Annotated in this window: 51 protein-coding genes and 1 pseudogene (1 of these 52 running past the window's edge); 27 read left to right on the top strand and 25 right to left on the bottom strand. The window is 71.9% G+C overall.

Annotated elements, in window-relative coordinates:
• Positions 1-1,295, top strand: partial view of a 3-hydroxyacyl-CoA dehydrogenase gene (locus ABZY20_RS15445; protein ID WP_356441831.1) — the 3' portion only. The gene continues 223 nt to the left of window position 1, outside the view; only the last 1,295 of its 1,518 coding nucleotides appear in the window; the start codon falls outside the window, past its left edge; it ends in the stop codon at positions 1,293-1,295.
• Positions 1,292-1,882 carry a TetR/AcrR family transcriptional regulator gene (locus ABZY20_RS15440; RefSeq protein ID WP_356441830.1) on the top strand — a complete coding sequence of 197 codons (591 nt, stop codon included), beginning with the start codon at positions 1,292-1,294 and terminating at the stop codon, positions 1,880-1,882. Before ABZY20_RS15445 ends, ABZY20_RS15440 begins: the two co-directional genes overlap by 4 nt.
• Position 1,883: 1 nt before the next feature.
• Here ABZY20_RS15440 and ABZY20_RS15435 read toward each other — a convergent pair whose 3' ends face one another.
• Complete coding sequence (locus tag ABZY20_RS15435) at positions 1,884-2,381, bottom strand: Lrp/AsnC family transcriptional regulator (RefSeq protein ID WP_356441829.1); 498 nt, start codon at positions 2,379-2,381, stop codon at positions 1,884-1,886.
• A gap of 190 nt (positions 2,382-2,571) precedes the next feature.
• Here ABZY20_RS15435 and pdhA (ABZY20_RS15430) point away from each other — a divergent pair, with 190 nt between their 5' ends.
• From pdhA (ABZY20_RS15430) to ABZY20_RS15405, 6 genes are all read left to right on the top strand, one after another.
• Positions 2,572-3,717 (top strand): pyruvate dehydrogenase (acetyl-transferring) E1 component subunit alpha, encoded by a 1,146-nt coding sequence (gene pdhA, locus ABZY20_RS15430; protein ID WP_356441827.1) that lies wholly within the window; start codon positions 2,572-2,574, stop codon positions 3,715-3,717.
• Entirely contained in the window at positions 3,714-4,718 is a 1,005-nt protein-coding gene (locus tag ABZY20_RS15425; protein ID WP_356441825.1) for an alpha-ketoacid dehydrogenase subunit beta, read from the top strand. Before pdhA (ABZY20_RS15430) ends, ABZY20_RS15425 begins: the two co-directional genes overlap by 4 nt.
• A complete protein-coding gene (locus tag ABZY20_RS15420; RefSeq protein WP_356441824.1) occupies positions 4,718-6,175 on the top strand; it encodes a dihydrolipoamide acetyltransferase family protein in 1,458 nt (485 codons plus the stop codon). Before ABZY20_RS15425 ends, ABZY20_RS15420 begins: the two co-directional genes overlap by 1 nt.
• Before the next feature lie 86 nt (positions 6,176-6,261).
• Entirely contained in the window at positions 6,262-7,224 is a 963-nt protein-coding gene (locus ABZY20_RS15415) for an NTP transferase domain-containing protein (RefSeq protein ID WP_356441822.1), read from the top strand.
• The gene (locus ABZY20_RS15410) at positions 7,221-8,657 is read left to right on the top strand and encodes a molybdopterin molybdotransferase MoeA (protein WP_356441820.1); all 1,437 of its coding nucleotides are present in this window, start codon (positions 7,221-7,223) and stop codon (positions 8,655-8,657) included. The genes ABZY20_RS15415 and ABZY20_RS15410 overlap by 4 nt, the downstream gene beginning before the upstream one ends.
• Positions 8,654-9,751, top strand: coding sequence for a potassium channel family protein (locus tag ABZY20_RS15405; RefSeq protein WP_356441818.1), 1,098 nt, complete (start codon positions 8,654-8,656; stop codon positions 9,749-9,751). The genes ABZY20_RS15410 and ABZY20_RS15405 overlap by 4 nt, the downstream gene beginning before the upstream one ends.
• Before the next feature lie 77 nt (positions 9,752-9,828).
• Here ABZY20_RS15405 and ABZY20_RS15400 read toward each other — a convergent pair whose 3' ends face one another.
• Together ABZY20_RS15400 and ABZY20_RS15395 are read right to left on the bottom strand one after the other, a co-directional pair.
• The gene (locus tag ABZY20_RS15400) at positions 9,829-10,677 is read right to left on the bottom strand and encodes an ABC transporter permease (RefSeq protein ID WP_356441816.1); all 849 of its coding nucleotides are present in this window, start codon (positions 10,675-10,677) and stop codon (positions 9,829-9,831) included.
• Complete coding sequence (locus ABZY20_RS15395; protein ID WP_356441815.1) at positions 10,674-11,693, bottom strand: ATP-binding cassette domain-containing protein; 1,020 nt, start codon at positions 11,691-11,693, stop codon at positions 10,674-10,676. Before ABZY20_RS15395 ends, ABZY20_RS15400 begins: the two co-directional genes overlap by 4 nt.
• A gap of 171 nt (positions 11,694-11,864) precedes the next feature.
• Here ABZY20_RS15395 and ABZY20_RS15390 point away from each other — a divergent pair, with 171 nt between their 5' ends.
• On the top strand, positions 11,865-12,854 hold the full coding sequence (locus ABZY20_RS15390; RefSeq protein ID WP_356441813.1) for an NAD(P)H-quinone oxidoreductase: 990 nt from the start codon (positions 11,865-11,867) through the stop codon (positions 12,852-12,854).
• 536 nt (positions 12,855-13,390) lie between these two features.
• On the opposite strand, the gene ABZY20_RS15385 is transcribed toward ABZY20_RS15390, so the two are convergent.
• The gene (locus tag ABZY20_RS15385) at positions 13,391-14,158 is read right to left on the bottom strand and encodes a hypothetical protein (RefSeq protein WP_356441811.1); all 768 of its coding nucleotides are present in this window, start codon (positions 14,156-14,158) and stop codon (positions 13,391-13,393) included.
• A gap of 187 nt (positions 14,159-14,345) precedes the next feature.
• Between ABZY20_RS15385 and ABZY20_RS15380 the strand changes: the two genes are divergently transcribed.
• Positions 14,346-14,891, top strand: a complete 546-nt coding sequence (locus tag ABZY20_RS15380) for a bacterial proteasome activator family protein (protein WP_356441809.1) — start codon at positions 14,346-14,348, stop codon at positions 14,889-14,891.
• An 88-nt stretch (positions 14,892-14,979) separates the two neighbouring features.
• On the opposite strand, the gene ABZY20_RS15375 is transcribed toward ABZY20_RS15380, so the two are convergent.
• Positions 14,980-16,614 carry a protein kinase gene (locus tag ABZY20_RS15375; RefSeq protein WP_356441807.1) on the bottom strand — a complete coding sequence of 545 codons (1,635 nt, stop codon included), beginning with the start codon at positions 16,612-16,614 and terminating at the stop codon, positions 14,980-14,982.
• A gap of 346 nt (positions 16,615-16,960) precedes the next feature.
• On the opposite strand from ABZY20_RS15375, the gene ABZY20_RS15370 reads away from it, so the two are divergent.
• From ABZY20_RS15370 to ABZY20_RS15355, 4 genes are all read left to right on the top strand, one after another.
• Positions 16,961-18,565 (top strand): protein kinase, encoded by a 1,605-nt coding sequence (locus ABZY20_RS15370; protein ID WP_356441805.1) that lies wholly within the window; start codon positions 16,961-16,963, stop codon positions 18,563-18,565.
• A 401-nt stretch (positions 18,566-18,966) separates the two neighbouring features.
• Positions 18,967-20,169, top strand: a complete 1,203-nt coding sequence (gene pdhA, locus ABZY20_RS15365; protein ID WP_356441803.1) for a pyruvate dehydrogenase (acetyl-transferring) E1 component subunit alpha — start codon at positions 18,967-18,969, stop codon at positions 20,167-20,169.
• Position 20,170: 1 nt separating this feature from the next.
• Complete coding sequence (locus ABZY20_RS15360) at positions 20,171-21,148, top strand: alpha-ketoacid dehydrogenase subunit beta (protein ID WP_356441801.1); 978 nt, start codon at positions 20,171-20,173, stop codon at positions 21,146-21,148.
• Between the two features lie 10 nt (positions 21,149-21,158).
• Entirely contained in the window at positions 21,159-22,595 is a 1,437-nt protein-coding gene (locus ABZY20_RS15355; protein WP_356441800.1) for a dihydrolipoamide acetyltransferase family protein, read from the top strand.
• Positions 22,596-22,670: 75 nt separating this feature from the next.
• Here ABZY20_RS15355 and ABZY20_RS15350 read toward each other — a convergent pair whose 3' ends face one another.
• Entirely contained in the window at positions 22,671-23,570 is a 900-nt protein-coding gene (locus tag ABZY20_RS15350) for a D-alanyl-D-alanine carboxypeptidase (RefSeq protein ID WP_356441798.1), read from the bottom strand.
• Between the two features lie 219 nt (positions 23,571-23,789).
• Between ABZY20_RS15350 and ABZY20_RS15345 the strand changes: the two genes are divergently transcribed.
• Entirely contained in the window at positions 23,790-24,440 is a 651-nt protein-coding gene (locus ABZY20_RS15345; protein ID WP_356441797.1) for a GntR family transcriptional regulator, read from the top strand.
• Positions 24,437-25,732, top strand: a complete 1,296-nt coding sequence (locus tag ABZY20_RS15340; protein ID WP_356441795.1) for an MFS transporter — start codon at positions 24,437-24,439, stop codon at positions 25,730-25,732. Before ABZY20_RS15345 ends, ABZY20_RS15340 begins: the two co-directional genes overlap by 4 nt.
• A 10-nt stretch (positions 25,733-25,742) precedes the next feature.
• On the opposite strand, the gene ABZY20_RS15335 is transcribed toward ABZY20_RS15340, so the two are convergent.
• On the bottom strand, positions 25,743-26,489 hold the full coding sequence (locus ABZY20_RS15335) for a class I SAM-dependent methyltransferase (RefSeq protein ID WP_356441793.1): 747 nt from the start codon (positions 26,487-26,489) through the stop codon (positions 25,743-25,745).
• A 250-nt stretch (positions 26,490-26,739) separates the two neighbouring features.
• Positions 26,740-27,564, bottom strand: a complete 825-nt coding sequence (locus ABZY20_RS15330; RefSeq protein ID WP_356441791.1) for a maleylpyruvate isomerase family mycothiol-dependent enzyme — start codon at positions 27,562-27,564, stop codon at positions 26,740-26,742.
• A gap of 181 nt (positions 27,565-27,745) precedes the next feature.
• Here ABZY20_RS15330 and ABZY20_RS15325 point away from each other — a divergent pair, with 181 nt between their 5' ends.
• Positions 27,746-28,543: a carbon-nitrogen family hydrolase gene (locus tag ABZY20_RS15325; protein WP_356441789.1), complete on the top strand. Its 798-nt coding sequence runs from the start codon at positions 27,746-27,748 to the stop codon at positions 28,541-28,543.
• Positions 28,544-28,555: 12 nt separating this feature from the next.
• Here ABZY20_RS15325 and ABZY20_RS15320 read toward each other — a convergent pair whose 3' ends face one another.
• Positions 28,556-29,047, bottom strand: a complete 492-nt coding sequence (locus tag ABZY20_RS15320) for an LURP-one-related family protein (protein ID WP_356441787.1) — start codon at positions 29,045-29,047, stop codon at positions 28,556-28,558.
• Positions 29,044-30,036, bottom strand: coding sequence for a helix-turn-helix domain-containing protein (locus tag ABZY20_RS15315; protein ID WP_356441785.1), 993 nt, complete (start codon positions 30,034-30,036; stop codon positions 29,044-29,046). The genes ABZY20_RS15320 and ABZY20_RS15315 overlap by 4 nt, the downstream gene beginning before the upstream one ends.
• 51 nt (positions 30,037-30,087) lie before the next feature.
• On the opposite strand from ABZY20_RS15315, the gene ABZY20_RS15310 reads away from it, so the two are divergent.
• Positions 30,088-30,540, top strand: a complete 453-nt coding sequence (locus tag ABZY20_RS15310; protein ID WP_356441783.1) for a cupin domain-containing protein — start codon at positions 30,088-30,090, stop codon at positions 30,538-30,540.
• Positions 30,541-30,552: 12 nt separating this feature from the next.
• The gene (locus ABZY20_RS15305; RefSeq protein ID WP_356441781.1) at positions 30,553-32,358 is read left to right on the top strand and encodes an NHL domain-containing thioredoxin family protein; all 1,806 of its coding nucleotides are present in this window, start codon (positions 30,553-30,555) and stop codon (positions 32,356-32,358) included.
• 10 nt (positions 32,359-32,368) lie between these two features.
• Here the strand turns inward: ABZY20_RS15305 and ABZY20_RS15300 are convergent, their stop codons facing one another.
• From ABZY20_RS15300 to ABZY20_RS15290, 3 genes are all read right to left on the bottom strand, one after another.
• On the bottom strand, positions 32,369-32,620 hold the full coding sequence (locus ABZY20_RS15300; RefSeq protein WP_356441779.1) for a DUF6458 family protein: 252 nt from the start codon (positions 32,618-32,620) through the stop codon (positions 32,369-32,371).
• A gap of 91 nt (positions 32,621-32,711) precedes the next feature.
• Entirely contained in the window at positions 32,712-34,010 is a 1,299-nt protein-coding gene (locus ABZY20_RS15295) for a M18 family aminopeptidase (RefSeq protein WP_356441777.1), read from the bottom strand.
• A gap of 76 nt (positions 34,011-34,086) precedes the next feature.
• Positions 34,087-35,913 carry an acyl-CoA dehydrogenase gene (locus ABZY20_RS15290; RefSeq protein ID WP_356441776.1) on the bottom strand — a complete coding sequence of 609 codons (1,827 nt, stop codon included), beginning with the start codon at positions 35,911-35,913 and terminating at the stop codon, positions 34,087-34,089.
• A 167-nt stretch (positions 35,914-36,080) separates the two neighbouring features.
• On the opposite strand from ABZY20_RS15290, the gene ABZY20_RS15285 reads away from it, so the two are divergent.
• Positions 36,081-36,545: an SseB family protein gene (locus tag ABZY20_RS15285; RefSeq protein WP_094057835.1), complete on the top strand. Its 465-nt coding sequence runs from the start codon at positions 36,081-36,083 to the stop codon at positions 36,543-36,545.
• Positions 36,546-36,639: 94 nt separating this feature from the next.
• Here the strand turns inward: ABZY20_RS15285 and ABZY20_RS15280 are convergent, their stop codons facing one another.
• Positions 36,640-37,380: a TetR/AcrR family transcriptional regulator C-terminal domain-containing protein gene (locus ABZY20_RS15280; RefSeq protein WP_356441774.1), complete on the bottom strand. Its 741-nt coding sequence runs from the start codon at positions 37,378-37,380 to the stop codon at positions 36,640-36,642.
• Positions 37,381-37,511: 131 nt separating this feature from the next.
• On the opposite strand from ABZY20_RS15280, the gene ABZY20_RS15275 reads away from it, so the two are divergent.
• From ABZY20_RS15275 to ABZY20_RS15265, 3 genes are all read left to right on the top strand, one after another.
• Entirely contained in the window at positions 37,512-39,014 is a 1,503-nt protein-coding gene (locus ABZY20_RS15275) for an MFS transporter (protein WP_356441772.1), read from the top strand.
• 171 nt (positions 39,015-39,185) lie between these two features.
• Entirely contained in the window at positions 39,186-40,163 is a 978-nt protein-coding gene (locus ABZY20_RS15270) for a pirin family protein (protein ID WP_356441771.1), read from the top strand.
• Positions 40,164-40,249: 86 nt separating this feature from the next.
• Complete coding sequence (locus ABZY20_RS15265) at positions 40,250-41,317, top strand: AI-2E family transporter (RefSeq protein WP_356441769.1); 1,068 nt, start codon at positions 40,250-40,252, stop codon at positions 41,315-41,317.
• 4 nt (positions 41,318-41,321) lie between these two features.
• Here ABZY20_RS15265 and ABZY20_RS15260 read toward each other — a convergent pair whose 3' ends face one another.
• Entirely contained in the window at positions 41,322-43,460 is a 2,139-nt protein-coding gene (locus ABZY20_RS15260; protein ID WP_356441767.1) for a SpoIIE family protein phosphatase, read from the bottom strand.
• Positions 43,461-43,628: 168 nt separating this feature from the next.
• Between ABZY20_RS15260 and aspS the strand changes: the two genes are divergently transcribed.
• Complete coding sequence (gene aspS / locus ABZY20_RS15255) at positions 43,629-45,392, top strand: aspartate--tRNA ligase (RefSeq protein ID WP_356441765.1); 1,764 nt, start codon at positions 43,629-43,631, stop codon at positions 45,390-45,392.
• Between the two features lie 83 nt (positions 45,393-45,475).
• Here aspS and ABZY20_RS15250 read toward each other — a convergent pair whose 3' ends face one another.
• Together ABZY20_RS15250 and ABZY20_RS15245 are read right to left on the bottom strand one after the other, a co-directional pair.
• Positions 45,476-46,150: a hypothetical protein gene (locus ABZY20_RS15250; RefSeq protein WP_356441764.1), complete on the bottom strand. Its 675-nt coding sequence runs from the start codon at positions 46,148-46,150 to the stop codon at positions 45,476-45,478.
• A 144-nt stretch (positions 46,151-46,294) separates the two neighbouring features.
• Positions 46,295-46,435, bottom strand: a complete 141-nt coding sequence (locus tag ABZY20_RS15245; RefSeq protein ID WP_356441762.1) for a hypothetical protein — start codon at positions 46,433-46,435, stop codon at positions 46,295-46,297.
• A gap of 1,004 nt (positions 46,436-47,439) precedes the next feature.
• Between ABZY20_RS15245 and ABZY20_RS15240 the strand changes: the two genes are divergently transcribed.
• Complete coding sequence (locus ABZY20_RS15240; RefSeq protein ID WP_356441761.1) at positions 47,440-48,897, top strand: DUF1214 domain-containing protein; 1,458 nt, start codon at positions 47,440-47,442, stop codon at positions 48,895-48,897.
• A gap of 110 nt (positions 48,898-49,007) precedes the next feature.
• Here the strand turns inward: ABZY20_RS15240 and ABZY20_RS15235 are convergent, their stop codons facing one another.
• The 3 genes from ABZY20_RS15235 to ABZY20_RS15225 all read right to left on the bottom strand — a co-directional run bounded on the left by ABZY20_RS15235 (position 49,008) and on the right by ABZY20_RS15225 (position 50,857).
• The gene (locus ABZY20_RS15235; protein ID WP_356441759.1) at positions 49,008-49,184 is read right to left on the bottom strand and encodes a hypothetical protein; all 177 of its coding nucleotides are present in this window, start codon (positions 49,182-49,184) and stop codon (positions 49,008-49,010) included.
• Between the two features lie 70 nt (positions 49,185-49,254).
• Positions 49,255-50,163: a helix-turn-helix domain-containing protein gene (locus ABZY20_RS15230; protein ID WP_356441757.1), complete on the bottom strand. Its 909-nt coding sequence runs from the start codon at positions 50,161-50,163 to the stop codon at positions 49,255-49,257.
• Positions 50,164-50,311: 148 nt separating this feature from the next.
• Positions 50,312-50,857 (bottom strand): ATP-binding protein, encoded by a 546-nt coding sequence (locus ABZY20_RS15225; RefSeq protein WP_356441756.1) that lies wholly within the window; start codon positions 50,855-50,857, stop codon positions 50,312-50,314.
• A gap of 156 nt (positions 50,858-51,013) precedes the next feature.
• On the opposite strand from ABZY20_RS15225, the gene ABZY20_RS15220 reads away from it, so the two are divergent.
• Both ABZY20_RS15220 and ABZY20_RS15215 read left to right on the top strand, forming a co-directional pair.
• Positions 51,014-51,889 carry a helix-turn-helix transcriptional regulator gene (locus ABZY20_RS15220; protein WP_356441754.1) on the top strand — a complete coding sequence of 292 codons (876 nt, stop codon included), beginning with the start codon at positions 51,014-51,016 and terminating at the stop codon, positions 51,887-51,889.
• Complete coding sequence (locus ABZY20_RS15215; protein WP_356441752.1) at positions 51,886-52,098, top strand: DUF397 domain-containing protein; 213 nt, start codon at positions 51,886-51,888, stop codon at positions 52,096-52,098. The genes ABZY20_RS15220 and ABZY20_RS15215 overlap by 4 nt, the downstream gene beginning before the upstream one ends.
• An 85-nt stretch (positions 52,099-52,183) precedes the next feature.
• On the opposite strand, the gene ABZY20_RS15210 is transcribed toward ABZY20_RS15215, so the two are convergent.
• The 5 genes and pseudogenes from ABZY20_RS15210 to ABZY20_RS15190 all read right to left on the bottom strand — a co-directional run.
• Positions 52,184-52,549, bottom strand: a complete 366-nt coding sequence (locus ABZY20_RS15210) for a PH domain-containing protein (protein ID WP_356441750.1) — start codon at positions 52,547-52,549, stop codon at positions 52,184-52,186.
• 118 nt (positions 52,550-52,667) lie between these two features.
• Positions 52,668-53,045 carry a hypothetical protein gene (locus ABZY20_RS15205; protein ID WP_356441748.1) on the bottom strand — a complete coding sequence of 126 codons (378 nt, stop codon included), beginning with the start codon at positions 53,043-53,045 and terminating at the stop codon, positions 52,668-52,670.
• Between the two features lie 76 nt (positions 53,046-53,121).
• On the bottom strand, positions 53,122-53,301 hold the full coding sequence (locus tag ABZY20_RS15200) for a hypothetical protein (RefSeq protein WP_356441746.1): 180 nt from the start codon (positions 53,299-53,301) through the stop codon (positions 53,122-53,124).
• Positions 53,302-53,445: 144 nt separating this feature from the next.
• On the bottom strand, positions 53,446-55,161 hold the full coding sequence (gene metG, locus ABZY20_RS15195; protein WP_356441744.1) for a methionine--tRNA ligase: 1,716 nt from the start codon (positions 55,159-55,161) through the stop codon (positions 53,446-53,448).
• A gap of 158 nt (positions 55,162-55,319) precedes the next feature.
• Positions 55,320-55,961, bottom strand: a pseudogene (locus tag ABZY20_RS15190) (VWA domain-containing protein); the annotation flags it as partial.
• Positions 55,962-56,120 lie beyond the last annotated feature (159 nt).

Here is a 56,120-nt window from a genome sequence, read left to right as displayed (position 1 = left end):
TGCTGCCGGCCGGGACCCTCGCCGAGCTCGCCGACTGCGCCCTGGTCGTCGAGGCGGTCCTGGAGCGGCTGGACGTCAAGCAGGGGCTGTTCCGCGAGCTGGAGGACGTCGTCGGCGACGACTGCCTGCTCGCCACCAACACCTCCTCCCTGTCCGTCACCGCCATCGCCGGCGCCCTGCGCTCCCCCGGCCGTTTCGTCGGCCTGCACTTCTTCAACCCGGCCCCGCTGCTGCCGCTGGTCGAGGTCGTCTCCGGCTTCGCCACCGACGTCACCTACGCCACGCGCGCGTACGAGACCGCCCGCGCCTGGGGCAAGACGCCGGTCGCCTGCGCGGACACCCCCGGCTTCATCGTCAACCGCATCGCCCGGCCCTTCTACGCCGAGGCCTTCGCGGTGTACGAGGCGCAGGGCGCCGACCCGGCCACCATCGACGCCGTGCTGCGCGAGTCGGGCGGCTTCCGGATGGGCGCGTTCGAGCTGACCGACCTGATCGGCCAGGACGTCAACGAGTCCGTCACGCGCTCGGTCTGGGAGTCCTTCTTCCAGGACGTGCGCTTCACCCCGTCCCTCGCCCAGCGCCGCCTGGTGGAGTCCGGCCGGCTGGGCCGCAAGACGGGGCAGGGCTGGTACGACCACGGGGACGGCGCCGAGCGCCCCGAGCCGGACACGGCTCAGAAGCGGCAGCCGCCCGCCCACGTCGTCGCCGAGGGCGACCTGGGACCGGCCCGCGAGCTGCTCGCGCTGATCCGCGAGGCGGGCATCCCGGTCCGCGAGGAGGACGAGGACAACGGCACCCGCCTGGTGCTGCCGAGCGGCGGCCAGCTGGCCCTCGCCGACGGGCAGACCTCGGTGGAGTTCCGGGACGTCGTCTACTTCGACCTCGCCCTGGACTACCGCAAGGCGACCCGGATCGCCCTGTCCGCCTCCCAGGACACCGCCCCGCGGACCCTCGCCGAGGCCGTCGGCCTCTTCCAGGCGCTCGGCAAGGAGGTCACCGTCATCGGCGACGTGCCCGGCATGATCGTCGCCCGGACGGTGGCCCGGATCATCGACCTCGCCCACGACGCCGTGGCCAAGGGCGTGGCCACCGAGGAGGACATCGACACCGCGATGCGCCTCGGCGTGAACTACCCCCTGGGCCCCTTCGAGTGGAGCCGCCGGCTCGGCCGCTCCTGGGCGTACGCGCTGCTGGACGACCTGCACCTGCGCGACCCCTCGGGGCGCTACGCGCCTTCCCTCGCGCTGTACCGCCACGCCCACGCCTCCGACCAGCGGGAGGACACCGCCCCATGACCACCGCCAAGCGCGACACGTACACGCCGGACACGCTGCTGTCCGTCGCCGTCCGGGTGTTCAACGAGCGCGGCTACGACGGCACCTCCATGGAGCACCTCTCCAAGGCGGCCGGCATCTCCAAGTCCTCGATCTACCACCACGTCACCGGCAAGGAGGAGCTGCTGCGCCGGGCCGTGAGCCGGGCGCTGGACGGCCTCTTCGGGATCCTCGACGAGGAGCACGCGCGCGTGGGGCGCGCCGCCGAGCGGCTGGAGTACGTCGTCCGGCGCATGGTCGAGGTGCTCATAGCCGAACTGCCCTATGTGACGCTGCTGCTGCGCGTGCGCGGCAACACCGGCACCGAGCGGTGGGCGCTGGAGCGGCGCCGCGACTTCGACCACCGGGTCGCCGACCTGCTGAAGGCCGCGGCCGCCGAGGGCGACGTACGCGGCGACATAGAGGGCCGGCTGGTGACCCGGCTGGTCTTCGGCATGATCAACTCGATCGTCGAGTGGTACCGGCCGGACGGCCGGGGCATGAGCGAGCGCGAGGTCGCCGACGCGGTGGTGCAGCTGGCGTTCGGAGGGCTGCGGAAAGGCGCCTGAGTCAGCCCTGCGGCTCCAGGTCCTCCTCCTCGAACACCAGCAGCGTGCGGGTGCTCAGCACCTCCGGGATCGCCTGGAGCCGGGTCAGCACCAGCTCGCGCAGCGACCGGTTGTCCGGCACGTGCACCAGCAGCAGCACGTCGAAGTCCCCGCCCACCAGGGCGATGTGGGAGGCGCCGGGCAGCTGTCTGAGCTGCTCGCGGACCGTGCGCCAGGAGTTCTGCACGATCTTCAGGGTGACGTACGCGGACGTGCCCTGACCTGCCCGCTGGTGGTCGACGCGGGCGCCGAAGCCGCGGATGACGCCGTCCTCGACGAGCCGGTTGATCCGGGCGTAGGCGTTCGCGCGCGAGACGTGGACCCGCTCGGCGACCGACCGTATCGAGGCGCGGCCGTCCGCCTGGAGCATGCGCAGGATGTCCTGGTCGATGGCGTCCAGGGGCCGCGGCGGCGGCAGCGCACCGCTGTCGTCCTGGCTGTCGGCCCTGCTGTCGGCCATTTGTTCAGATGCCACCCGCGCCACCCTCCCCGCCATGGACGTACTGCGTCCATCTCAGGGTGTGGAGAACCGTTTGTCCACAGCCTGGGGCCACCCGTAGCCAAAATGTGCCGGCGACCGAACAATCGGTAGGTGAGGCGGGTCACAGCCGACGTGCCTCCCACAGCCGCTCCCACGAGGAGGTGCCGTCATGACGGTCATGGAGCAGCGGGGCGCTTACCAGCCGACCCCGCCGCCCGCCTGGCAGCCCCGGACCGATCCCGCGCCGCTGCTGCCCGACGCGGAGCCGTACCGCGTCCTCGGCACCGAGGCCGCCGCGAAGGCCGACCCGGAGCTGCTGCGGACGCTGTACGCCCAGCTGGTGCGCGGCCGCCGCTACAACGCGCAGGCCACCGCGCTGACCAAGCAGGGCCGCCTGGCCGTCTACCCCTCCACCACCGGGCAGGAGGCGTGCGAGATCGCCGCCGCCCTGGTCCTGCAGGAGCGCGACTGGCTGTTCCCGAGCTACCGCGACACGCTCGCCGTCGTGGCCCGGGGCGTGGACCCCGTCGAGGCGCTGACGCTGCTGCGCGGCGACTGGCACACCGGCTACGACCCGCACGAGCACCGGGTCGCCCCCCTGTCCACCCCGCTCGCCACGCAGCTGCCGCACGCCGTGGGCCTGGCGCACGCCGCCCGCCTCAAGGGCGACGACGTGGTCGCGCTGGCCATGGTCGGCGACGGCGGCACCAGCGAGGGCGACTTCCACGAGGCGCTGAACTTCGCGGCCGTGTGGCAGGCCCCGGTCGTCTTCCTCGTGCAGAACAACGGCTTCGCGATCTCCGTGCCGCTCGCCAAGCAGACCGCGGCCCCGTCCCTGGCCCACAAGGCCGTCGGCTACGGCATGCCCGGCCGCCTGGTCGACGGCAACGACGCCGCCGCCGTGCACGAGGTCCTCTCCGACGCCGTGCGCCACGCCCGCGCGGGCGGCGGCCCCACCCTCGTCGAGGCGATCACCTACCGCATGGACGCCCACACCAACGCCGACGACGCGACCCGCTACCGCGGCGACGCCGAGGTCGAGACCTGGCGCGCGCACGACCCGATCGCGCTGCTGGAGCGCGAGCTGACCGCGCGCGGCCTGCTCGACGAGGCCGGAATCGAGGCCGCCCGCCAGGACGCCGAGGCGATGGCCGCGGCCCTGCGCGAGCGGATGAACCAGGACCCGGTCCTGGACCCGATGGACCTGTTCACCCACGTCTACGCCGAGCCCACACCCCAGCTGCGCGAGCAGCGGGAGCAGTTGCGGGCCGAGCTGGAGGCCGAGGCCGAGCCGGAGAGGGGCACGCACCGATGACCACCGTCGCCGTCAAACCGGCCACCATGGCCCAGGCCCTCACGCGCGCGCTGCGCGACGCGATGGCCGCCGACCCCGCCGTGCACGTCATGGGCGAGGACGTCGGCACCCTGGGCGGCGTCTTCCGCGTCACCGACGGACTCGCCGAGGAGTTCGGCGAGGACCGCTGCACGGACACCCCGCTGGCCGAGGCGGGCATCCTCGGCACCGCCGTCGGCATGGCCATGTACGGCCTGCGCCCGGTCGTGGAGATGCAGTTCGACGCGTTCGCCTACCCGGCGTTCGAGCAGCTCATCTCGCACGTCTCCCGCATGCGCAACCGCACCCGCGGCGCGATGCCCCTGCCGATCACCATCCGGGTCCCCTACGGCGGCGGCATCGGCGGCGTCGAGCACCACAGCGACTCCTCCGAGGCGTACTACATGGCGACTCCGGGGCTCCATGTCGTCACGCCCGCGACCGTCGCCGACGCCTACGGGCTGCTGCGCGCGTCCATCGCCTCCGACGACCCGGTCGTCTTCCTGGAGCCCAAGCGGCTGTACTGGTCGAAGGACTCCTGGAACCCCGAGGAGCCCGCGCCCGTCGAACCGATCGGCCGCGCGGTGGTGCGGCGCCCCGGCCGCAGCGCCACGCTCATCACGTACGGGCCGTCCGTACCCGTCTGCATGGAGGCGGCGGAGGCGGCCCGGGCCGAGGGCTGGGACCTCGAGGTCGTCGACCTGCGCTCCCTGGTGCCGTTCGACGACGAGACGGTGTGCGCCTCGGTGCGGCGGACGGGACGCGCGGTCGTCGTCCACGAGTCGGGCTCCTTCGGGGGCCCGGGCGGGGAGATCGCGGCCCGGGTCACGGAGCGCTGCTTCCACCACCTGGAGGCGCCGGTGCTGCGGGTGGCCGGGTTCGACATCCCGTACCCGCCGCCGATGCTGGAGCGCCACCACCTGCCCGGTGTGGACCGGATCCTGGACGCGGTGGGGCGTCTGCAGTGGGAGGCCGAGAGCTGATGGCACAGGTGCTGGAGTTCAAGCTGCCCGACCTCGGTGAGGGACTGACCGAGGCGGAGATCGTGCGCTGGCTGGTCGAGGTCGGCGACGTGGTCGCGATCGACCAGCCGGTCGTCGAGGTCGAGACGGCCAAGGCGATGGTCGAGGTGCCCTGCCCCTACGGCGGTGTGGTCACGGCCCGCTTCGGCGAGGAGGGCACCGAACTGCCCGTCGGGGCGCCGCTGATCACGGTCGCGGTGGGGGAGCAGGCGGCCTCCGGTGGCGCCGGCGAAGCCGACGAGACCAAGGGCTCGGGCAACGTCCTGGTCGGTTACGGCACGTCCGAGGCGCCCGCGCGGCGACGCCGGGTCACGCGCGGACAGCCGCTGTCCGGCACGCCCCGGGCGGCCGGCGGACGGGCGGACAGCGCCGTGACGGCGGCGGTGAACGGGCAGGACGGCGGCGCGGCACGGTCCGTCGGCCGGCAGGCCACCGCCCCCGGGACCGAGGACGGCCCCGTCCCGGTGATCTCGCCCCTGGTGCGCCGCCTGGCCCGGCAGAACGGCCTGGACCTGCGCGAGCTGACCGGCTCCGGACCCGACGGCCTGATCCTGCGCGCGGACGTGGAGTACGCCCTGCGCGCGGCGGGCCGCGGCACCGCGGAGGCACCGGCACCCGCGGCGCCCGCCGCACCGGCACCCGCGGCGCCCACCGCACCGACGCCCACCGCACCGGCGGCCCGGCCCGCCGCGGCCACGGCTCCCGGCGAGGTCCGGACGCCGCTCAAGGGCGAGGTCCGTACGCCGCTCAAGGGCGTCCGCGGCGCCGTCGCCGACAAGCTGGCGCGCAGCCGCCGCGAGATCCCGGACGCCACCTGCTGGGTGGACGCGGACGCCACGGAGCTGATGCGGGCCCGCGCGGCCATGAACGCGGCCGGCGGCCCGAAGATCTCCCTGCTGGCGCTGCTGGCCCGCGTCTGCACGGCGGCCCTGGCCCGTTTCCCCGAGCTCAACGCCACGGTCGACGCGGAGGCCAGGGAGATCGTCCGGTTCGACCAGGTGCACCTGGGCTTCGCCGCGCAGACCGACCGGGGACTCGTCGTCCCGGTCGTCCGGGACGCGCACGCGCGCGACGCCGAGTCGCTGACGGCCGAGTTCGCCCGCCTGACCGAGGCGGGCCGGGCCGGGACGCTGACCCCGGCGGACCTGACCGGCGGCACCTTCACGCTCAACAACTACGGCGTCTTCGGCGTGGACGGCTCCACCCCGATCATCAACCACCCCGAGGCCGCGATGCTCGGCGTCGGCCGCATCGTCCCCAAGCCGTGGGTGCACGAGGGCGAGCTGGCGGTGCGGCAGGTCGTCCAGCTCTCGCTCACCTTCGACCACCGGGTGTGCGACGGCGGCGTGGCGGGCGGCTTCCTGCGGTATGTGGCGGACTGCGTGGAACAACCGGCGGTGCTGCTGCGGACGCTGTGATTCCTGTTCTCCCCGTGAGCAGCCGTTCGTGATCGCTTCACTTCCCCCGCGTTCCGTGTGATCGCGGGGGCACGCATACTCGGGGGGTGACCGCCTACGAGCCCGCCGGTGCGCCGGACCCCGGTTCCGGCTCCGCCGAGCCGCCGGACACCGCCGCGTACGACGCCGTCGTGCTCGCCGGCGGTGCCGCCCGCCGACTGGGCGGTGCCGACAAACCAGGTGTGCGCGTGGGCGGCCGGGCCCTGCTCGACCGTGTGCTCGCCGCGTGCGAGGGCGCGCGCACGACCGTCGTCGTCGCCGCACCCCGGCCGACCGCACGGCCGGTGACCTGGGCCCGCGAGGACCCGCCCGGCGGCGGCCCGCTCGCCGCGCTCGACGCCGGGCTGCGCCGCACCACGGCGGAGCACGTCGTGGTGCTCTCCGCCGACCTGCCGTTCCTGCGGGAGCGGACCGTCGCCCGGCTCCTGGAGGCGCTGCGCACCGGTGCGGGCGACGGCGTGCTGCTCACCGACCCCGGCGGCCGTGACCAGCCGCTGGTGGCCGCCTACCGTGCCCCGCGACTGCGCGCCGCGTGCGCGCTCCTCGCCGGCCGGCACGGCGGCCTGAGCGGCCTCCCCCTCCGGCGTCTCGTCGCCGAGCTGGACCTCACCCGCGTCAGCGACCCCGTCGCGTCCTTCGACTGCGACACCTGGGACGACATCGCCACTGCCAGGGCACGCATCAGGGAGCATGGGAACGTGTTGGATGAATGGATTTCCGCCGTCAAGGACGAACTGGGACTCGACCTCGAGGTCGACACCCGCGGCCTGCTCGACCTCGCCCGCGACGCCGCCCACGGTGTGGCCAGGCCCGCGGCACCGCTGACCACCTTCCTCGTCGGCTATGCGGCCGCACAGGCGGGCGGCGGTCCCGAGGCGGTCGCCGAGGCCGCCCGCAAGGCCGCGGCCCTCGCCGCCCGCTGGGCACAGGAGAGCGCCCCGGAGGCCCCGCCCGCCCAGGGCGACGTGGCCCCCGACGCGACTCCCGACACCCGCCCGGACGCCGGATGACCCCGCCCCGCAGCCGTATCGGTGAGGACGCCGAAGACCTCGACGTCGAGGAGGTGCTCGCGCTCGTGAGGAACAGCGGCGACACCACCCGCGGCGCCCCCGGCCACGAGCCCGGCGCCCCCGGCCACGAGCCCGGTGACGACGGCCGCGGCCCGAGCGGCCACGGTCACCCGCCCGGCGGCTCCCCCGCCCGGGACGCCGCTCCCCCGGCCGGTCACCGGCACCGCGCCACCCCCTGGCCGGAGGCCCGGGCCCGCGCCGAACGCGCCGCCCGCGGCATCACCCGGGCCGCCCGCCGCGCCCCCGTCTCGGTGCCGCTGGACACCGCCCTCGGCCTCACCCTGGCCGCCCCGCTCGACGCCCTCACCGACCTCCCCTCCTTCGACACCTCCGCGATGGACGGCTGGGCGGTCGCCGGGCCCGCCCCCTGGGCCGTACGGGAGGAGGGCGTCCTCGCCGGGCACGCCGGACAGGAGCCCCTCACCGACGGCGAGGCCGTCCGTATCGCCACCGGCGCTCGCATCCCCGCGGACACCACCGCCGTCCTGCGCAGCGAGCACGGCCGCACCGACGACACGGGCCGCCTGTACGCGACCCGGGAGGTCGTCCCCGGCCAGGACATCCGCCCCCGCGGCCAGGAGTGCCGCACCGGCGACCAGCTCCTCGCGGCCGGCACCCTCGTCACCCCGGCCGTCCTCGGGCTCGCCGCGGCGGCCGGGTACGACACCGTCACCGCCGTCCCCCGCCCCCGCGTCGACGTCCTCGTCCTCGGCGACGAACTGCTCACCGAGGGGCTGCCGCACGACGGGCTGATCCGGGACGCGCTCGGCCCGATGCTGCCGCCCTGGCTGCGGGCGCTCGGCGCCGAGGTCACCGCCGTGCGGCGCATCCGTGATGACGCCGACGCCCTGCATGAGGCGATCGGCACGTCCGAGGCCGACGTCGTCGTCACCACCGGCGGCACCGCGGCGGGCCCCGTCGACCACCTCCATCCCACCCTGCGCCGCCTCGGTGCCGAACTCCTCGTCGACGGTGTCGCTGTGCGCCCCGGCCACCCCATGCTGCTGGCCCGCACCGGTGAGGCCCAGCACCTGGTCGGACTGCCGGGCAACCCGCTGGCCGCCGTCTCCGGGCTGCTGACGCTCGCCGAGCCGCTGCTGCGGATCCTCGCGGCCCGGCCCGCCCCGGAGCCGTACACCGTCCCGCTGCGCGACGCCGTGCAGGGGCACCCCCACGACACCCGGCTCGTGCCGGCCGTCCTGCGCGGTGACCAGGCCGTGCCGCTCCACTACAACGGCCCGGCCATGCTGCGCGGCATGGCCGCGGCCGACGCGCTGGCCGTCGTCCCTCCCGGCGGCACCCGGCCCGGGCAGGAGGCGGAACTGCTCGACCTGCCCTGGGCGTCCGCAGGAATCGGGGTGTGTTTCACGTGAAACTTCCGGGCCAGGACGCCATCGCCCGCCAGGCCGACGAACATCTGGTGACCCACCGGGTGAAGCTGCCCAGGAAGGTGGTGGAGCATCCGATCCGCCAGGTCGCCCGGCGGCTCTCCATCGCTCTCGTGGTCCTCGTCGTCACCGCGCTGATCGTCTACGCCGACCGGGCCGGCTACAACGACAACGCGGGCGGCGGCGTCGACCTCCTCGACGCCTTCTACTACGCGACCGTCACCCTCTCCACCACGGGCTACGGTGACATCACGCCGGCGAGCGACACCGCCCGGCTCACGAACATCCTGCTCATCACGCCCCTGCGCGTGCTCTTCCTGATCATCCTGGTCGGCACCACCCTCGAAGCCCTCACCGAGCGCACCCGGGAGGAGTGGCGACTGACCCGCTGGAGGTCCACCTTGCGCGATCACACCGTCGTCATCGGCTTCGGCACCAAGGGCCGGTCGGCGATCCGGACCGTCTGCGCGACGGGGCTGAAGAAGGAACAGGTCGTCGTGGTCGACCCCAGTTCCAAGGTGATCGATGCCGCGACCGCCGAGGGCTACGCGGGCATCGTCGGGGACGCCACCCGCAGCGAGGTGCTCAAGCGGGCCGAGGTGCACCGGGCGCGCCAGATCATCATCGCCACCCAGCGCGACGACACGGCCGTCCTGGTGACGCTGACGGCCCGGCAGCTCAACCGCGGGGCGAAGATCGTGGCCGCCGTGCGCGAGGAGGAGAACGCGCCGCTGCTCAAGCAGTCCGGAGCCGACGCGGTCATCACCAGCGCAAGCGCCGCGGGCCGGCTGCTCGGTCTGTCCGTCCTCAGCCCGTCGGCCGGCATGGTGATGGAGGACCTCATCCATCAGGGCAGCGGGCTCGACATCGTCGAACGGCCCGTCGTCAAGGCCGAGGTGGGCAAGACGCCGCGGGAGGTCGACGACCTGGTGGTGAGCGTCATACGCGGTCACCGGGTGCTCGGATACGACGATCCGGCGGTCGGGAGGCTGGAACTGGCGGACCGGCTCATCACCATCGTGCGGAAGACACCGGCGACCCGGGTCGCGCCCGACATCCGCCCGCTGCCCCACAACTGACCGAACGGCTCGACAGGAAACGGGCTACCGGCCGCCACGCACCCCCGTCGCGCGGCGGCCGGCTCCCCGTCCGGGCCCTACTTGCGGTTGTACAGCCGCATCGTGACGGGCCCGAAGACCAGCACGAACAGCCCGGCCCAGCCCAGCGACCAGGCGACCTCGCCCGCCGGCCAGTCGCCCGCCATCAGACCGCGCACCGCCGACGCCAGATGCGTGATGGGGCTGTTGTTGACGAACGCCTGCAGCCAGCCCGGCATGGTCGACGGATCGACGAACACGTTGGACAGGAAGGTGAGCGGGAAGATCACCATCATGCTGACGCCCATCACCGACTTCTCCGTGCGCAGCATCAGCCCGAACATCGTCCAGATCCACGAGAAGGCGAACGAGAACAGCACCAGCAGGGCGATCCCGGCGAGCACACCGGCGACCCCGCCGTCCGGCCGGTAGCCGAGGATGACGCCGACGGTCAGCATCACGACCGACGCGATGGTGTAGCGCAGGGCGTCGCCGAGCAGATAGCCGACCATCGTGGACGGCCGCCAGATCGGCAGGCTGCGGAACCGGTCGAAGACGCCCTTCTCGATGTCGGTGTTGACCGAGACGCCCGTGTACATCGTGATCATCACGACCGACATCACGAGGATGCCCGGCAGCAGGAACTGGATGTACTCCTCCGGCGAGCCGGCCAGCGCCCCGCCGAACAGGTACGTGTACATCAGCACCATCATGATCGGGAACGCCGTGACGTCGAAGAGCTGCTCCGGCACGTGCTTGATCTTGAGGATCGCCCGCCAGCCGAAGGTCATCGAAGCCGACCAGGCGCTGGGCCGCCGGGGCCGCTCCCTGGTGATGAGCAGGGCGGCGAGGGACTCGGTGCTGACCGGGGCGAGTTCCTTGTTCTCGGTGGTCGTCGCGGTGCTCATGCCGCCACCTCGTCCTTCCGGGTGCCGGTGCGGTCGGGGGAGTCGTGCGTGTCGTGGCCGGTGAGGGCGAGGAACACCTCGTCCAGGCTGGGCTGGCCCAGCGAGAAGTTGTCGACGGTGATCCCCGCCCGGGCCAGCTCGCCCAAGGCGCGGGAGGCCTGCTCGGCGGCGGAGTCGTCACTGGCCGCCGTGCCCAGGCGGGCGGTCAGGGCCACCGGGTCGGGCTCCAGCTGCACCTGCGCGTCCAGGGCCCGGCGCAGCAGATCGGCCGCCAGCTCCCGCCGGTCGGGGTCGCGCAGCCGCAGATGGACGGACCCGGCGCCGACGGACGCCTTCAGCTCGCCCTTGGTGCCCTCGGCGATCACCCGGCCGCGGTCGATGACGGCGATCCGCGACGCCAGCTGGTCGGCCTCGTCCAGGTACTGCGTGGTCAGCAGCACGGTGGTGCCCTGGGCGACCACCGCCCGCACGATGTCCCACACCTGGTTGCGGCTGCGCGGGTCCAGGCCGGTCGTCGGCTCGTCCAGGAACAGCAGGTCGGGGGTGTTGAGGATGGAGGCGGCGATGTCGATGCGGCGCCGCATGCCGCCCGAGTAGTGCTTGACCTGCTTCCCGGCCGCCTCCGTCAGCCCGAAGGCCTCCAGGAGCTGGGCGGCGCGGTCCCGGGCGGCCCTCTTGTGGTGGCCGAGGAGACGGCCGAGCAGGACCAGGTTCTCGGTTCCGGTGAGGTCCTCGTCGACCGACGCGTACTGGCCGGTGAGGCTCACCCGGCCGCGCACCTCGTCGGCCTCGCGGACGATGTCGTGGCCGAAGACATGCGCCTCGCCTCCGTCCGGCCGCAGCAGGGTGGCGAGCATCTTCACGGTGGTGGTCTTGCCGGCGCCGTTCGGGCCGAGGACGCCGTAGACCGTGCCCGCGGGTACGGAAAGGTCCACTCCGTCGACGGCTCTGGTCTCGCCGAACGTCTTCACCAGGCCCGCGGTCTCGATCGCCAGGCCGGTGGTCTGCGTGCTCATGCTTCGGGTCCTTCCGTGCACGGGGGCTACGCATGGGGAGACCTTCACCGTCGCGCAAACTCATCGGTCCCGCACACGGGTTTTCACCGGACCCCGACCCGTGGCCGTGGAAGGGACCGTGCCGGGGACGGACGGGACTCCGCCCGGGAAGCGGGGGGTACCGTCCGTGACATGCATGCGATCACGATTCCCGAACCTGGTGGGCCCGAGGCGCTGGTCTGGGCCGAGGTGCCCGATCCGGTGCCCGGCGAGGGCGAGGTCCTGGTCGAGGTGACGGCCGGTGCCGTCAACCGGGCCGACATCCTGCAGCGGCAGGGCTTCTACGACCCGCCGCCCGGCACGTCCCCCTACCCCGGCCTGGAGTGCTCCGGGCGGATCGCCGAGGTGGGCACCGGCGTCTCCGGCTGGAACGTCGGCGACGAGGTGTGCGCGCTGCTCTCCGGCGGCGGCTACGCCGAAAAGGTGGTCGTCCCGGCCGGGCAGCTGCTGCCCGTGCCCCAGGGCGTCGGCCTGAAGGAGGCGGCGGCGCTGCCCGAGGTGACCTGCACGGTCTGGTCGAACGTCTTCATGATCGCCCACCTGCGTCCCGGTGAGACGCTGCTGGTGCACGGCGGCTCCAGCGGCATCGGCACGATGGCCGTCCAGCTCGGCAAGGCCGTGGGCGCGCGGGTCGCCGTCACGGCCGGCACCAGGGAGAAGCTGGACCGGTGCGCCGAGCTGGGCGCCGACATCCTGGTCAACTACCGCGAGCAGGACTTCGTCGAGGAGGTGCGGAAGGCGACGGACGGCGCCGGGGCCGACGTCATCCTCGACAACATGGGCGCGAAGTACCTGGACCGCAACGTCAGGGCCCTGGCCGTCAACGGCCGTCTCGCGATCATCGGCATGCAGGGCGGGGTGAAGGGCGAGCTGAACATCGGCGCCCTGCTCGCCAAGCGCGCCGCCGTCAGCGCGACGTCCCTGCGGGCCCGGCCGCCGGAGGAGAAGGCGGCGATCGTCGCGGCCGTGCGCGAGCACGTCTGGCCCCTGTTCCCCGGCGGTCACCTGCGCCCGGTCGTGGACCGCGAGATCCCGATGCGGGAGGCGTCCACGGCCCACCGGGTGCTGGAGGAGAGCAGCCACGTCGGCAAGGTGCTCCTGATCGCGCCCGGAGCCGCCTGAGCCCGCGGCCGGCGCCCGGCGCGGGATCTGGCCTCGTGCTCTTGATCGTGCCGGGCGGCTGTGTGAGCCCGCGGCCGGCACCCCGAGCCGGGGATCGGGCCTCGTGTGCCTGGTCGCGGCAGGGGCTGCGGGAGCCTGCGGTCGGCGTTCCGCGCGGGGGACGTGGCCTGGTGCTCTTGGTCGTGCCGGGGGCTGCCTGAGCCCGCGGCCGGCACCCGCGCGGGATCAGGCCTCGTGCTCTTGGTCGTGCCGGGGGCTGCCTGGGCCTGCGGCCGGCACCCGCGCGGGATCAGGCCTCGTGCTCTTGGTCGCGCCGAGGACTGCCTGGGCCTGCGGCCCCCCGCGCCGGGATCTGGGCCCATGTCCCTGGCCGCGCCGAGCGCTTGTACTGCCTGAGCCCGCGGCCGGCACCCGCGCCCGGGATCCGGCCTCGTGCGCTCTTGGCCGCGCCCGGGATCCGGCCTCGTGCGCTCTTGGCCGCGCCCGGGGCCACTTGAGCTCGCGGTCGGCACCCCGCGCCGGGGATCCGCCCCCGCCTAGACCCGCCGCAGCCGCAGGGCCACGAACGCGAGACCCAGGCCCAGTCCGATGAGGACCAGTCCGCTGCCCAGCGGCAGGATGCGGAGGACCGGGCCGGTGGAGCGGTCGGCGCGGGTGGTGGCGGCCTGCCGTACGGGCTGGTCCGTCGGATCGGCGGGCTCGGGGACGGCCTCCTCGGCGGGGTCGGGCGCCGGGGTGTCGTCCGCGACGGCCTGCTCCTCCCCGGCGTCCCGCGGCCGGCCCGGCCGTTCCCGGCCCTCGCCCGCCCGGGTCCCGGCCCGTGAGGGCTTGCCGGGGCCCGGGGACGCCGCCCGTGCGGACGGCGCCGCGACGGCGGAGGGCGCGGCCAGGGCTGACGGCGCGGCCAGGGCTGACGGCGCGGCCCGGGCCGTCCGGGCCGCCAGGAGCGGCGGTGTCGCCCGGGCCGTCGGAGCGGCCGGGACCGCCGGGGCCCGCGAGACCTCCGGCGCCGCCGTGCCGGCGGTCGCCGCCACGGCGGAGGACGCCGCCCCGGTGGAAGAAGCCGCCGGGACGGAAGGCGCCGCCGTGGCCGACGGTACTGCGGCGGCCGACGGCACGGCCGGCGCCGCCGGGACCGACGGCACCTCCGGGGCGGCGGCCGCGCCCGGCGGGGCCGCGGCCTCCTCGTCGTACAGATGGACGGCACCGTGGGACTGCGCGGCACCGAAAGGTGAGACGACCGCACCCGCCCCCAGGACGACCACCAGTCCGGTCGCCCGCAGTGCGCGTAGCCATGGAGTCACGTGGGTGACCCCCTCCCGCCGTGCCCGGTAGGGCGGCATCGGCAAGTTCGGTCATGTCAAGCCATCAGCCTCACACCACCCCACCCGTCCGGCACTCCGGGTTCGCCCGACAGGCGGACCCCCCTCGCACCGGCCCCGTGCGGGGGCACCAGGCGGACGAGGTGCCGGCGTGCGAGAGAATGGCGCCATGGAGATGCCGAGGAACGAACGGTCGCAGGAGAACCCGCAGATTCTGGTCGTGGGCCAGGACGGCATGGCGCTCGGCGGCGGTGGCGGCGGAGACGAGGACTCCCGCGAGACCCCCATCACGGAGCAGGTGGAGCAGCCCGCGAAGGTCATGCGGATCGGCAGCATGATCAAGCAGCTTCTGGAGGAAGTGCGCGCGGCTCCTCTGGACGAGGCCAGCCGGGTCCGGCTCAAGGAGATCCACGCCAGCTCGGTGAAGGAGCTGGAGGACGGGCTGGCGCCCGAGCTGGTCGAGGAGCTGGAGCGGCTCTCCCTGCCCTTCACGGACGAGGCGACCCCGAGCGACGCGGAACTGCGCATCGCGCAGGCCCAGTTGGTCGGCTGGCTGGAGGGCCTCTTCCACGGGATCCAGACCACGCTCTTCGCCCAGCAGATGGCGGCCCGCGCCCAGCTGGAGCAGATGCGCCGCGCGCTTCCGCCCGGCGTCGGCCACGAGGGCCTCGACGAGCAGCACCCGGGCGGCCGTTCGGGCGGTCCCTACCTGTAGGAAGCACCGCTCGAGCGACCCGCACCCGCCATGAGAAGGGCCCGGCAGCAGCAGCCGCCGGGCCCTTCGTGTCCGTGTGCCCCGGCCGTCAGGACGGCGGGTTGCCCGTGGAGACGCTCAGCTCGATCTTGGGCATGTCCTTGGGGTCGACGTCCGCGTCGGCGGACGGGAACTGGTTCATGACCGTTCCGTCGCCGTAGGTGTTCTCGTCGACGTCCTTGATCGTCAGCTGCCAGCCGGCCGCCTGCAGGCAGGCCTTGACCGACGTGATGTTCTTGAACTTGAAGTTCGGGATCTGGATCTTGTCCGGGTCGTTGTACGACTCCCGCGGCTCCGTGCACTCCTCGGTGTCGATCGTCTTCGTCGTGTCCGGGCCGCGGTAGCCCGGCTTCTTCTCCGCCGAGGCGGACGCGGTCGGGCTGCTGCCGCCGCCGCCCTGGTCGTCCTCACCGCCGCCGTTGAGCAGCAGCGCCGTGACGAGGCCGCCCACCGCGACGACGGACACGATGACCGAGCCGATGATCACCGGCCGGTTGCCCCGGCCGCCGCCCTGCGCGGACGCCGTCTGGGGCGACATGGTGTACGGCGGCGGGGTCGACGGGCCGTGCTGCGGGGAGTACGCGGTCGGGGACTGCGCCTGGTAGCCGCCCTGCTGCGGGTAGCCGTAGGCGGGGGCGGGAGCCGGCGTGCCGTACGGGTTCGGGGGCGGGGCCGGCTGGTACGGCGTCTGCACCTGGCCCGAGGGCGCCGGGTTCGCCTGGTCGACCGGCGGGAACACGGCCGAGCCCACCCCCGAGCCGCTCGGTGCCGGCGTGCCCGGGACGATGCTCGGCGGGGCGGCCTGGACGGACGCCGCCACGCGCAGGCACTCGTCCCGCATGGCCTCGGCGCTGGGGAAGCGCTCGTTCGGGTTCTTCTTCAGCGCCCGGGCGATCAGCGCGTCCACGGCCGGCGGCAGCGCGCGGTTGATCGCGGACGGGACCGGCGGCTCCTCCTGGACGTGCGCGTACGCGATGGCCAGCGGCGAGTCCGCGTCGAACGGCAGCCGCCCGGTGACCAGTTGGAAGAGCATGATGCCGACCGAGTACAGGTCGGAGCGGGCGTCCACGCCGCGGCCGAGGGCCTGTTCCGGCGAGAGGTACTGCGGGGTGCCCACGACCATGCCGGTCTGCGTCATCGACGTCACGCCGGACTGCATGGCGCGGGCGATGCCGAAGTCCATGACCTTGACCACGCCGCGCTTGGTCATCATCACGTTGCCCGGCTTGATGTCGCGGTGGACCAGGCCCATCTCGTGGCTGATCTCCAGCGCGGCCAGCACGTCCGCGGTGATCTTCAGTGCCTTGTCGACGGGCATAGCGCCCTGCCGGCGCACGTCCTCGTCGAGCACCGAGCCGAGCGGGCGGCCCTCGACGAACTCCATGACGATGTACGGCGTCGTCAAGCCGTCGAGGGTGTCCTCGCCGGTGTCGAAGACCGACACGATGTTGGTGTGCGTGAGCTTGGCCACGGACTGGGCCTCGCGGCGGAAGCGCTCGCGGAAGGCCTGCTCCCGCCCGAGCTCCGTGTGCAGTGTCTTGATGGCGACCTGCCGGTCGAGCACGCTGTCGTAGGCGAGGTGCACCGACGCCATGCCGCCCTGGCCGAGGAGATCACGCAGCTGGTAGCGGCCACTGGCGAGCGCCCGCCCCGCGTACTGGCCCTGTGCGCCGTCCTGGCTCATGTTCCCCGTCCCCCGTGGCCTCTGCAGACGCCGCCGCTTGTCACTGATCCGTCGTTGATCGAAACCGCCATTCCCGGCCAAGTCTGCCCCAGGGCACTGACACGTCAAGCTCGGTGCCCGTTCCGTGACCGTACGCGAAAGAAGCGTCGCGGAAGCGTTACCGCGGGCGTACGGCCGGTACACAGAATTTGCACGACAGCGCGGGGTGACGGTTTCATGGCCCGTCCGTCTCGTGCCGGTCCTGGCACCCGTCTCGGACCGGAGGCTTGCGCGGAGGCTGTAGCGTGGCCGACGGAGACCGTAACAACACCGCGCGCACCGCGGGCAGAAACGACGGCGAGGACTGATGGCACAGCAGCAGCGCGCTCAGGGCCCGTCCGACCCCGAGGCGACTGGCGGCGGCATGTCGGACGCGCCGGAGTCCTGGGGTAACGGCGGGCTGGTCGGGGACGGCCGGTACCGGCTGACCGGCAGACTCGGCCGGGGCGGTATGGCCGAGGTGTTCGCCGCCGAGGACGTCCGCCTCGGGCGCACCGTCGCCGTCAAGCTGCTCCGCTCCGACCTCGCCGAGGACCCGGTGTCCAAGGCGCGCTTCACGCGCGAGGCCCAGTCCGTGGCCGGTCTCAACCACCATGCCATCGTCGCCGTGTACGACTCCGGCGAGGACTTCGTCGGCGGCCAGTCCGTGCCGTACATCGTCATGGAGCTGGTCGAGGGCCGCACCATCCGCGACCTGCTGCTGAACGCCGAGGCACCCGGGCCGGAGCAGGCGCTGATCATCGTCTCCGGCGTCCTGGAGGCGCTGGCCTATTCGCACCAGCACGGCATCGTGCACCGCGACATCAAGCCCGCCAACGTCATCATCACGCACAACGGCGCCGTGAAGGTGATGGACTTCGGCATCGCCCGCGCCCTGCACGGCGCGTCGACGACGATGACGCAGACCGGCATGGTCATGGGCACCCCGCAGTACCTCTCCCCGGAGCAGGCGCTCGGCAAGGCCGTCGACCACCGCTCCGACCTGTACGCCACGGGCTGCCTGCTCTACGAACTGCTCTCGCTGCGCCCGCCGTTCACCGGCGAGACCCCGCTGTCGGTGGTCTACCAGCACGTCCAGGACATCCCGACCCCGCCGTCCGAGACCTCCGACGCCTGCCCCCCGGAGCTCGACGGCCTGGTCATGCGCTCCCTCGCCAAGGACCCCGACGACCGCTTCCAGACGGCCGAGGAGATGCGCGGACTGGTCCAGTACGCGCTGCAGATGCTCTACGACCAGGGCGGCCACACCGGCACCTGGAACACCGGCCCGGTCGACATGCACGAGGGCCGGCACACCCCGTCGGGCGGCTTCGCCCAGACCGCCGTGATGGGCCACCCCGGGGACGCCTCCGGCACGACCCAGATCCCCTCGCCTATCCTGCCCGCCGGCTACGGCGGCGACGACGGCGGCTTCGAGGGGCACGGCAACAAGGGCAGCGGCCGCGGCAAGCTGTGGATCCTCGCCGTGCTGGCGGTGATCGCGGTCGCCGCCGGTGTCGCCCTGGCGCTGCAGAACACCGGTGGCGGCCAGGACGACCCGGGCAAGAAGCAGTCGCCGACCACCTCGCAGACGGCCGAGGAGAAGAAGCCCAGCGAGACGCCGAGCGACGACGCCACCGAGGAGCCGACCGACACGACCACGGACGACGGCACCGGTACCGGCACGGGGAACGGCAACGGCAACGGCAACTGGACGCCGTCGTACACCCCGTCCTACACGCCGTCGCAGAGCGCTCCCGAGACGCCCACGAACGAGCCGACGGACGAGCCGACGACCCAGGATCCGACCGGCGAGCCGACCCCCGAGGAGCCCGGCGACCCGGGCGGCACGCCCCCGGGCGACGCGGGCGGCACGGACGCCGGCACCACCACCGGTGTCGTCGGCGGTTCCGGAGGCGAGGACGGCCCCTGACCCGTCCGGCAGACGCCGACAAAACACACCATTCACGCGCGCGTGGGACCCGGGGACGGGGCCACGCGCGCGTGCCGTTTCGCCGCGCCCACAAGTGGACTCTTCCCGTGACCTGGGTCACCGGGTTAACGTGCGGTAGCTCCGGCCTCCTGCAAGGCTGTGACCTGGGACCCTTCGGCACCTTCCCGATTTACTTGGATATCCAAGCAAAATCGCAGGTCAGAAGGGGTTTCACAGAAATGTGGCGCACTGGGTAACGTGCTTTCTGCAGGGCGCTCGCCGGGGCACCTGTCACGCCTGTTCCCGGCCGAGTGGCACCCACCCCGTGCCCGGTGGTCGAAACAGGTGAGCCGCACTGGCCTACCGGCAACCCCGGGGGCCGGACCGACGGAGGAGCACACGTGACCGTGGAGAGCACTGCCGCGCGCACACCGCGACGCAGCGCCGGAAGCAAGGCCGGCACCACCGGCACCAAGCGCACCACCCGCACCACCGCCAAGAAGGACGCCGGCGCGAAGGGCACCGAGCCCCAGCTCGTGCAGCTGCTGACGCCCGAGGGCAAGCGCGTCAAGAACGCCGAGTTCGACAAGTACGTCGCCGGTGTCACCCCGGAAGAGCTCCGCGGCCTCTACCGCGACATGGTGCTCACCCGCCGCTTCGACGCGGAGGCCACCGCCCTGCAGCGCCAGGGCGAGCTGGGCCTGTGGGCCTCGCTGCTCGGCCAGGAGGCCGCCCAGATCGGTTCCGGCCGCGCCCTGCGCGACGACGACTACGTCTTCCCCACCTACCGCGAGCACGGCGTCGCCTGGTGCCGCGGGGTGGACCCGACCAACCTGCTCGGCATGTTCCGCGGCGTGAACAACGGAGGCTGGGACCCCAACGGCAACAACTTCCACCTCTACACGATCGTCATCGGCTCCCAGACGCTGCACGCCACCGGCTACGCGATGGGCGTCGCCAAGGACGGCGCGGACAGCGCGGTGATCGCCTACTTCGGCGACGGCGCCTCCAGCCAGGGCGACGTGGCCGAGTCGTTCACCTTCTCCGCGGTCTACAACGCCCCGGTCGTGTTCTTCTGCCAGAACAACCAGTGGGCCATCTCCGAGCCCACCGAGAAGCAGTCCCGCGTCCCGATCTACCAGCGCGCCCAGGGCTTCGGCTTCCCGGGCGTCCGGGTCGACGGCAACGACGTGCTCGGCTGCCTCGCGGTCACCCGCTGGGCCCTGGAGCGGGCCCGCAGCGGCGAGGGCCCCACCCTCGTCGAGGCGTTCACGTACCGCATGGGCGCCCACACCACCTCCGACGACCCCACCCGCTACCGGGGCGACGAGGAGCGCCAGGCCTGGGAGGCCAAGGACCCGATCCTGCGCCTGCGCCGGTACCTGGAAGCCTCGAACCACGCGGACGAGGCGTTCTTCGTGGAACTGGAGACCGAGTCCGAGGCGTTGGGCAGACGAGTGCGCGAGGCGGTCCGCGCCATGCCGGACCCGGACCGCTTCGCGATCTTCGAGAACGTGTACGCGGACGGACACGCGCTGGTCGACGAGGAGCGCGCCCAGTTCGCCGCTTACCAGGCGTCGTTCGCCGACGAGGGGGGCAACTGACATGGCCGAGAAGATGGCACTGGCCAAGGCGATCAACGAGTCGCTGCGCCGCGCTCTGGACTCCGACCCCAAGGTCCTGATCATGGGCGAGGACGTCGGCAAGCTCGGCGGTGTCTTCCGGGTGACGGACGGCCTGCAGAAGGACTTCGGCGAGAGCCGCGTCATCGACACCCCGCTCGCCGAGTCGGGCATCGTCGGCACGGCGATCGGCCTGGCCCTGCGCGGCTACCGCCCGGTGGTGGAGATCCAGTTCGACGGCTTCGTCTTCCCGGCGTACGACCAGATCGTCACGCAGCTCGCGAAGATGCACGCCCGCTCGCTGGGCAAGGTCAAGATGCCCGTCGTCGTCCGGATCCCCTACGGCGGCGGCATCGGCGCGGTCGAGCACCACTCGGAGTCCCCCGAGGCCCTCTTCGCGCACGTGGCGGGCCTGAAGATCGTCAGCCCGTCGAACGCGTCGGACGCGTACTGGATGATGCAGCAGGCCATCCAGAGCGACGACCCGGTGATCTTCTTCGAGCCCAAGCGCCGCTACTGGGACAAGGGCGAGGTCAACACGGAGGCGATCCCGGGCCCGCTGCACAAGGCCCAGGTGGTCCGCGAGGGCACGGATCTGACGCTGGCCGCCTACGGCCCGATGGTGAAGCTCTGCCAGGAGGCCGCCGCCGCGGCCGCCGAGGAGGGCAAGAACCTGGAGGTGCTGGACCTGCGCTCGGTCTCCCCGGTCGACTTCGACGCGATCCAGGCCTCGGTGGAGAAGACCCGCCGCCTGGTCGTCGTCCACGAGGCGCCGGTGTTCTTCGGCTCGGGCGCGGAGATCGCCGCCCGGATCACGGAGCGCTGCTTCTACCACCTGGAGGCCCCGGTGCTGCGCGTCGGCGGCTACCACGCGCCGTACCCGCCGGCCCGCCTGGAGGAGGAGTACCTGCCCAACCTGGACCGGGTGCTGGATGCCGTCGACCGCTCGCTGGCGTACTGAGGAGAGGGTCGTGACGACGATGACGGAAGCGTCCGTGCGCGAGTTCAAGATGCCCGACGTGGGCGAGGGACTCACCGAGGCCGAGATCCTCAAGTGGTACGTCCAGCCCGGTGACACGGTCACCGACGGCCAGGTGGTGTGCGAGGTCGAGACGGCGAAGGCGGCCGTCGAACTGCCCATCCCCTACGACGGCGTGGTCCGGGAGCTGCACTTCCCGGAGGGCACCACGGTCGACGTGGGCACGTCGATCATCGCGGTGGACGTGAGCGGCGGCGCCGCCCCCGCGCCCACCCCCGCGCCCGCCGCCGAGCCGCAGCCGGAGGCGCCGGCCGCCGTGGCGGAGCCGAAGGCCGAGGGCTCCGGCCGCCAGCCGGTCCTGGTCGGCTACGGAGTGGCGGCCTCGTCCACCCGCCGCCGCCCCCGCAAGGGCCCGGAGGTCCCGGTCCAGCAGGCCTCGACGGCGATCCACACGGAGCTGAACGGCCACGGCCCGCAGGGCCCGGCCGCCCCCGCCCCCACCGTGCCCGCCCCGGCCGGTGCGAGCCGGCCGCTGGCCAAGCCGCCGGTGCGCAAGCTGGCCAAGGACCTGGGCGTGGACCTGGCGACGGTGACGCCGACCGGCCCGGACGGGATCATCACGCGCGAGGACGTGCACGCGGCGGTGGCCGCGGCCACGACCCGGGCGGCCGAGCCCGCCGCGGCCCCCGCCCCGGTCGCCGCCCCGGCCCCGGCGTCGTACGACACCGCGCGCGAGACCCGCATCCCCATCAAGGGGGTCCGCAAGGCGACGGCGGCGGCGATGGTGGGCTCGAAGTTCACCGCGCCGCACGTCACGGAGTTCGTGACGGTCGACGTGACGCGCACGATGAAGCTGATCGAGGAGCTGAAGGGGGACAAGGAGTTCGCGGGCCTGCGCGTGAACCCCCTGCTGCTGATCGCCAAGGCCCTGCTCGTCGCGATCAAGCGCAACCCGGACGTCAACGCGTCCTGGGACGAGGCGGCCCAGGAGATCGTGGTCAAGCACTACGTGAACCTGGGCATCGCCGCGGCGACCCCGCGCGGTCTGATCGTGCCGAACATCAAGGACGCCCACGCCAAGACGCTGCCGCAGCTGGCGCAGTCACTGGGCGAGCTGGTGGCGACGGCCCGGGAGGGCAGGACGTCCCCGGCGGCCATGCAGGGCGGCACGGTGACGATCACCAACGTCGGCGTCTTCGGCGTCGACACGGGCACGCCGATCCTCAACCCCGGCGAGTCCGCGATCCTCGCGGTCGGTGCGATCAAGCTTCAGCCGTGGGTCCACAAGGGCAAGGTCAAGCCCCGTCAGGTGACCACCCTGGCCCTGTCCTTCGACCACCGCCTGGTCGACGGCGAGCTGGGCTCGAAGGTCCTGGCCGACGTGGCGGCGATCCTGGAGCAGCCGAAGCGCCTGATCACCTGGGCGTGAGGGACCGGGACACGGGAAAGGGGGCTCGCCGCCGGCTGCGGCGAGCCCCCTTTCCGTGTGTCCTTCTTTCCTGCGCTACTTGCTGAAGCCGTAGTTGAGCAGCTTCGTCGCGTCGGTCTTGCGGGCGGTCCCGTCGGTCGAGGCGAGAACCGTGCCGATGACCGTCTTGCCGCTGCGGGTCGCGGCGAACACCAGGCAGTACCCGGCCTCCGGGCCGGAGCCGGTCTTGACGCCGATCGCGCCGGAGTAGCTGCCGAGCAGCGGGTTGGTGTTCGTCCACGGCGCCATCGTCCGCGTGCCGCCGGACTTGGTGGTCGTCTTCGCCGTGTACGACTTCGTCTTGACGACCGTGCGGAACGTGGAGTTCTTCATCGCGGCGCTGGCGAGCTTCGTCAGGTCGCGCGGGGTGGAGTAGTTCGCGCCCTTGCCGATGCCGTCGAACGAGTCGAAGTGGGTGTTCTTCAGACCCAGGTTCTTGGCGGTGGTGTTCATCTTGCCGATGAACGACTTCACGCGCTCCGACCGCGACGAGCCGGAGCCGAACTTGTCGGCGAGCGCGTACGCGGCGTCGCAGCCGGACGGCAGCATCAGCCCGTAGAGCAGCTGGCGGACGGTGACCTTGTCGCCGACGATCAGCTTGGCGTTCGACGCCCAGTTGTTGTCGACGATGTAGTCGCTGTACGCCTTCTGGATCGTGACCTTGCTGTCCAGGTTGAGGTTCGACTGCTTCAGCACCACCAGGGCAGTCATGATCTTGGTGGTGGAACCGGTCGAGCGGCGCGTGTCGGCGGCCTTGGTGTAGAGCGACGTGCCGGTCGCGTTGTTCATCGCGTAGCCGCCCTTGGCGGCGATCGTGGGCGCCGAGGCGGCGTGCGCCGGCGCGACGGTGAGGGCTCCGGTCGCGAGCATGGCGCCGGTGGTCACGGCGGCGGCCGCGGCTCTGCGGAGACGGTTGCCCTGAATGCCGGTTATCAAGTGAAGTACCCCGATTGCGTCGAATGCCTCAACGGTGCGGCCGAGTTGAGGACGAGGGGAAAGGGGCCGCACGTGTCTGACTCGTAACTAGCACACGTGGTTGTGCTGTTGCCGAGGGGGACCCGCGCTTTGCCACGGATGTGTGACATTCCAGGGCCGCACGGGTCCGCATCCTGGACGGACGCATCCATGCGTACCTGTTGTATCTATGCTGTCCGCATGACCCTGGCCGTGAAGCAACCGCCCGCCGCCGACCGCGTCTACACCCACGTCAAACAAGGCGTCCTGGAACGCCGTTACGAGGGCGGGACCCTGCTCACCGAGGGCGAGCTCGCCGAGGCCGTGGGCGTCTCGCGCACCCCGGTACGCGAGGCGCTGCTCCGGCTGGAGGCCGAGGGCCTGATCCGGCTCTACCCGAAGAAGGGCGCCCTCGTCCTGCCGGTCTCCGCGCAGGAGATCGCCGACGTCGTCGAGACGCGGCTGCTCGTCGAGGAGCACGCGGCGCGCAAGGCCGTGCCCGCACCCGCCGGGCTCATCGAGCGGCTGGAGGAGCTGCTGGCCCGGCAGAAGAGGCAGGCCGCCGCCGGGGACCTGGCCGGGGCCGCCGTCACCGACCGCTGCTTCCACGCCGAGATCGTCCGCAGCGGCGGCAACGAGATCCTCTCCCGCCTCTACGACCAGCTGCGCGACCGACAGTTGCGCATGGGCGTCGCCGTGATGCACTCCCACCCCGACCGGATCGCCAAGACCCTCGCCGAGCACGAGGAGATCCTCGACGCGCTGCGCGCCGGGGACGCCGAGGCCGCCGTCGGGCTCGTCCACCGGCACATCGGCTGGTTCTCGCACCTGGCCCGCGGGGAGGTCCGGTGAGCGCCGCCGTGACGCCGGGCGACCCTCCGGGCGGGCGGCGGGCGCTGGCCGTCTGGGGCATCGGCGTCTCGGTCTACTTCGTCGCGGTCATCTTCCGCACGTCCCTCGGCGTCGCCGGCCTCGACGCCGCCGACCGCTTCCACGTCAACGCCTCGGCCCTGTCGACCTTCTCCATCCTCCAGCTGCTGGTCTACGCGGGCATGCAGATACCCGTGGGCCTGCTCGTCGACAAGCTCGGCACCAAGAAGGTGCTGGCGCTCGGTGCCGTGCTGTTCACGGCGGGGCAGCTCGGCTTCGCGTTCTCCCCGTCGTACGGCATGGCGCTCGCCTCCCGGGCGCTGCTCGGCTGCGGTGACGCGCTGACGTTCATCAGCGTGCTGCGGCTGGGCACCCGGTGGTTCCCGGCCCGGCGCGGGCCGCTCGTCGCCCAGTTCGCGGGACTGGTCGGCATGGCGGGCAACCTCGTCTCCACGCTCGTCCTGGCCCGGCTGCTGCACGGCGTGGGCTGGACGGCGGCCTTCGCGGGCAGCGCGGCCGCGGGCGCGGTGGTGTTCGTCCTCGTCCTGCTCTTCCTGAAGGACCACCCGGAGGGCCACGAACCGGAGCCGCTGCCGCACCAGGGCGCGGCGTACGTACGGCGCCAGATCGCCGCGTCCTGGCGGGAACCGGGGACGCGGCTGGGCCTGTGGGTGCACTTCACGACCCAGTTCCCGGCGATGGTGTTCCTGCTGCTGTGGGGCCTGCCGTTCCTGGTCGAGGCGCAGGGCCTGTCCCGGGCGACGGCCGGTGAACTCCTCACCCTCGTCGTGCTGGCCAACATGCTCGTCGGCCTCGTCTACGGCCAGGTCGTCGCCCGGCACCACGGGGCGCGGCTGCCGCTCGCGCTCGGCACGGTCGGCGCGACGGCGGTGCTGTGGGCGGCGACGCTGCTGTACCCCGGCGCGCACGCGCCGATGTGGCTGCTGGTCGTGCTGTGCGCGGTGCTCGGGGCGTGCGGGCCCGCCTCGATGATCGGCTTCGACTTCGCCCGCCCCGCGAACCCGCCCGAGCGCCAGGGCACCGCCTCCGGCATCACCAACATGGGCGGCTTCGTGGCCTCCATGACCACGCTGTTCGCCATCGGCGTGCTGCTCGACGCCACCGGGGACGACTACACCGTGGCCTTCTCCGCGGTCTTCGTCCTCCAGGCCCTCGGGGTCAGCCAGATCCTGCGGCTGCGCCGGCGGGCGGCCCGGCGGGAGCGGGAGCGGCTGGTGGCGAGCCGGGTGGAGACGGTGCACGTACCGGCGTAGCCGGCGTGGCTCATCGGGCGGCCCGTACGGGGACGAGGGTGAGGTACGCGAGGCCGAGCACGCCGCGGTAGGCGAGCCAGGCGGCCCGGTGGCGGTCTGCGCGCTGCCGTGTCTCCTCCGCCAGGGGGTGCCCGGGGTGCTCGGCGAGCCACACCTCGGTGTCCGCGAGGTACGCCGACTCGAACTCCTCCCACTCGTCCGGGCTCGCGGTCTCGGTCCACTCCGGCCGGAACCCGGCGTCCGTCGCCAGCTCGACGAGCCCGGGCAGGTCCGGGTGGTCCTCGGCCGAGGCGTCGGGCCACATGCGGGCCAGCTCGGAGCGGGCCGGGGCGCGCTGCCAGAAGCCCTCGCCCAGCAGCACCCGGCCGCCGTCGGTGACCAGACGGCGCAGTTCCCCGAGCGCCTCGGGGAGTCGCCCGGCGAGGGCCTGGCTCGCGCCCACGCACAGCACCAGGTCGGCGGGGCCGCGGGTGGTGCCGGTGGCGGACTCCTGGAGGAAGCGGACCCGGTGGGCGAGTCCCCGCTCCTGCGCGGCGCGCCGCCCGCGGGCCAGGTCGTCGGGGTTCAGATCGACGCCCGTGCCGGCCGCCCGCGGGGCGGCGGCCAGGACCCGCAGCATCAACTCGCCCCAGCCGCAGCCGATGTCCAGGACGGTGGACGGCTCGTTCCCGGCGAGACGCCGCACGAGGGCCCCGGCCCGGCTCTCGGACAGGGGGCCGTGGAAGGTCAGACGGGTGTGACGGGGTGGGGTGGTCATGCGGCGGGACGCTACGGGGGCGGTGGGGGAATCGGCACGGGGTTTTCCGCGCCGGGTGGTGTCCGTGTGTGTGCCGGGGCCCGCCGTACCGCCCGGGTCTCTGCGTCGCCCTGGCGGCACGGCGGCCCGCGGCCCGGCCGGTCGGCGCCCGGTCCGCACGGGCCTCGCCTTTGTCGGGCCACTCGCCTCACGGGACGCCGCGGATGCCGCTCCCCGCCCGGCATACGGCCCGCTGCCGGGCGGCGGCGGGCTACTGCGTGACCCTGAAGTTCCGCAGGATCGCCGCCGTCAGCTCCGGGTCGCCCTCCGTCTTCAGCCGGTCCGACACCGCCTCCGGGGTCACCCGGCCGCAGGCCAGGCGGACGTAGGTCTCCCAGTCGAGGGTGAGGGTCGCGGCCGGGCCGAGGGCCGGGGCGGTCTCCAGGGTGCCCCGGCCCTGGATGTCGACGCGGATCGTGCGCAGGAACTCCACGGGGCCGTGGACGTCGAAGACGACCGCCGAGCTGCGGGGCGCCTGGGAGTCCTCGGCGACCACGCGCGGCAGCTCGGCGAGCAGCACGTCACGGGCGACCAGCGCGCCGGGGGAGTCCAGGTTGCCGGGACGGCCCAGGGCCGCGCGCAGGTCCTGCTCGTGGACCCACACGTCGAAGGCGTGCCGGCGCATCGACTGCTCCAGGGTCAGCTCCGTGCCGAGCGGACCGCGCACCTTCGTGCCCGGGTCGCGCGACTCGTTCCGCAGCTGGCGGTTGCGGCGGATGATCACGTACTCCAGCTCGGACGTCATCTCCGGCGCCGTGTGGTGACGGCGGACGTCGACCTGCATCTCCATGTAGCGCTGGTGCTCGTTGGTGACGTGGAAGAGGTCGCGCGGGAGGCTGTGGATGGGGCGCGGGTCGCCGAGCATCTCGCAGTCCAGTCCGATGACGTGGGAGACCACGTCCCGCACCGACCACCCGGGGCACGGCGTACGCCGGTTCCATTCGGCCTCCGCGAGCGGCTGGACCAGCTCGGATATCGCTTCGATGGAGTGGGTCCAGGCGTCGGCGTAGGGCTGGAGGGTGGGATGCAGACTCACGGAACGGGACCCCTCGGCGGTCGGTGCACGGGCTGGTGGTGGCGGCGTTGCCAGTGGGAGGTGGCGGCTGTCGGCGGGTGTCTTGCGAGCTAAGTTACGCTGCTGTGGGGCACCCCGGCAGTGCTTTCGTGTGACGATCGTAGGCCCGTGTGGACGGCTCGAATGCCAGGACGGTGGTAGTGTGCGCGCCTCTGTGATCCAGATCGCCGTAGACGAGGGCGAATCGGTCGAATCGCGCCGCCGGCGGGTGGCCGCGCTGGTCCGCGAGCAGGCCGGTGCCGATCTCGTCGTCCTGCCGGAGCTGTGGACCACGGGTGCCTTCGCCTACGAGGCGTTCGGCACGGAGGCCGAACCGCTCGAAGGGCCGACGTACGAGGCGATGGCCAAGGCCGCGAGCGACGCGGGTGTCTGGCTGCACGCCGGCTCCGTCCCCGAGCGGGACCCGGACGGCCCCCTCTACAACACCTCGCTCGTCTTCTCCCCCTCCGGCGACCTGGCCGCCGCCTACCGCAAGATCCACCGGTTCGGCTTCGACAAGGGCGAGGCCGTGCTGATGGGCGCGGGCGGCGAGCTGGTGACGGTGCGTCTGCCCGAGACGACCCTGGGCCTGTCCACCTGCTACGACCTCCGTTTCCCCGAACTCTTCCGCGGGCTCGTCGACGCCGGTGCCGAGACGCTCGTGGTGTCGGCGGGCTGGCCGGAGCGCCGCCGCGCCCACTGGACGCTGCTGGCCCGGGCCCGGGCCGTGGAGAACCAGTCGTTCGTCGTCGCCTGCGCGACGGCCGGGACGCACGCCGGCATCCCCCAGTCCGGTCACTCGATCGTGGTCGATCCGTGGGGCGAGGTCCTGGCCGAGGCCGGTGCCGACGAGGAGGTCCTGACGGTGGAGTTCGACCCGGGCAGGGTCGCGGCGACCCGCGAGCAGTTCCCGGCGCTGAAGGACCGGGTGCTGGGACTCGCCGCCCCGCGCAGGCACTGACCGGGGCGTCGCTCAGTCCTCCCGCTCCTTCTCCCCCAGGTGGATCACGCACACCGCCACCGCGATCAGCAGCGCCGGGTCCGCGTCGTCGCGCACGACGTCCACGCCGTAGGTGTCCCGGACGGTCAGCCACCGCCGGGAGACGACCGCCAGCAGTTCGCCGTCGTACTCGACGGCGAACTCCCGGTCGAGGATCTTGCCGCTGACGTCCAGCTCGCTGCCGTCGGCGAGGGAGACCCGGTAGTGGTTGCGCAGCAGGGACAGGCGCTTGCGGCGGATCGTCGCCAGCGGCTCCCCGCCCCGCTGGAGCACCATCGTGTCGCGCAGCGCGAGCATCTTCTGGTGGATGTCGACGAGGACGTGCCCCTGGGTGTCCTTCAGCTCCCAGGTGTCCCGCAGCCGCAGGGCCTTGCCGTCGACGAGGAACACCTTGTTGCCGCGGTCGTCCTCGATCCAGTAGTCGTCACCGAAGCCGAGGAGCCGGTCGTACACGAGGAATCTCATGGGACCAGGGCTTCCCCGCCGCCGGTCCCGAAACGCCGCCGATAGGCCGACGGGCTGAGTCCGGTCGCGCGCCGCAGCCGCGCGCGGAGGTTGGCGGCCGTCCCGAGCCCGCTCCTGGCGGCCACCACGTCCAGGCGTTCCTCGCCCCGCTCGATCAGCCGGCAGGCCAGCGCCACTCGCTCCCCGGTCAGCCAGGCGAGCGGGGTCGTGCCGAGCTGGGCGCGGAAGCGGCGGTGCAGCGTGGCGGGACTGACCCGCGCGCGGGCGGCCAGGTCCGCCACCGTCAGCGGTTCGCCCAGCCGCTCCTGGGCCCACTCCAGCAGCGGCGCCAGGGATTCGTCCCGCACCTCGGGTACCGGCCGCTCCACGAACTGCCGCTGCCCGCCGTCCCGGTGGGCGGCGAACACCAGCCGGCGGGAGACGTGGTTGGCGACCTCGGCGCCGTGGTCCCGCCGTACGAGGTGCAGCCCCAGGTCGAGGGCCGAGGCGCTGCCGGAGGCGGTCAGGATGTCGCCGTCGTCCACGAACAGCACGTCCGGCTCCAGCCGGACCTCGGGGAACCTTGCCCGGAACGACTCCGCCCACATCCAGTGGCAGGCCGCCCGGCGCCCCTGGAGCAGCCCGGCCTCCGCGAGGGTGAAGGCGCCCGAGCAGAACCCGACGAGCCGGGCCCCGCGTGCGTGGGCCCGGCGCACGACGTCCAGGACGAGGGGCGAGCGGGGTGTGCCGGTGTCGGGCCGGTTCGGCACGATCAGGGTGTCCGCGTCCTCGGCGGCCTCCGGCCCGGCCACTCCGGTCAGCGTGAAGAAGCCGTCCCGCATCCGGGTGTGCGAGGCGACGGCGCACAGCCGGAAGTCGTACAGCTCCCGGCCGAGTTCCGGCCGGCGCAGCCCGAAGACCTCGATGGCGCAGCTCATCTCGAACGGGTTCGAGTTCTCGTCGACCAGGAGGACGACCCGGTGGAGGGGTTGCGAGGATCCTTGCGGCATGTGCGATTCCTAGCACTCGCGCGGAGCCCGCGTCACCCGGAGGATCGCCTCATGACCTCGCATCCCGTCTCCCTCGCCGACGCCCTGGCCTCCTTCTCGGAGCACTGGAGCCCGCGCATCGTCACCGCCGTCAACGACTACGACGTCCGGATCGCCAAGGTCGAGGGCGAGCACGTGTGGCACGTCCACGACCACACGGACGAGTTCTTCCTCGTCCTCGACGGCGAACTGCACATCGCCCTGCGCGAACCGGCCGGCGAACGCACGGTGGTCCTGCCCCGGGGCAGCGTCTTCACGGTCCCGCGCGGCACCGAGCACAAGCCGTACGCCCCCGCCCCGACCGCGATCCTCATGTTCGAGCCCACCGGCACCCTGACGGTCGGCGACCGCCACGACGAGGTACCGGACCATGTGGACGCGACGACGGGGCATGCGCTGCCCCAGCCCTCGTCGGAGTTCGTCCGGGCCGGCCGGGGAGACGCGGGAGGGGAGCCGCCCGTGTGATTGTCTGAGGGCATGGCGAAGCGCGTACGTGTCCGGGCCCCCGAGCTCCTCGGCAAGGGCGGCTGGATCAACACAGGTGGCAGGGAACTCGGTCTGGCCGACCTCCGTGGCCGGATCGTAATTGTTGATTTCTGGACATTCTGTTGTGTGAACTGCCTGCACGTCCTCGACGAACTGCGCGAGCTGGAGGAGAAGCACCGCGACACCGTCGTCGTCATCGGGGTGCACTCGCCCAAGTTCGTGCACGAGGCCGAGCACCGGGCGGTCGTCGACGCCGTGGAGCGGTACGGGGTGGAGCACCCCGTGCTCGACGACCCGGAGCTGGCGACGTGGAAGCAGTACGCCGTGCGGGCCTGGCCGACGCTGGTGGTGATTGACCCCGAGGGGTACGTCGTCGCGCAGCACGCCGGTGAGGGGCATGTGCACGCCATCGAGCGGCTGGTGGCGGAGCTGGAGGAGGAGCACGCGGCGAAGGGGACGCTGCGGCGCGGGGACGGGCCGTACGTGGCGCCGGAGCCGGAGCCGACGGTGCTGCGCTTCCCGGGCAAGGCCGTGGTGCTGCCCGGCGGGACCTTCCTGGTGAGCGACACGACGCGGCACCAGCTCGTGGAGCTGGCCGGGGACGGGGAGAGCGTGGTGCGGCGGATCGGGTCCGGTGCGCGCGGGTTCGCGGACGGGGACGCCTCGACCGCCGCCTTCAACGAGCCGCAGGGGCTCGCCCTGCTGGACGACGGGTCGGTGGTCGTCGCGGACACCGTCAACCACGCCCTGCGGCGGCTGGACCTCGCCACCGGCGCGGTCACCACCCTGGCCGGCACGGGCCGGCAGTGGTGGCAGGGCTCACCCGCCTCGGGCCCGGCCCGCGAGGTCGACCTGTCCTCGCCGTGGGACGTCGCCTGGTGGCAGGGCCGGGTGTGGATCGCGATGGCCGGTGTGCACCAGCTGTGGGCGTACGACCCGCAGGACGGGACCGTCGCGGTCGCCGCCGGGACCACCAACGAAGGGCTGGTCGACGGGCCGGGCGCCGAGGCGTGGTTCGCCCAGCCGTCGGGGCTGGCCGCCACGCCCGAGCGGCTGTGGCTCGCCGACTCGGAGACGTCCGCGCTGCGCTGGGTCGAGCCCGACGGCTCCGTCCACACCGCCGTCGGGACCGGCCTGTTCGACTTCGGCCATCGCGACGGCGCCGCCGAACAGGCCCTGCTCCAGCACCCGCTGGGCGTCACGGCCCTGCCGGACGGGTCCGTGGCCGTCGCCGACACCTACAACCACGCCCTGCGCCGCTACGACCCGGCCACCGGCGAGGTGACGACCCTGGCGACGGATCTGCGCGAGCCCAGCGACGCGGTGCTCGTGGACGGCGACATCGTGGTCGTGGAGTCGGCCCGGCACCGGCTGACCCGGCTCCGGCTGCCGGAGGAGGCGGTCCGGGTGCCGGAGGTCGCCCACCGCACGCGGCGCGAGGCCACCGAAGTCGCCCCGGGACGGCTGCGGTTGGACGTCGTCTTCCAGGCCCCCGCGGGGCAGAAGCTCGACGACCGCTACGGCCCCTCCACCCGTCTGCTCGTCTCGGCCACCCCGCCGGAGTTGCTGCGCGGTGGCGAGGGCGCCGGGACGGACCTGTCCCGCACCCTGGAACTCGACCCGGCCGTAACGGAGGGCGTGCTGCACGTCTCGGCGGTGGCCGCGTCCTGCGACGACGACCCCGCCACCGAGTACCCGGCCTGTCACGTCCACCAGCAGGACTGGGGCGTGCCGGTCCGCCTCACCGAGGCGGGGGCCGGCCGGCTTTCCCTGGTGCTGGCCGGGATGGACGCCTGAGCGCCCGGCGTCACACCCCGTACCCGCCGTTGTAGCCGTCGCGGCGCTGGTGGGCGGCCGGGTCGTCGACGACGCCCGCCGCCGGTGGCACGACCACGCGCCTGCGCCGGTAGATGCTGCTGAACACCGTGACGCCAATCAGTCCGACGATCATGAAAATGACTCCGACCAGGTCGAGGTTGACCCCCTGCATGTCCCAGTCGGTCGCGAACGTGAGGATGGCTCCCACGGCGATGAGGATGATGCATCCGCCGAGGCCCATGTGTGTCGCCTCCTTGTACGGTCCGGTCCGGTCGTTCCGGCCCGCACACCGGGTACCCCCAAGGCGAACACCCATGCGGTGACGGTCTGTTCTACCTCTCCAGGAACGCCGTCAACGCGCCCGCGAGCAGGAACGGGTCGTCGGCGCCGCAGAGTTCGCGGACGCTGTGCATCGACAGGATGGCCACGCCGATGTCGACCGTCCTGATGCCGTGCCGGGCGGCGGTGATGGGGCCGATCGTGGTGCCGCAGGGCATGGAGTTGTTGGAGACGAAGGACTGGAAGGGCACGTCCGCCGCCTCGCAGGCCGCCGTGAACTCCGCGCGGCCCGAACCGTCCGTGGCGTAGCGGTTGTTGACGTTGACCTTGAGGATGGGGCCGCCGTTGACGCGCGGGTGGTGCGTCGGGTCGTGCCGCTCCGCGTAGTTGGGGTGGACGGCGTGGCCCGTGTCGGAGGACAGGCAGACCGTGCCGGCGAAGGCGCGGGCGCGGTCCTCGAAGGTGCCGCCGCGGGCGTACACCGAGCGCTCCAGCACGGTGCCGAGCAGCGGTCCGTCGGCGCCGGTGTCCGACTGGGAGCCGTTCTCCTCGTGGTCGAAGGCGGCCAGGACCGGGATGGAGGCGGGCGCGGACGCGCCGGTGGCGACGGCTGCCAGGGCCGCCGTGCCCGCGTGCACGGACAGCAGGTTGTCCATGCGCGGTCCGGCGACCAGTTCGCGGTCGCGGCCGAGGTACGCGGGCGGTTCCACGGAGTGCGTCATGAGGTCCCAGCCGGTGACCTCGCCCGCGGGGATGCCGGCGGCCTCCTCCAGGAAGGCGATGAGGTCGCCGTCGCGCACGTCGCGGCCCAGGCCCCAGACGGGCTGCATGTGCCGCTGTTTGTCGAGCTTGAGGCCGTCGGCGGTGACCGTGCGGTCCAGGTGGATGGCGAGCTGCGGGACCCGCAGCAGCGGCCGGTCGACGTTCACCAGGCGGGTCGAGCCGTCGCGCAGGGTGAGACGGCCGGCGATGCCGAGGTCGCGGTCCAGCCAGGAGTTGAGCAGCGGTCCGCCGTAGATCTCCACGGCCACCTGGCGCCAGCCGTGCGCCCCGCTGTCGGGGAGCGGCTTGACGCGCAGGTTGGGGGAGTCGGTGTGGGCGCCGACGATCCGGAACGGCGTGTGCGGCGCGGCTCCCTCCGGCACGTACCAGGCGACGATCGCGCCGCCGCGCAGCACGTACTTGCCGCCGCTCGTCCCGTCCCAGGCGTCCGTCTCGGCGACCTGCCGGAAACCGGCCTTCTCCAGCCGCTCGGCTGCGTTCGCCACGGCGTGGTACGGCGACGGGCTGGCCGCCAGGAAGGTCATGAGGTCGTCGGTGTGGCCGCGGTCGAAGCGGGCTCGTTCGGTCATGGGTTCACCTTAACGACGGACGAGGGCCTGTTCCCGTGGCAGGGGAACAGGCCCTCGGTCGGAGGATGCGGGAGGACTAGAACGCGGCCTCGTCCAGCTCCATCAGGTCCAGCTCGACGCCCTCGGCGACCTTGCGGGCCAGGGTGACGCCCGGCAGGACGTTGGCGGCGAAGAACTTCGCGGCGGCGATCTTGCCGGTGTAGAAGGCCTTGTCCCGGGCGGAGGCGGTCTCCAGCTTCTCGGCGGCGACCGAGGCGCCCTTGAGCAGCAGGTAGCCGACGACGACGTCACCGGAGGCCATCAGCAGGCGGGTGGTGTTGAGCCCGACCTTGTAGATGTTCTTGACGTCCTGCTCGGTCGCGGCGAGGTCGGTCAGCATCAGGCCGACGATCGCCTCCAGCTCCACGGCCGCCTTGGCCAGGTGCTCGCGGGCGCCCGCCAGCTCCTCGCCGCCGGTGCCGAGGGCCAGGAACTTCTTGATGTCCTCGGCGAGGGAGTTCAGCGCGGCGCCCTGGTTGCGGACGATCTTCCGGAAGAAGAAGTCCTGGCCCTGGATCGCCGTGGTGCCCTCGTAGAGGGTGTCGATCTTGGAGTCCCGGATGTACTGCTCGATCGGGTACTCCTGCAGGAAGCCGGAGCCGCCGAAGGTCTGCAGCGACTGGGCGAGCTGCTCGTAGCCCTTCTCGGAGCCGTAGCCCTTGACGATGGGCAGCAGCAGGTCGTTCAGCGCGTGCTCGGCGGAGGCGTCCTCGCCGGCGGCCTCCTTGACCTGGATCGCGTCCTGGATGGAGGCGGTGTACATGACCAGCGCGCGCATGCCCTCCGCGTACGCCTTCTGCGTCATCAGCGAGCGGCGCACGTCCGGGTGGTGCGTGACGGTGACCTTGGGCGCGGTCTTGTCCATGAAGTTCTTCAGGTCCGGGCCCTGCACGCGCTCCTTGGCGTACTCCAGCGCGTTGAGGTAGCCCGTGGACAGCGTGGAGATCGCCTTCGTGCCGACCATCATGCGGGCGAACTCGATGATGCGGAACATCTGGCGGATGCCGTCGTGCTTGTCGCCGATCAGCCAGCCCTTGGCGGGGTGGCGGTCGCCGAAGGTCATCTCGCAGGTGTTGGAGGCCTTCAGGCCCATCTTGTGCTCGACGTTCGTGGCGTAGACGCCGTTGCGCTCGCCCAGCTCGCCGGTCTCGAAGTCGAAGAGGTACTTCGGGACGAGGAAGAGGGACAGGCCCTTGGTGCCGGGGCCGGCGCCCTCGGGGCGGGCCAGCACGTAGTGGAGGATGTTCTCCGACATGTCGTGCTCACCGGAGGTGATGAAGCGCTTCACGCCCTCGATGTGCCAGGAGCCGTCCTCCTGCTGCACGGCCTTGGTGCGGCCGGCGCCCACGTCGGAGCCCGCGTCGGGCTCGGTGAGCACCATCGTGGAGCCCCACTGCTTCTCCACGGCGACCTTGGCTATGTGCTTCTGGACCTCGTTGCCCTCCTCGAAGAGGATGCCGGCGAAGGCCGGGCCCGAGGAGTACATCCACACGGCCGGGTTGGCGCCCAGGATCAGCTCGGCGTAGGCCCAGATCAGGGAGCGGGGCGCGGTGGTGCCGCCGATCTCCTCGGGCAGGCCGAGGCGCCAGTACTCGGAGTCCATGAAGGCCTGGTAGCTCTTCTTGAAGGTCGCGGGGACCGGTGCGGTGCTGGTCTCCGGGTCGAAGACCGGCGGGTTGCGGTCGGCGTCGAAGAAGGACTCCGCCAGCTCGTTCTCCGAGAGGCGGGTCATCTCCTCCAGGATGCTCTTCGCGGTCTCGACGTCCATCTCCTCGAACGGGCCGGTGCCGTAGACCTTGTCGCGCCCGAGTACTTCGAAGAGGTTGAACTCGATGTCGCGGAGATTCGACTTGTAGTGCCCCATGGCGACGGCTCCCGGCTCCGTAGAGAGATCGGCGAGGCACTGGATCCTCGCGCTAGTTCACGTACCAACAAGTAGCTACGATGATGCTACCCGTCGGTAATAAGAAGCAACCCCGATCCGGTCATCTGTGACGCGTGGCTCATACCGCTCTCGGTACGCTTGCGCTCATGTACGGCTACGACCAGACAGCGGGCCCGCAAGCGCAGTACGCCCCTCCGCAGCAGCCGATGTCCGGCGGGTACGGGCAGCAGCCGCCGCTGTACCCCGAGCCGTCCCCGCCCTCGCTCGCGGACGCGGTGCGCGCGTTCACCACCGGGCAGATGGCCGCCGAGGACTTCCAGCAGGTCTTCGCCACGTCGAAGGTGTACTGCCCGCGCGGCGACAACCCCGGCTTCCTCGCCCTGCACAACACGCAGCAGCCCGTGATCCCGATGTTCAGCACGCTCAAGGAGCTGCGCCGGTACGCGGGCAAGGAGTCGAAGTACTTCGTGATCACCGGTGCCGAGGTGCTCGACCTGCTGCCCACCGGCTACGGCTTCGTCCTCGACATGGAGGGCGAGCACCGCATGGTGTTCGACGCGAAGGCCGTGGAGCAGATGGTCGAGTTCGCGATGCGCCGCATGTACGGCTAGACGCCGTCGCTTCGCGCACGGCTGCTTCGCGGACGGCTGCTTCGCGCACGGCTGCTTCGCGGACGGCTGAGCCCTCCCCTTCGGCTCCTCGGCCTCAGCTCTTCGGCAGGCGCAGGGCCAGGCCGTCCAGGACGACCTCCAGGCCGTAGGCGAACTTCATGTCGCGCAGGGCGGCCGGGTCGGTCGTGGCCTCCTCGACCTCCGCGTGCGGGGTCACCAGATGGGTGTGGCCGGCCGCGGCCCGCTGCGCCGCGGGCATGAGGCGGGCGACGAAGTCGGCCTCGCTCTCGCCGGAGCGGGCGACCGTGGTGAGCCAGGCGGCCTCCGCGTTGCTCATGCCCATGACGTACGAGAAGACGGTCTCGATCGCCCGGTTCGGCTCGGCGAACCCCGCCGCGGTGAACAGCGCCGCGAGCCGCTCGGAGAAGTCCATGTAGTTCGGGCCCAGGTAGGCCAGTCCCGCCTGGCCCAGCACCAGGGTCAGCCAGGGGTGCCGTAGCGCGGTCGCGCGGAAGGAGCCCGCCGCCTCGGTCACGGCCGCGCGCCAGTCCGGGCTGTCGGCCGGCGGGACGTGGACCTCGGCGGTGACCTCGTCCACCGCGAGCTCCATCAGCTCGTCCTTCGTCGCCACGTGCCGGTACAGCGAGGTCGCCCCGGCGTTCAGGCGGGCGCCGAGCTTGCGCATGGAGAGCGCCTCGATGCCGTCCGCGTCGAGCATGGCGATCGCCTCGCGCACGATCGCGTCCCGGCTGAGCGCGGGCTGGTCGGCGCGGCGCTGCTCACGGGCCCAGACGGACGGGATCGGGTTGCCGTCCGTCGTCCTGCTCCTGCTCATCGCGACTCCTCGGGACCTCGTGCGAACGGCGTACGCGCCAAGCGTACAGACAGCGGGCATTGCGCACACTGTTCCGCAGTGCGTACAGTGTGCGCATCGAAGGAACGGTGTTCGCAGGAGGGGAAGAGGACATGGAAGCTGCTCGCCATCCACGCCGCTGGTGGATCCTGGTCGTGCTGTGCCTGAGCACGCTGGTGCTGGTCGTCGACAACATGGCGCTGACCGTCGCGGTGCCCGCGCTGACCGAGGACATCGGGGCGGGCGCCCAGGACACGCAGTGGATCCTCGACTCCTACATCCTGGTCTTCGCCGGGCTGCTGCTGACCTCGGGAAGCCTGGGGGACCGGTTCGGGCGCCGCAGGGTGATGCTCATCGGGCTGGTGCTGTTCGGGGCGGCCTCGCTGGGGGCGGTGCTCTGCTCCACCCCGGGTGAGCTGATCGCCGTGCGGATCGCGATGGGGGTCGGCGGGGCGCTGATCATGCCGTCGACGCTGTCCATCCTGATCACCGTCTTCGCCGAGGACGAGCGGCCCAGGGCCATGGCGGCGTGGGGCTCGGTGTCGATGCTGGGGCTGGTCGGCAGCCCGGTCCTGGGCGGGGTGCTGATCGACCACTTCGCCTGGCAGGCGATCTTCCTGATCAACGTGCCGATCGTCGGTCTGGCGCTGCTGGCCGGTGTGCTGCTGATGCCGGAGTCGAAGGCGCCCTGGCAGAAGCCGGACCCGCTGGGCGCGGTGCTCTCGGCGGTCGGCATGACCGCCCTGGTCTGGTGGATCATCGAGATCCCGCAGCACGGCGCCTTCGAGGGCCGCTCCCTGCCCGTCCTGGCCGTCGCGGTGGTCGCCCTGGCCGGTTTCGTGGTCTGGCAGAACGTCACCGACGCGCCGATGGTCCCGCTGGTCCTCTTCCGGCACCGCAACTTCAGCGGCGGCTCGCTCTCCCTGGCCCTGGTCCAGATCGGCAACGCCGGCCTGCTGCTGGTGCTGACCCAGTACCTGCAGTTCGTGCTCGGCTGGTCCGCGGTCAAGGCGGGCCTGGCCTTCCTGCCGCTGGCCGTGGCCGCGGTGGCCGGCAACGCGGCCGGGGCGCAGCTGGCCGTCAAGGCGGGCAACCGGTTCGTCGTCCTCGGCGGGATGCTGCTGATGTCCGCCTCCTTCGGGCTGCTGACGACGCTCACCGCCGACAGCGGCTTCACGGTCCCGGCCGTGGCGCTGGGGGTCCTGGGCCTGGGCGCCGGTCTGGCCATGCCGGCCGCGGTGGCCGCGCTGATGGGCACCATCCCGCAGGAGAAGGCGGGCGTCGGCTCGGCCCTCAACGACACCATCCAGCAGTCCGGCACCGCCCTCGGCATCGCGATCCTCGGCTCGCTGCTCGCCGGCGGCTACGCCGAGGAGATGCCGGCGGGCGCCCCCGGGGCGGCCCGGGAGTCCCTCGGCGGGGCCCTGGCCGTCGCCGGCGGGGACGCGGGTCTGGTGCGGGCGGCCCGGGAGGCCTTCACCGCCTCGATGTCGACGACCTTCACGATCAGCGCGGTCGGTGTCCTCGCCGCTGCGGTCCTCGCCACGCTGGTGATGCGGGACCGCGAGGCGGAGCCGGCCCGGGCCCGTGGCGAGGAGCGTGAACCGGTCGCCTGACGCGGACGTACGAAGGCCGGTGCCCCGATACGGGGTGCCGGCCTTCCGTCGTGCCGGTGCCCCCGCCGTGGCCTCCACCGCCCCCGGGGAATGCCCTCCGGGTTTTCTCTGTTGGGGGTGGCAGAAAGTTCAACGCTCAACTAAACTGGGCGTACACGAGGAGGAACCGACATGCCTGCTGTGACCGTCGAGAACCCGTTGACGCTGCCCCGAGTGACCGCACCCGCCGACGCCGTGGCACGTCCCGTGCTCACCGTCACGACCGCTCCCAGCGGTTTCGAGGGCGAGGGCTTCCCGGTGCGCCGGGCGTTCGCGGGGATCAACTACCGCCATCTCGACCCGTTCATCATGATGGACCAGATGGGCGAGGTGGAGTACGCGCCGGGCGAGCCCAAGGGCACCCCCTGGCACCCGCACCGCGGCTTCGAGACCGTCACGTACATCATCGACGGGATCTTCGACCACCAGGACTCCAACGGCGGTGGCGGCACCATCACCAACGGGGACACCCAGTGGATGACCGCCGGCTCGGGCCTGCTGCACATCGAGGCCCCTCCGGAGCACCTCGTGATGTCCGGCGGGCTGTTCCACGGTCTGCAGCTGTGGGTGAACCTCCCGGCCAAGGACAAGATGATGGCCCCGCGCTACCAGGACATCCGCGGCGGCTCCGTCCAGCTGCTCACCACCCCCGACGGCGGCGCGCTGCTGCGGGTCATCGCCGGTGAGCTGGACGGCCACCAGGGCCCCGGCATCACGCACACGCCGATCACGATGATCCACGGGACGCTGGCGCCGGGCGCGGAGCTGACCCTGCCGTGGCGCGAGGACTTCAACGGTCTGGCGTACGTGCTGGCCGGGCGCGGCAGCGTCGGTGCCGAGCGCAGGCCGGTCCGCAAGGGCCAGACGGCGGTCTTCGGCACGGGCTCCTCGCTGACCGTCCGCGCGGACGAGAAGCAGGACTCGAACACGCCGGACCTGGAGGTCGTCCTGCTCGGCGGGCAGCCGATCCGCGAGCCGATGGCGCACTACGGCCCGTTCGTGATGAACACCAAGGACGAACTCATGCAGGCCTTCGAGGACTTCCAGAAGGGCCGCCTGGGCACCGTCCCGGCCGTGCACGGCATGACGTCGAGCGGTCCGCAGGACTGACGCGCCGTCCGGGGCGGCTGACGCCCTGTCACCCTGGCGGGCCGTCCTGACGGGACGGCCCGCCGGGCGCGTGGTCGGGTGGAAGGGTGCAGGACACCCCGCAGGCCCCGCTCCTCCCCGCCCCCGCCCGGCGGCTCGCCGCCTGGTGCGCCGTCCTGCTCCTGGTCTCCGGAGTGGTCTACGTCGGGATCCGGCTGTGCGTGGAGTTCCGGACGGCCGTCGTGCCCGTGCTGCTCGCGCTGCTCGGGACGGCGCTGCTCGGGCCGCTGCACCGGCGGCTGGTGAAGGCCGGGGTGCACCGGACGCTCGCGGCCGGCCTGACCTGTGTCGCCGTCGTCGCCGTGGTCGGCGGGGCCGTGTACATCGTGGTCGCCGCGCTCATCGACAGCGGGGACCAGATCCTCGCCTCGCTCCGGCAGGCCGCGCGGGGCGTCTCCGAGCACTTCGGGGCGGCCGGGACCTCACTGGACGACCTCGCGTCCAACGCCCGCGAGCTGCTGGGCCGGTTCGGCGGTACGGCCGCCTCCGGCGTGATCAGCGGCGTCAGCGTGGTCGGCGAGTCGATCGCCATGGCCGTGCTCGCGCTGCTGCTCGTCTTCTTCTTCCTGCGCGACTCCGACAGGGCCGCCGGGACGCTGCGGGCCCTGGTGCCCCGCGGGTCGGCCGACACCGTGGAGGCCATGGCACGGCGCGGCATGCGGGCCGTCGAGGGGTTCATGCGGGGCACCACCCTCATCGCGCTCATCGACGCGCTGTGCATCACCGTCGGGCTGCTCGTCCTCGACGTGCCCGGGGCGGCCGGACTGGGCGCGCTGGTCTTCGTCGGCGCATACATCCCCTACCTCGGCGCCTTCCTCTCCGGTGCCGTCGCCGTCCTGGTCGCCCTCGCCGACCGGGGCTTCGTCATCGCGCTGTGGGCCCTCGGCGTCGTGCTCGCCGTGCAGGTGCTGGAGGGGCACGTGCTCCAGCCGATGATCCAGAGCCGGACCGTGCAGATGCACCCGGCGGTGGTGATGGTGGCGATCACGGCCGGGGCGTCGGTCGCGGGCGTGCTCGGCATGCTCCTCGCCGTCCCCCTCACGGCGGCGGCCTTCGGTGTCGCCCAGGAGCTGCGCGACCGCTACGCGGAGGACCCGGCGTCCGAGGCGCCGTGATCCGCTACGGCGTCCAGGAACCGTCGCCCGACCCGTCCGGCGACTCGTACAGCTCGAACCAGATGCTCTTGCCCTCGCCCCTCGGATCGACCCCCCAGGCGTGTGCGAGCAGTTCGATCAGCACCAGGCCGCGGCCCGAGGACGCCAGCTCCCCGGGTCTGCGCTTGTGCGGCAGGTCGTCGCCCGCGTCGGTGACCTCGATGCGCAGCCGCCGCTCCCCCTCCGCCCCGGCGATCTCGGCGACCAGCAGCGCGTCGGAGTCGGTGTGCACGAGGACGTTCGTCAGCATCTCGGACAGCAGCAGCACCGCCGAGTCGACCTGGTCCGGCGAGGCCCAGTCGTGCAGCAGCTCGCGCAGTTGCTGCCGGGCCACCGCGACCCGTTCCGGCTCGGCCTGCGCGACCGTCAGCACCGAGCGCCGCACCGGCGGCCGCGCGGTCAGGGTGTCGCCGCAGCCGCAGCCCGCGCCGTCCCTGCTCAGCAGCAGCATCGCGATGTCGTCCTCGCGGCGGTCCGCCAGCGGGCCCGTGGTGTGGTGCGACGACGGCCCGTGCACCGCCTGCACCAGCGTGTCCGCCAGTTCCTCCAGGTCGCCCTTGTGGTCCTCCAGGATCGCGCGCAGCCGCCGCCAGCCGGTGTCCAGGTCGTGGCCGCCGGTCTCGATGAGGCCGTCCGTGCAGATCAGCATGGTCTCGCCGGGCTCCAGGGCGACCCGGGTCGTGGGGTAGTCGGCGTCCGGGTCGATGCCCAGCGGCAGCCCGCCCGACGTCGGCCGGTTCAGCACCGTGCCGTCGGCCATCCGGATCGCGGGGTCCGGGTGCCCGGCCCGGGCGACGTCCAGCAGCCCGGTCGCCGGGTCCACCTCGACGTAGACGCAGGTCGCGAAGCGTGAGTCGGACGGGTCCTCGTCGCCGATGCCGTGCAGGAAGCGGGAGGCGCGGGACAGCACCGCGTCCGGGCGGTGGCCCTCCGAGGCGTAGGCCCGCAGGGCGATCCGCAGCTGTCCCATCAGACCGGCGGCCCGTACGTCATGGCCCTGGACGTCGCCGATGACCAGCGCGAACCGTCCGCTGGGCAGCGGGATCACGTCGTACCAGTCGCCGCCGACCTGCAGTCCGCCCCCGGTGGGGACGTAACGGGCGGCGACGCTCATGCCCGGGATGCGCTGCGGGCCGAGCTTCGGCAGCATCGTGCGCTGCAGCCCGTCGGTCAGGGCCCGCTCGCTCTCGGCCACCCCTGCCCGGGTCAGCGCCTGCGCCAGCATCCGGGCCACGGTCGTCAGCACGGACCGCTCGTCCGGGGTGAAGGCGACCGGGTAGGTGAAGGCGGCCATCCACGCGCCCATCGTGCGGCCGGCCACGGTCAGCGGCAGGAACGCCCAGGAGCGGCGGCCGAAGCGCTCGGCGAGCGGCCAGGTCAGCGGGTAGCGGGCCTTGTACTGGTCGGGTGAGGAGAGGTACACGGCCCGTCCGGTCCGGGCCACCTCGGCGGCCGGGTAGTCCGTGTCCAGCGGCATGTCCGAGAACGGGCTCTCGGTGCCCCTCTGCTGCCCGTGGTGGCCTATGACGGTCAGGCGATCGCCCGAGACCCCGAACACCGCGAGGCCGTCCGGTGAGAACCCGGGCATCGACAGATTGGCCGTCACCCGCAGGACCTCCTGCGTGGAGCGCGCCTCGGCCAGGGCCCGGCCCGCGTCCAGCAGGAACGCCTCACGGGAGCGCCGCCAGTCACCGGTGACCGCGCTGCGCCCGGCCGGGGTGCCCGGCGTCGGCTCCGTCACCTCCTGGAGGGTGCCGATGAGCAGATACGCCTTGCGGGCCCGGTCGAAGGTCGGCTTGGAGCGGCTGCGCACGACCCGGACGACCCGGCCCTGCTCGTCCATGATCCGGATCCGCACCTCGGCGAGAGTGCCCTCGGCGACGGCCAGCTGGATCACACCGGTGATCTCGTTCCAGTCGACCGGGTGCAGCCGGGCCCGGGCCTGGGCCTCCGTGAGACTGACCTGCTCGGCGGGCAGCCCGAGCAGCCGTGCCGCCTCGGCGTCGACCGTGACCAGCCCGGCGGCGGTGTCCCAGTGCCACAGGCCGGTCGCGAGGGCGGCGAGGGCCTCCCCCACGGCGGGCAGGGGCTCGCCAGTGCGCATTGCCCTACTTTAAGAAGAGGCGCTCGGACAGTGCCACCGAGAGCGGCGGCGCGCGCGATCGTGATCGGCGGCGAACTCGGGAGAGTCGATCTTCGCCTGCCCGGTACGCTGGGGTCTGTGTTTCACGTGAAACACAGACCCCGATCAGCGAAGACTGGATGAACGACGATGCATCGGTACAGGTCCCACACCTGCGGCGAGCTCCGCTCCTCTGACGTCGGCACCGACGTCCGGCTGAGTGGCTGGCTGCACAATCGGCGCGACCTGGGCGGCATCCTCTTCATCGATCTGCGCGACCACTACGGCATCACGCAGCTCGTGGCCCGTCCCGGCACCCCCGCCTACGAGGCCCTGGACAAGCTCTCCAAGGAGTCGACCGTCCGCGTGGACGGCAAGGTCGTCTCCCGCGGCGCCGAGAACATCAACCCCGAGCTGCCGACCGGTGAGGTCGAGGTCGAGGTCGGCGAGGTCGAGCTGCTGGGCGCCGCCGCCCCGCTGCCGTTCACGATCAACACCGAGGACGGGGTCAACGAGGAGCGGCGCCTGGAGTACCGCTTCCTGGACCTGCGCCGCGAGCGCATGCACAAGAACATCATGCTGCGCACGGCGGTCATCTCGGCCATCCGTCACAAGATGACGGCCCTCGGCTTCAACGAGATGGCGACGCCGATCCTGTCCGCGACCTCCCCCGAGGGCGCTCGCGACTTCGTCGTCCCGTCCCGGCTGCACCCGGGCAAGTTCTACGCGCTGCCGCAGGCGCCGCAGCAGTTCAAGCAGCTGCTGATGATCTCGGGCTTCGACCGCTACTTCCAGATCGCGCCCTGCTTCCGCGACGAGGACGCCCGCGCCGACCGCTCGCCGGGCGAGTTCTACCAGCTCGACATCGAGATGAGCTTCGTCGAGCAGGAGGACGTCTTCCAGCCCGTCGAGAAGCTGATGACCGAGCTGTTCGAGGAGTTCGGCAACGGCCGCCACGTCACCTCGCCGTTCCCGCGGATCCCGTTCCGCGAGGCGATGCTGAAGTACGGCTCCGACAAGCCGGACCTGCGTGCCCAGCTGGAGCTCGTCGACATCACCGACATCTTCGAGGCATCGGAGTTCAAGGCGTTCGCCGGCAAGCACGTGCGCGCCCTGCCGGTGCCGGACGTCTCCGCGCAGCCCCGCAAGTTCTTCGACCAGCTCGGCGACTTCGCCGTCTCGCAGGGTGCCAAGGGCCTGGCCTGGGTCCGTGTCGCCGAGGACGGCTCGCTGTCCGGCCCGATCGCGAAGTTCCTCACCGAGGAGAACGTCGCCGAGCTGACCAAGCGCCTGTCGCTGGCCGCCGGTCACGCCGTCTTCTTCGGCGCGGGCGAGTTCGACGAGGTCTCGAAGATCATGGGCGCGGTGCGGGTGGAAGCCGCCAAGCGCGCCGGGCACTTCGAGGAGGGCGTCTTCCGGTTCTGCTGGATCGTCGACTTCCCGATGTACGAGAAGGACGAGGACACCGGCGCGATCGACTTCTCGCACAACCCGTTCTCCATGCCGCAGGGCGGTCTGGAGGCCCTGGAGACCCAGGACCCGCTGGACATCCTGGGCTGGCAGTACGACATCGTCTGCAACGGCGTCGAGCTGTCCTCCGGCGCGATCCGGAACCACGAGCCGGAGATCATGCTCAAGGCCTTCGAGATCGCCGGGTACGACCGCGAGACCGTCGAGGAGAAGTTCGCCGGCATGCTGCGCGCGTTCCGCTTCGGCGCCCCGCCGCACGGCGGCATCGCCCCGGGTGTGGACCGCATCGTCATGCTCCTCGCCGACGAGCCCAACATCCGCGAGACCATCGCCTTCCCGCTCAACGGCAACGCCCAGGACCTGATGATGGGCGCGCCGACGGAGCTGGAGGAGGCACGGCTGAAGGAGCTGCACCTGTCGGTGCGCAAGCCGCAGCCGAAGTAGCACGCACAGCGAACGAAGCGCCCGGGACCTTGTGGGGCCCGGGCGCTTTCTCTTGGCTGGAACCGGGCAGTGTGCAGAACGCACTAAGCACGGCGCATGAGGTCGTTCTCGGGTGCCAGTAACCAGCGGAAGTGATCGACCAACGGGTTCACCGGCTTGGGGTCCCGCATCGGTACTCCGAGTTCGATGTTGTCGGACAAGGCACGGTCGGTGAGATTGGCGCTTCCCAGGAACGCCGTGGCGGATCGGATCACCTCCACGGCGGCACCACTCGTCAGCCGCGCCGGTACGGAGGCACCGAGGGGTCCGCTGACCACGACCTGGGCCGGTTCCGGGCGTGGCAGTGACCGGGCCGTGGCCAGGGCCAGCGCCAGTCCGGCTCCGGTCAGACCGGGTGCCTCGGCCCGCCAGGTACGGACGATGTCCCTGAGTTGACGCGCCAGGCCGGCGGCTGCCTCGTCTGCGACGAAGCGGCCGACCCGGGCGTCGTCCGGTCCCGTGGCCGCTTGCAGGGTGTGCTCCAGAGCAACACACCGGTCCTCGGTCAGACGTTCGCAGAGGGCGGCGAGGAGAGCAGGCAGGCGAGTGGCGGAAGCACCGCTGCGAGCGGCCGGGACACCTTCCCGGCGTGGGGACGTTCTGCTCGGCCGGTCCTGGCCGGGTATCGGGTCCGGACGACTCGGCTTCAGATTGCGGACGAGGGAGGCAAGGACACCGGTCAGTGCCCGGTCCACGGCACGGTCGGCGAACGGCGTCACGGAGAGGGCCTCGACGTGCTGGTAGATGCTGGCGTGGAAGGACTCGAACGTCTCGTAGTGCGAAAGGTCGCGCGGGCGCGCCCAGTTGAGAACGGTGAAGACGAGACCGGGTGCGCGGCGGCCGACGCGGCTCCGGGCACCTGATCAGGGTGGAAGCGGCAGGGACGACTGTTCCGCCGCCGGGCCGAGGTACGTGTACTCGGTCGACCGGGCGATGCCCACCGCATCGAGGCGCTGACGGAAACGGACCCGGAAGTGCACGTTGTCCCCGAGGCCCGTACGCATGCGGAGCAGTGCCTCCGGCTCTTCGAAGTGGACGTCGTTCCCGAGATGATGATCTCCTGGTCGCGGGGCCTCGTTTCACGCAGCCGCTCGACATAGCGCCTGCCGCGCTCCGTGAGCTGAGCCCTGCGCATGCCACCGTCGGCGCCGTACCAGGTCATTCCCAGGTTCAGCTCGTACTTGCCCAGAGCCCGGGCCAGGGTCTCCACAGCGTCGAAGAGGCGAGACCACTCGCGGACATCCTGTTCGGCCTCCAACGCGCCGAGCAGTCCGGTGAGCATCCGCATGCCGGTGCTCGCGGCCGATGTGGGGGGAGCTTCCACGGCCGGAGACTCCGAGAGAACGACAGACGGCACGGGACGCGCATGGACCACGGTGCTTCCGGCCGAGATGCCCGTGAACTCCACCTGGACAGAGTGCCCGCTGCGACGGAGATGGCGTTCTCCACCGTGTTCAGCAGGGCGTCGCCTCACTGGAAGCGCAGAGCGCCCACTTCGGTGTCCGGCCCCGTCAGCCGGAGCCGGAGCTCCTCGTCGAGGCGGCCGCCCGGTGCTCCGCCTCGACCTCCTCGTCGTTCCGTTCCTCGGTGCCCATCTCTTCGAGGAGGCGCGCGACGGCCTCAGCGGCTGCCGGATCATCCCTGAGAAGCGCACGCCTGCGCTCACACCGGCTGTCGCCGTTCGGGTGAAGTTCGCCGGTACGGCTTCGCCTATGGGGGTGGTGACGCGGTCAAGGTGTGGTCCATCGCTGCGGATAGTTCGTACTCGGACTTCATGTAGCGGGATGAGCACCCTCAGCCTCGAGCAGCCCTTCGGCCGGCCCGTCTGGACGGGCGCCATCACCTTCGGCCTGGGTACGATTGACCGGGATCGCCAGAAGCTCGTCCGGGTTCGATGCCCGAGGGATGCCGGGCCCCCGGAGAGCCCGTGTCCTCGATGCCGGACAGGCCGAGGCCGCAGGCTGAGGCTCACCCACGCCGCGGGCGCTCCTCCGGAAGGAGCACAGCCATGGAGGAATCAAGCCGGCGTTCGCCGACCGCCGGGCAAAGCGCAACGGCCCCGCAGGGGCGGGCAGAACCGGCAGGCGCGGCCGTGCTGCTGGGGCCGCAAGACGCGTTCTCCCGGATGGGAGAAGCCCAGGCAGCCGAGCTCAGAGCGTACGTGCTCGGGGTTCAGGCGGTGATCTGGGGGATGCAGTGGGTCAAGGCCGGCCGGACGCTGCGCGGCTTTGCGGCTCCGCTGCCGCCCGGGACGCAGCAGTCGCCCGTCGATCCGCAGCCGCACGGGATCAACGTGTGGGGGCATGCGCGCGCCATGCTGACGGACAAGGTGCGCCTGATCGAGACGCCGAACACCGAGACCCTGTACTCCTTTGCTGTGGTGGATCTGGCCGATGGGCCGGTGGTGGTGGTGCACCCGGATCTGGGTGAGCGCTACTTCCGCACCTCGGTCTGGGAGTTGCACGGCGACACGCACACGATCAGCCAGAAGCAAGACGGTGGCCATCCTCCGCCGTACGCGCTGCTTCCGCTCGGCTGGGCGGGTGAGCTTCCCGCGGGCCTGAAGAGCATCCGGGTGCGCAGCCGTTACGTCCTCATCGCCCCCCACATCGCCGTGTACGGCCAGGACGACGTGCCGAAGGTGACGGCGCTGCAAGACGGCCTCCATCTGCTCGCATTGGCCGACTGGGGCAAGCCGGACCGGCCGCTGCACGCCGGCTCGCCGATGCGGCCCGCGCAACGTCCCGGTACCTCGACGCCGCCGGAGCTGCTGTTCTTCGAGGAGCTGTGCGAGAACCTCAAGGACATCACGATCCGTAACGACGAGGCCGCCTTCGGGCGGCAGCTCGACGACGTGGGCATCACGCTCACGGACGGCTTCCAGGCCGGCCGCCTCGACCCGGCGACCCTGGCGGGCCTGAGACGCGCGGTGCCCGATGCGCAGAGCATCCTGGAGCACAAGGCGCGCAGGGAAGCTCCTGTCCAGCCGGGTGGCACCTGGCTGGTGAGCCTGGATGTTACGAGCCTGGACGACTGGCTGCTTCGCGGCGCCGTCGGCTGGAAGCACATCTGGGCTGATCTCTCCACGGAGCTGCTCTTCCTCATCGGCCGCACCGACGCTCATGGCAACCCGCTCACTGGCGCCAACCAGTACGTGCTGCGCTTCCCACCGGGTGAGCTCCCGTCCGCCCGCTACTGGCGGATCACGATGTATGACCTGGCCGGTTTCCTGGTCGGCAACCCGATCGACCGGTTCGGGATCGGCAACATGGCCGAGACGCTGGACCCAGACGCCGACGGCGGCCTGACCCTGCTGATCCAGCACGACTCACCCGGCGCGAACAGGCAGACCAATTGGCTGCCCGCCCCGGCGGAGGGGTTCTTCATGGTCATGCGCATGTACCAGCCGGAGGAGCGGATGTACCGCGGCAAGTACACCGTTCCGCCAGTCACCAGGACGAACTGACCGAAGCAACCCGGCAGGATGCATTCAGCCAGCCACGCGTTGTCCTCAACGCTACGGATCCCCCGCCCGCTGCCGCCATCGAAACCACTCGAACAAGGCGCCCCTTCCCTTCAGAGGAACCGCACCCAGAAGCGATCCAGGTAGCCGTGCAGTCCGTCCCACAGAGTCTGGCGCGTGGCGGAGTCCTGGAACTCCGGCGCGCTGACCAGCATGGCCTCCGCCTCGTCGAGGGATACGGAGTAGCGGCCCAGCGGAAGGAATCCGTTCGCGGCGAAGGAAGGCAGCACATGAAGTCCTGTCGGGCACGGATGGACGCCGTGAGGTGCGGGGTGTGACGGCGAGTTCTGCGGCCGCGGCTCATCCTGCCGCGCAGGTCTCACCGCAGTCAGAGGTTTCCGGTACTTGGTCGTCCGCCTCTCTGCACTCACGGCACCTGCCCGGCCCAGGCGCCCGGAAGGCGCGGTCGCAGCCGTCGCAGGTCTGGAGGGGGTGACGGGGCTCGGGGGCCGGGGTGGCCGGGGGCCGGAACGGCGGTGGCGGCGGGAGCTGGGCGGTCAGGCGGTGGGCGAGGAGGGCGGCGGGGCGGATCAGGGGCTCGTCCGGCAGGTTCGCGGTCAGGGCGTGGCGTACGGCGGTGGGGGTGAGGTCGCGTTCCAGCCAGGCGACGACGCCGGGGGCGAGGTGCTCGGCCTCGGTCGTGGAGAGGAGCAGGCGGGGGTCGTGGCGGCGCAGGCCGGTGAGGACGTCGACGGCGGTCTGGAGGAGGGCCGGGGCCGGGTACGACGGCTGGGGCACGGCGGGGAGGCGCTTGCGTGGCGCGGGCTCGTCGGTGGCCGTGCGCCGGGCGGCGGACCTGCGGGCGGGTGCTTCCCGGGCGGCGGTTCGGTGGCCGGGCCTGTTGCAGGAGACCGTGCGGGTGACGATACGGCCGGTGGGGGTGCGCTCGCGGCTGCGGCGCAGGTAGCCGTGGGTTTCCAGTTCCCGCAGGGCGGCGGCGATGCGGGTGGGGCCCTCGGGGAAGCGGGCGGCGAGGGTCTTGATGTCGACGGCGGTGCCCGGCCGCACCGACTGGATGTAGCAGGCCAGCCCGATGGCGAGCAGGGACAGCTCCGGGTGCTGGGCCAGGTCGTTGCCGATCACCGTGAAGTTCTCGGTGTGGCGGACGTGGTCGTGGACGACGCCGGCGGTGCGGTGCCCGCCGGGGTGGTTTTTCGCCGGGATACGGGACTGGGCGCGCGCGGGCGCGCTACGGTTCTCGGTGTCCATCAGGAAGGGCCTAACTTCCTCGGTGGTCAGGCCCTCGCAGGGATCGCTAGTCCCGGCGGGGGCCGTCGCATGTCTGGGGTTGTGGTGTGCTGCTGGCGCTGAGCGTAAGGCAGGCAACCGGACCGATATCCAGCCCAGTTGGGCATATTCACTCGCGGGAGTGAGCCTGCCCGGCGGGAGGGAGGGGTGGGGCTTGGTGGGGTTCTTTCTCCTCAGTGGGTGGTTCATAGGGAGCGCGGGTCCGGCCGGAGCGTGAGCTGTCATGCTCCGGTGACGGCGGTGCGGCGAAGGTGAGTTCGGCCCAGACCGTCTTGCGGGGCGGCAGGCCGGGGACGACTCCCCAGCGGTCGGCGAGGGTCGCTACGAGGGTCAGGCCGCGGCCGGATTCCTCGATCGCACCGGCGGGCCGGCGCTGCGGAAGCCGGTCACTGCGGGTGTCCGTCACCTCGACGCGGAGGGTCTGGCCGACGACGTAGAGCAGGAGTTGGAAGTTCCGGCCGGGGACGCGGCCGTGGGTGGCGGCGTTGTTGGCCAGCTCGGCCACGATGAGCTGCGCCGGGTCCAAGGGCAGGCCCCACGTCCGCAGTTGTTCCGTGGCGAGCAGGCGGGCGAGGCGGGCGCCTCGGGGTGTGGGGGACAGCAGCACGCTGAAGTTGCGGACGGGGCGGCCGGGTTGGGGGAGTTTCCGATTCACGTCACTCAGCGTGGCTGGATGTGCCTACCGTGAGGAGTGACGTCGCGGTTGCGTACGGTGACTGTCCAGTCATTGTCCGGTGGTGTCCGGGCTTGTCGGGGCGGGGCGTACGGGTAGGGCGCGGCTGGGACGAGACGGTACGACGGAGGGGCGCACATGTCGGTGGACGGCGAGGTTCGGCAGCTGAGGACCGAGGCTGACGAGCCGGGGTGGGAGGTGGACCCGGACGACGAGTGGGGCGTGGCCGTGGTCGCCACCGTGGGGCGGCAGGTGAAGCTGCGGCGCGAGGCCGTGGGGATGCGGGCCGGCGACTTCGGGAAGTCCGTGGGGTACGGCGAGGACCTCGTCTACAAGATCGAGAGCGGGAAGCGGATTCCCCGGCCGGAGTTTCTGGACAGGGCGGACGAGGTGTTGGGGGCGGGTGGGTTGCTCTCGGCGATGAAGGAGGATGTGGCGAGGGTTCGGTACCCGAAGAAGGTTCGGGATCTCGCCCAGATGGAGGCGCGGGCCGTCGAGATCGGGGTGTACGTGTGCCACAGCATCAGTGGGCTGTTGCAGACGCCTGAACACGCCAGGACGGCTTTCGAGTCACGGCAACCTCCGTACTCGGAGGAGGAGGTCGAGCGGATGGTCGCCGCTCGCATGGCTCGGCAGTCGATCTTCGATCGCAACCCTGCGCCCGCCCTCAGCTTCGTCCTGGAAGAGGCGCCGCTTCGGAGGCCGCTCGGAGGCACAATGGTGTGGCGGCAGCAGCTCGAACGTCTGTTGGAGGTGGGGCGGTTGCGTCATGTCTCCCTCCAGGTGATGCCGACACACCGCGAGACTCACCCGGGCCTGGACGGCAAGATCGAGTTGCTGAAGTTCGAGGACGGAACGGCCGTGGGGCGCTCCGATGGTGCGTTCAGCGGACGGCCGATCTCCGACCCGAGGCACCTCCGCATCCTTGAGCTGCGGTATGGCACCATCCGGGCGCAGGCCCTCCCGCCGGGGGAGTCGCTGGCCTTCATCGAGCAACTGCTGGGAGAGACATGATCCGCAAGGCCTCCGCAGGGGACGCCTCCGAACTGGCGTGGTTCAAGAGCAGCTACAGCGACGGCAACGAAGGTGACTCCTGCGTCGAGGTCGCCACTACCCCCGGCACCATCCACATCCGCGACTCCAAGCACCGGGACGCCAGCCCCCGCCTCGCCCTCGCACCGGAGACGTGGGCGGACTTCGTGGCGTACGCGTCCGGGAGCTGACCTCCTGACTGGCATGCCCTGCACCTGGTGTCACCGGGCGCGGGATATTGCCGTATGGCTCAGAAATGGGGGGCGGCCGACGTGCTCAGCGCGCCACGAACTGGGTCAGGATGGCCTGGACTTCGTAGATGTCGACGCCCTTGGTGAAGGTCTTCTCGATCGGGGTCGGGGTGCCGGAGATCCAGATCTTCAGCTCGGCGTCGAGGTCGAAGGTGCCCGCCGTTTCCACCGAGAAGTGGGTGATGCTGCGGTAAGGCACCGAGTGGTACTCCACCTTCTTGCCGGTGATGCCCTGCTTGTCGACCAGGATCAGACGCCGGTCGGTGAACAGGATCGTGTCGCGGATCAGCAGGAACGCGGCGTGCACCTGTTCGCCGTGGCCGAGGAGGCGGGCGTAGTCCTGCTGGGCCGACTGCGGACTCACGGTGTGCGCGTTGCCGAACAGTGCCATCGTTGTCTCCCTCATGTGTGGTGCCATGAGTGTCTCGGTCGAACGCACCCTGCGCACCCCGATTGAGCGGATCCTCCGCAGCTGGCCCCGGGCCGCAGCGGTAGTGGTCCGCCGCTGCTCAGGAGCCGGCGGGCCGGGCGTGGCCGGGCTCTGCGGTGAACAGTTCCTCCGGTGTGTCCACCGTGATGGCGCGGTCGAAGCAACGAGTGAGGGTGTCCGGGTCCGGACACACGTGAAGGGGCCGGAAGACCTCCTTGGGGACAGCGATGTCCCGCATGTCCAGGAGCCGCAGCACCGCTCCGGCCCACGCCGCCGTGTATCCGGCGGTGTAGCCCCGGGCCCATTCCTCGTCCCCGTGCTCGTCATCGGGCCGCTTGTCCATCCTGGCCCGGATGCGGGCCATGTCCTGGAGGGAGAGGGAGCCCTGTTGTCTCAGCTTTTCCAGCCCGGAACGGAAATCGCCGACCACCTTCTCCGGCGGAATGCCCAAGCCCATGCATGTCAGGGTGAACCGCAGCAAGTCGTGAAGTTCTGGTGTGGCGTCCAGATCGTCGATCATGATCGCCCCGTGGTCAGGCTGCGGTCCGGTCCGCGGTGGACCCCGCATCTTCGGCGAAGAACTCGTCGACCCTCTCCACGTGGGGCGTCCGGTCCAGCCAGCGGTTGGTGTCCCCCAACGCCGAGTCGAGAGAGAGGACCTGTGGCCGCTCCTGGAAGATCCGGTGCTTGCCCTCATGGGCAGAGGAGACCATGAGGGCCATGTAACCGAGCAGACAGCCGCATTTCCGGCGGATGGAAGGCGTTCACTCTTTCGGGGATCAGCGAAACGCGCTCTGCCCCCGGTGAGAACCGGGGGCAGAGCGCGTTGCCGGAGGGGCCGCGGGTCACGCCCGTGACTACGCCGGCTCGCCGCCGAAGCGCTCCTTGTACGACTCCAGGTCCTCGTCCGTGAGCTTGGCGAACAGGACCGGCGGGATGGTGAACGCGGTGCCGGCGGGGACGGAGGCCAGGGACTTGGCCTCGTCCTGGGTGATCCAGACCGCGGTGTCGTTCTCCAGGGAGAACACCTCGCGCATCGTCTTCGCGGACGTCGGGATGAACGGCTCGGAGACCACCGCGTAGAGGTGGATCAGGTTCATCGCCGTGCGGAGGGTGAGGGCCGCGCCCTCGGGGTTGGTCTTGATCTCCAGCCAGGGGGCCTTCTCCTCCAGGTAGGAGTTGCCCGCCGACCACAGGGCACGCAGCGCGGCCGCCGCCTTGCGGAACTGGATGGCCTCCATCTGGGACTCGTACTCGGCGAGCAGCCGGGCGATCTCCTCACCCAGCTTCGCCTCCGCCTCGCCCGGCTCGGCACCAGCGGGGACCTCGTCGCCGAAGCGCTTGCGGGAGAAGGACAGGACGCGGTTGACGAAGTTGCCGAGGGTGTCGGCCAGGTCCTTGTTCACCGTGGCGGTGAAGTGCTCCCAGGTGAAGGACGAGTCGTCCGACTCGGGGGCGTTGGCCATCATGAAGTAGCGCCAGTAGTCGGCGGGGAGGATCTCCAGCGCGTCGTGGGTGAAGACGCCGCGGCGCTGCGAGGTGGAGAACTTGCCGCCGTAGTAGTTCAGCCAGTTGAAGGCCTTGATGACGTCGACCTTCTTCCAGGGGGCGCGGGTGCCCAGCAGGGTCGCCGGGAACATCACGCTGTGGAAGGGGACGTTGTCCTTGCCCATGAACTGCGTGTAGTGGACGTCCGCGTCCGACTCCCACCACCAGGAGCGCCAGTCGCGGTTCTCCGGGTCCTGGTCCGCCCACTCCTTCGTCGCGCCGATGTACTCGATCGGGGCGTCGAACCAGACGTAGAAGACCTTGCCCTCGGCGGCCAGGTCCGGCCACGTGTCGGCGGGGACCGGGACGCCCCAGTCCAGGTCACGGGTGATCGCCCGGTCGTGCAGGCCCTCGGTGAGCCACTTGCGGGCGATGGAGGAGGCGAGGACGGGCCAGTTGTCGGCGCGCTCGTCGACCCAGGCCTCCACCTCGCCGGCCAGCGCCGACTGGAGCAGGAAGAGGTGCTTGGTCTCGCGGATCTCCAGGTCGCTGCTGCCGCTGATCGCCGAGCGGGGGTCGATCAGGTCGGTCGGGTCCAGGACCCGGGTGCAGTTCTCGCACTGGTCGCCGCGGGCCTTGTCGTAGCCGCAGTGCGGACAGGTGCCGATGATGTAGCGGTCGGGCAGGAAGCGGCCGTCGGCGTTCGAGTACACCTGGCGGATCGCGCGCTCCTCGATGAAGCCGTTGGCCTTGAGTTCGCGCGCGATCTCCTGCGTGATCTCGTGGTTCTGCGGGGAGGAGCTGCGGCCGAAGTAGTCGAAGGCCAGGTTGAAGCCGTCGTAGATCGCCTTCTGCTGGTCGTGGGCCTGCGCGCAGAACTCGTCCACGGGGATGCCCTGCTCCTTGGCGGCCAGCTCCGCGGGGGTGCCGTGCTCGTCCGTCGCGCAGATGTAGAGCACCTCGTGGCCGCGCTGGCGCAGGTAGCGGGAGTACACGTCCGCCGGGAGCATGGACCCCACCATGTTGCCCAGGTGCTTGATCCCGTTGATGTACGGAAGGGCGCTGGTGATGAGGTGTCGAGCCATCGCGGGCTGCTCCCAAGTCGCTACGCGGGGTGACGATCTCGTGGTCTCGGTCGTCTACGGAACCTTGAAATCGTAGCTGACACGGGTACGCCGCCCGCCTCCCGTTTTGCGGGGTGGGAAGCGGGCGGCGTCGGGCGGCCGTCGGGTGGTGCGGGGGGTCAGGGGCGCCAGTTCGCCAGGACGCCCTCGTAGAGCTGCTTGTCCGTGAGCTCCCGGGGGGTTTCCCCGGCGAGGAAGTGGGACGTGTTCGGGGTCTTGAGCTTGCGGAGGTAGTCGAAGGCCTTGTTCTCCGGGTCGCCGAAGGCGACGAAGGAGAAGAAGACGGCGGGGTGGGTCTCGGCCGCGCCGGTCAGGGCCTGGGTGGCCGGGGTCTTGGCGTCGGGGGCGCCGTCGGTCTGGAAGATCACCAGGGCCGGGGTGCCGGGGGCGGCCGTCTTGTCGTGGTGGGCGAGGACGGCTTCGACGGCGACGTGGTAGCTGGTGCGGCTCATGCGGCCGAGGCCGGCGTGGAGGTCGTCGATCTTGTTCTCGTGGTCGGTGAGGGTGATCTCGCCGGTGCCGTCGAGTTCCGTGGAGAAGAAGACGACCGGGACCGTGGCCTCCGGGTCCAGGTGTGCCGCGAGGGCGAGGGTCTGCTCGGCGAGGGCCTGGGCGGAGCCGTCCTTGTAGTACGGGCGCATGGAGGCGGAGCGGTCGAGGACGAGGTAGACCTTGGCACGGGTGCCGGTGAGGTTGTGGGTCTTGAGGGTGGTGGTGGCGGCCTTGTAGGCGGTGGTGAGGCCGGGGGCGCGGGACTTGACGTCGGTGAGGGGGAGGGCGGGTTCGGGGGCGGGGGCGGCCTCGGGGGGGGGGGGGGCGGCGGGGGGGGGGGGGGCCCCCCCCCCCCCCCCCGGCGGGGGGGGGGGGGGGGGGGGTGGGGGCGCCGGGGCCCGGCCCGCGGGCGGGGCGGGGCGCCCGCC

Source organism: Streptomyces sp. NPDC006624 (genome assembly GCF_040611555.1).
GTDB lineage: Bacteria > Actinomycetota > Actinomycetes > Streptomycetales > Streptomycetaceae > Streptomyces.
This window is presented reverse-complemented; position numbering and strand designations above follow the sequence as displayed.

Coding starts and splice junctions, on each gene's coding strand:
- ABZY20_RS15315 (WP_356441785.1), bottom strand. CDS start 30,036: ATGCCGCAAGGATCCTCGCAACCCCTCCACCGGGTCGTCCTCCTGGTC.
- ABZY20_RS15275 (WP_356441772.1), top strand. CDS start 37,512: ATGGAAGCTGCTCGCCATCCACGCCGCTGGTGGATCCTGGTCGTGCTG.
- ABZY20_RS15400 (WP_356441816.1), bottom strand. CDS start 10,677: ATGAGCACCGCGACGACCACCGAGAACAAGGAACTCGCCCCGGTCAGC.
- aspS (WP_356441765.1), top strand. CDS start 43,629: ATGCATCGGTACAGGTCCCACACCTGCGGCGAGCTCCGCTCCTCTGAC.
- ABZY20_RS15410 (WP_356441820.1), top strand. CDS start 7,221: ATGACCCCGCCCCGCAGCCGTATCGGTGAGGACGCCGAAGACCTCGAC.
- ABZY20_RS15240 (WP_356441761.1), top strand. CDS start 47,440: ATGGAGGAATCAAGCCGGCGTTCGCCGACCGCCGGGCAAAGCGCAACG.
- ABZY20_RS15345 (WP_356441797.1), top strand. CDS start 23,790: ATGACCCTGGCCGTGAAGCAACCGCCCGCCGCCGACCGCGTCTACACC.
- ABZY20_RS15200 (WP_356441746.1), bottom strand. CDS start 53,301: ATGGTCTCCTCTGCCCATGAGGGCAAGCACCGGATCTTCCAGGAGCGG.
- ABZY20_RS15285 (WP_094057835.1), top strand. CDS start 36,081: ATGTACGGCTACGACCAGACAGCGGGCCCGCAAGCGCAGTACGCCCCT.
- ABZY20_RS15320 (WP_356441787.1), bottom strand. CDS start 29,047: ATGAGATTCCTCGTGTACGACCGGCTCCTCGGCTTCGGTGACGACTAC.
- ABZY20_RS15435 (WP_356441829.1), bottom strand. CDS start 2,381: ATGGCCGACAGCAGGGCCGACAGCCAGGACGACAGCGGTGCGCTGCCG.
- ABZY20_RS15425 (WP_356441825.1), top strand. CDS start 3,714: ATGACCACCGTCGCCGTCAAACCGGCCACCATGGCCCAGGCCCTCACG.
- ABZY20_RS15335 (WP_356441793.1), bottom strand. CDS start 26,489: ATGACCACCCCACCCCGTCACACCCGTCTGACCTTCCACGGCCCCCTG.
- ABZY20_RS15370 (WP_356441805.1), top strand. CDS start 16,961: ATGGCACAGCAGCAGCGCGCTCAGGGCCCGTCCGACCCCGAGGCGACT.
- ABZY20_RS15245 (WP_356441762.1), bottom strand. CDS start 46,435: ATGCGTACGGGCCTCGGGGACAACGTGCACTTCCGGGTCCGTTTCCGT.
- ABZY20_RS15380 (WP_356441809.1), top strand. CDS start 14,346: ATGGAGATGCCGAGGAACGAACGGTCGCAGGAGAACCCGCAGATTCTG.
- ABZY20_RS15310 (WP_356441783.1), top strand. CDS start 30,088: ATGACCTCGCATCCCGTCTCCCTCGCCGACGCCCTGGCCTCCTTCTCG.
- ABZY20_RS15270 (WP_356441771.1), top strand. CDS start 39,186: ATGCCTGCTGTGACCGTCGAGAACCCGTTGACGCTGCCCCGAGTGACC.
- ABZY20_RS15215 (WP_356441752.1), top strand. CDS start 51,886: ATGATCCGCAAGGCCTCCGCAGGGGACGCCTCCGAACTGGCGTGGTTC.
- ABZY20_RS15305 (WP_356441781.1), top strand. CDS start 30,553: ATGGCGAAGCGCGTACGTGTCCGGGCCCCCGAGCTCCTCGGCAAGGGC.
- metG (WP_356441744.1), bottom strand. CDS start 55,161: ATGGCTCGACACCTCATCACCAGCGCCCTTCCGTACATCAACGGGATC.
- ABZY20_RS15375 (WP_356441807.1), bottom strand. CDS start 16,614: ATGAGCCAGGACGGCGCACAGGGCCAGTACGCGGGGCGGGCGCTCGCC.
- ABZY20_RS15295 (WP_356441777.1), bottom strand. CDS start 34,010: ATGACCGAACGAGCCCGCTTCGACCGCGGCCACACCGACGACCTCATG.
- ABZY20_RS15390 (WP_356441813.1), top strand. CDS start 11,865: ATGCATGCGATCACGATTCCCGAACCTGGTGGGCCCGAGGCGCTGGTC.
- ABZY20_RS15230 (WP_356441757.1), bottom strand. CDS start 50,163: ATGGACACCGAGAACCGTAGCGCGCCCGCGCGCGCCCAGTCCCGTATC.
- ABZY20_RS15440 (WP_356441830.1), top strand. CDS start 1,292: ATGACCACCGCCAAGCGCGACACGTACACGCCGGACACGCTGCTGTCC.
- pdhA (WP_356441827.1), top strand. CDS start 2,572: ATGACGGTCATGGAGCAGCGGGGCGCTTACCAGCCGACCCCGCCGCCC.
- ABZY20_RS15360 (WP_356441801.1), top strand. CDS start 20,171: ATGGCCGAGAAGATGGCACTGGCCAAGGCGATCAACGAGTCGCTGCGC.
- ABZY20_RS15290 (WP_356441776.1), bottom strand. CDS start 35,913: ATGGGGCACTACAAGTCGAATCTCCGCGACATCGAGTTCAACCTCTTC.
- ABZY20_RS15210 (WP_356441750.1), bottom strand. CDS start 52,549: ATGGCACTGTTCGGCAACGCGCACACCGTGAGTCCGCAGTCGGCCCAG.
- ABZY20_RS15300 (WP_356441779.1), bottom strand. CDS start 32,620: ATGGGCCTCGGCGGATGCATCATCCTCATCGCCGTGGGAGCCATCCTC.
- ABZY20_RS15205 (WP_356441748.1), bottom strand. CDS start 53,045: ATGGGCTTGGGCATTCCGCCGGAGAAGGTGGTCGGCGATTTCCGTTCC.
- ABZY20_RS15395 (WP_356441815.1), bottom strand. CDS start 11,693: ATGAGCACGCAGACCACCGGCCTGGCGATCGAGACCGCGGGCCTGGTG.
- ABZY20_RS15420 (WP_356441824.1), top strand. CDS start 4,718: ATGGCACAGGTGCTGGAGTTCAAGCTGCCCGACCTCGGTGAGGGACTG.
- ABZY20_RS15280 (WP_356441774.1), bottom strand. CDS start 37,380: ATGAGCAGGAGCAGGACGACGGACGGCAACCCGATCCCGTCCGTCTGG.
- ABZY20_RS15220 (WP_356441754.1), top strand. CDS start 51,014: ATGTCGGTGGACGGCGAGGTTCGGCAGCTGAGGACCGAGGCTGACGAG.
- ABZY20_RS15260 (WP_356441767.1), bottom strand. CDS start 43,460: ATGCGCACTGGCGAGCCCCTGCCCGCCGTGGGGGAGGCCCTCGCCGCC.